The organism is Ruminococcus sp. RTP21484sp1_RTP21281st1_A8_RTP21281_210402, assembly GCF_040914025.1.
Classification (GTDB): domain Bacteria; phylum Bacillota; class Clostridia; order Lachnospirales; family Lachnospiraceae; genus Blautia_A; species Blautia_A faecis.
The window spans coordinates 5,250-48,577 of sequence record NZ_JBCPGE010000038.1; the positions used below are offsets into that span (position 1 = coordinate 5,250).

At 38.9% G+C, this 43,328-nt stretch carries 45 protein-coding genes; 42 read left to right on the forward strand and 3 right to left on the reverse strand.

What is annotated here, in order from left to right:
* On the forward strand, positions 1–728 hold a 728-nt coding region (locus AB5170_RS16275), incomplete at its 5' end, for a class I tRNA ligase family protein (RefSeq protein ID WP_368365105.1).
* A 221-nt stretch (positions 729–949) separates the two neighbouring features.
* Here the strand turns inward: AB5170_RS16275 and AB5170_RS16280 are convergent.
* On the reverse strand, positions 950–1,351 hold the full coding sequence (locus tag AB5170_RS16280) for a helix-turn-helix domain-containing protein (RefSeq protein WP_173717048.1): 402 nt from the start codon (positions 1,349–1,351) through the stop codon (positions 950–952).
* A gap of 445 nt (positions 1,352–1,796) precedes the next feature.
* On the opposite strand from AB5170_RS16280, the gene AB5170_RS16285 reads away from it, so the two are divergent.
* The 38 genes from AB5170_RS16285 (at position 1,797) to AB5170_RS16470 (ending at position 37,976) form a co-directional block, all read left to right on the forward strand.
* Positions 1,797–3,377, forward strand: a complete 1,581-nt coding sequence (locus tag AB5170_RS16285) for an ASKHA domain-containing protein (RefSeq protein WP_173717047.1) — start codon at positions 1,797–1,799, stop codon at positions 3,375–3,377.
* A 108-nt stretch (positions 3,378–3,485) separates the two neighbouring features.
* The gene (locus AB5170_RS16290) at positions 3,486–4,028 is read left to right on the forward strand and encodes a Uma2 family endonuclease (RefSeq protein WP_173717046.1); all 543 of its coding nucleotides are present in this window, start codon (positions 3,486–3,488) and stop codon (positions 4,026–4,028) included.
* Positions 4,029–4,182: 154 nt separating this feature from the next.
* Complete coding sequence (locus AB5170_RS16295; RefSeq protein ID WP_148463237.1) at positions 4,183–4,563, forward strand: diacylglycerol kinase family protein; 381 nt, start codon at positions 4,183–4,185, stop codon at positions 4,561–4,563.
* Positions 4,564–4,640: 77 nt separating this feature from the next.
* On the forward strand, positions 4,641–5,030 hold the full coding sequence (locus tag AB5170_RS16300) for a phasin family protein (protein WP_148463236.1): 390 nt from the start codon (positions 4,641–4,643) through the stop codon (positions 5,028–5,030).
* A 156-nt stretch (positions 5,031–5,186) separates the two neighbouring features.
* Entirely contained in the window at positions 5,187–6,887 is a 1,701-nt protein-coding gene (locus AB5170_RS16305) for an AarF/ABC1/UbiB kinase family protein (protein WP_226841025.1), read from the forward strand.
* 403 nt (positions 6,888–7,290) lie between these two features.
* Positions 7,291–8,742, forward strand: a complete 1,452-nt coding sequence (locus AB5170_RS16310) for a sugar transferase (protein ID WP_368361931.1) — start codon at positions 7,291–7,293, stop codon at positions 8,740–8,742.
* A gap of 131 nt (positions 8,743–8,873) precedes the next feature.
* The gene (gene cps2T / locus AB5170_RS16315; RefSeq protein WP_173717044.1) at positions 8,874–10,115 is read left to right on the forward strand and encodes a beta 1-4 rhamnosyltransferase Cps2T; all 1,242 of its coding nucleotides are present in this window, start codon (positions 8,874–8,876) and stop codon (positions 10,113–10,115) included.
* 22 nt (positions 10,116–10,137) lie between these two features.
* The gene (locus AB5170_RS16320; protein ID WP_173717043.1) at positions 10,138–10,527 is read left to right on the forward strand and encodes a hypothetical protein; all 390 of its coding nucleotides are present in this window, start codon (positions 10,138–10,140) and stop codon (positions 10,525–10,527) included.
* Positions 10,508–10,708, forward strand: a complete 201-nt coding sequence (locus AB5170_RS16325; protein WP_173717042.1) for a hypothetical protein — start codon at positions 10,508–10,510, stop codon at positions 10,706–10,708. The genes AB5170_RS16320 and AB5170_RS16325 overlap by 20 nt, the downstream gene beginning before the upstream one ends.
* 15 nt (positions 10,709–10,723) lie before the next feature.
* On the forward strand, positions 10,724–11,761 hold the full coding sequence (locus tag AB5170_RS16330) for an acyltransferase (protein ID WP_173717041.1): 1,038 nt from the start codon (positions 10,724–10,726) through the stop codon (positions 11,759–11,761).
* Between the two features lie 14 nt (positions 11,762–11,775).
* Positions 11,776–12,738 carry a glycosyltransferase family 2 protein gene (locus AB5170_RS16335; RefSeq protein WP_173717040.1) on the forward strand — a complete coding sequence of 321 codons (963 nt, stop codon included), beginning with the start codon at positions 11,776–11,778 and terminating at the stop codon, positions 12,736–12,738.
* Between the two features lie 19 nt (positions 12,739–12,757).
* Positions 12,758–13,894: a glycoside hydrolase family 99-like domain-containing protein gene (locus AB5170_RS16340; protein ID WP_173717039.1), complete on the forward strand. Its 1,137-nt coding sequence runs from the start codon at positions 12,758–12,760 to the stop codon at positions 13,892–13,894.
* Between the two features lies 1 nt (position 13,895).
* Complete coding sequence (locus AB5170_RS16345) at positions 13,896–15,083, forward strand: glycosyltransferase family 4 protein (protein WP_173717038.1); 1,188 nt, start codon at positions 13,896–13,898, stop codon at positions 15,081–15,083.
* The gene (locus tag AB5170_RS16350; protein ID WP_173717037.1) at positions 15,070–16,272 is read left to right on the forward strand and encodes an O-antigen ligase; all 1,203 of its coding nucleotides are present in this window, start codon (positions 15,070–15,072) and stop codon (positions 16,270–16,272) included. Before AB5170_RS16345 ends, AB5170_RS16350 begins: the two co-directional genes overlap by 14 nt.
* A gap of 23 nt (positions 16,273–16,295) precedes the next feature.
* Complete coding sequence (locus tag AB5170_RS16355) at positions 16,296–17,561, forward strand: glycosyltransferase family 4 protein (RefSeq protein WP_173717036.1); 1,266 nt, start codon at positions 16,296–16,298, stop codon at positions 17,559–17,561.
* Positions 17,545–18,585, forward strand: coding sequence for an acyltransferase (locus tag AB5170_RS16360; RefSeq protein WP_173717035.1), 1,041 nt, complete (start codon positions 17,545–17,547; stop codon positions 18,583–18,585). The genes AB5170_RS16355 and AB5170_RS16360 overlap by 17 nt, the downstream gene beginning before the upstream one ends.
* A 27-nt stretch (positions 18,586–18,612) precedes the next feature.
* Positions 18,613–20,031, forward strand: a complete 1,419-nt coding sequence (locus tag AB5170_RS16365) for an oligosaccharide flippase family protein (RefSeq protein WP_173717034.1) — start codon at positions 18,613–18,615, stop codon at positions 20,029–20,031.
* Positions 20,032–20,078: 47 nt separating this feature from the next.
* Positions 20,079–20,879, forward strand: a complete 801-nt coding sequence (locus tag AB5170_RS16370) for a phosphorylcholine transferase LicD (RefSeq protein WP_173717033.1) — start codon at positions 20,079–20,081, stop codon at positions 20,877–20,879.
* Between the two features lie 210 nt (positions 20,880–21,089).
* Entirely contained in the window at positions 21,090–21,380 is a 291-nt protein-coding gene (locus AB5170_RS16375) for a CDP-glycerol glycerophosphotransferase family protein (RefSeq protein WP_173717032.1), read from the forward strand.
* A 38-nt stretch (positions 21,381–21,418) separates the two neighbouring features.
* Entirely contained in the window at positions 21,419–22,021 is a 603-nt protein-coding gene (locus tag AB5170_RS16380) for an HAD-IB family phosphatase (RefSeq protein ID WP_173717031.1), read from the forward strand.
* 10 nt (positions 22,022–22,031) lie between these two features.
* Positions 22,032–22,697, forward strand: coding sequence for an NTP transferase domain-containing protein (locus AB5170_RS16385; protein WP_173717030.1), 666 nt, complete (start codon positions 22,032–22,034; stop codon positions 22,695–22,697).
* An 82-nt stretch (positions 22,698–22,779) separates the two neighbouring features.
* A complete protein-coding gene (locus AB5170_RS16390) occupies positions 22,780–23,187 on the forward strand; it encodes an adenylyltransferase/cytidyltransferase family protein (RefSeq protein WP_173717029.1) in 408 nt (135 codons plus the stop codon).
* A 69-nt stretch (positions 23,188–23,256) separates the two neighbouring features.
* On the forward strand, positions 23,257–23,556 hold the full coding sequence (locus AB5170_RS16395) for a hypothetical protein (RefSeq protein WP_226841024.1): 300 nt from the start codon (positions 23,257–23,259) through the stop codon (positions 23,554–23,556).
* A 13-nt stretch (positions 23,557–23,569) separates the two neighbouring features.
* Positions 23,570–23,815, forward strand: coding sequence for a hypothetical protein (locus tag AB5170_RS16400; RefSeq protein WP_173717028.1), 246 nt, complete (start codon positions 23,570–23,572; stop codon positions 23,813–23,815).
* Between the two features lie 412 nt (positions 23,816–24,227).
* Positions 24,228–25,271 (forward strand): serine protease, encoded by a 1,044-nt coding sequence (locus AB5170_RS16405; RefSeq protein WP_173717027.1) that lies wholly within the window; start codon positions 24,228–24,230, stop codon positions 25,269–25,271.
* Positions 25,243–25,839 carry a Panacea domain-containing protein gene (locus AB5170_RS16410; protein ID WP_202049737.1) on the forward strand — a complete coding sequence of 199 codons (597 nt, stop codon included), beginning with the start codon at positions 25,243–25,245 and terminating at the stop codon, positions 25,837–25,839. The genes AB5170_RS16405 and AB5170_RS16410 overlap by 29 nt, the downstream gene beginning before the upstream one ends.
* A gap of 2 nt (positions 25,840–25,841) precedes the next feature.
* Positions 25,842–26,165, forward strand: a complete 324-nt coding sequence (locus AB5170_RS16415; protein ID WP_173717026.1) for an MAG6450 family protein — start codon at positions 25,842–25,844, stop codon at positions 26,163–26,165.
* A 31-nt stretch (positions 26,166–26,196) separates the two neighbouring features.
* The gene (locus tag AB5170_RS16420) at positions 26,197–26,493 is read left to right on the forward strand and encodes a DUF2442 domain-containing protein (RefSeq protein ID WP_173717025.1); all 297 of its coding nucleotides are present in this window, start codon (positions 26,197–26,199) and stop codon (positions 26,491–26,493) included.
* 460 nt (positions 26,494–26,953) lie between these two features.
* A complete protein-coding gene (locus AB5170_RS16425; protein ID WP_173717024.1) occupies positions 26,954–29,077 on the forward strand; it encodes a hypothetical protein in 2,124 nt (707 codons plus the stop codon).
* Positions 29,074–29,985, forward strand: coding sequence for a RelA/SpoT domain-containing protein (locus tag AB5170_RS16430; RefSeq protein ID WP_173717023.1), 912 nt, complete (start codon positions 29,074–29,076; stop codon positions 29,983–29,985). The genes AB5170_RS16425 and AB5170_RS16430 overlap by 4 nt, the downstream gene beginning before the upstream one ends.
* A 90-nt stretch (positions 29,986–30,075) precedes the next feature.
* Positions 30,076–30,699: a RelA/SpoT domain-containing protein gene (locus AB5170_RS16435; RefSeq protein ID WP_173717022.1), complete on the forward strand. Its 624-nt coding sequence runs from the start codon at positions 30,076–30,078 to the stop codon at positions 30,697–30,699.
* The gene (locus tag AB5170_RS16440; RefSeq protein ID WP_173717021.1) at positions 30,671–30,928 is read left to right on the forward strand and encodes a DUF6718 family protein; all 258 of its coding nucleotides are present in this window, start codon (positions 30,671–30,673) and stop codon (positions 30,926–30,928) included. The genes AB5170_RS16435 and AB5170_RS16440 overlap by 29 nt, the downstream gene beginning before the upstream one ends.
* Before the next feature lie 40 nt (positions 30,929–30,968).
* Positions 30,969–31,151 (forward strand): transposase domain-containing protein, encoded by a 183-nt coding sequence (locus tag AB5170_RS16445; protein WP_173717020.1) that lies wholly within the window; start codon positions 30,969–30,971, stop codon positions 31,149–31,151.
* 81 nt (positions 31,152–31,232) lie between these two features.
* The gene (locus AB5170_RS16450; RefSeq protein WP_173717019.1) at positions 31,233–32,033 is read left to right on the forward strand and encodes a hypothetical protein; all 801 of its coding nucleotides are present in this window, start codon (positions 31,233–31,235) and stop codon (positions 32,031–32,033) included.
* 273 nt (positions 32,034–32,306) lie between these two features.
* Entirely contained in the window at positions 32,307–33,704 is a 1,398-nt protein-coding gene (locus tag AB5170_RS16455; RefSeq protein ID WP_173717018.1) for an ATP-binding protein, read from the forward strand.
* Between the two features lie 129 nt (positions 33,705–33,833).
* Complete coding sequence (locus AB5170_RS16460; protein WP_173717017.1) at positions 33,834–34,970, forward strand: AAA family ATPase; 1,137 nt, start codon at positions 33,834–33,836, stop codon at positions 34,968–34,970.
* A gap of 94 nt (positions 34,971–35,064) precedes the next feature.
* Complete coding sequence (locus tag AB5170_RS16465; RefSeq protein ID WP_173717016.1) at positions 35,065–36,249, forward strand: ATP-binding protein; 1,185 nt, start codon at positions 35,065–35,067, stop codon at positions 36,247–36,249.
* A gap of 137 nt (positions 36,250–36,386) precedes the next feature.
* Entirely contained in the window at positions 36,387–37,976 is a 1,590-nt protein-coding gene (locus AB5170_RS16470; protein WP_368361689.1) for an AAA family ATPase, read from the forward strand.
* Positions 37,977–38,063: 87 nt separating this feature from the next.
* Here AB5170_RS16470 and AB5170_RS16475 read toward each other — a convergent pair whose 3' ends face one another.
* The gene (locus tag AB5170_RS16475) at positions 38,064–39,494 is read right to left on the reverse strand and encodes a hypothetical protein (RefSeq protein WP_368361688.1); all 1,431 of its coding nucleotides are present in this window, start codon (positions 39,492–39,494) and stop codon (positions 38,064–38,066) included.
* A 195-nt stretch (positions 39,495–39,689) separates the two neighbouring features.
* On the opposite strand from AB5170_RS16475, the gene AB5170_RS16480 reads away from it, so the two are divergent.
* Positions 39,690–40,769 carry a glycosyltransferase family 2 protein gene (locus tag AB5170_RS16480; RefSeq protein WP_187565508.1) on the forward strand — a complete coding sequence of 360 codons (1,080 nt, stop codon included), beginning with the start codon at positions 39,690–39,692 and terminating at the stop codon, positions 40,767–40,769.
* Positions 40,770–41,499: 730 nt separating this feature from the next.
* On the opposite strand, the gene AB5170_RS16485 is transcribed toward AB5170_RS16480, so the two are convergent.
* Positions 41,500–41,643, reverse strand: coding sequence for a DUF6783 domain-containing protein (locus AB5170_RS16485; RefSeq protein ID WP_368361692.1), 144 nt, complete (start codon positions 41,641–41,643; stop codon positions 41,500–41,502).
* On the opposite strand from AB5170_RS16485, the gene AB5170_RS16490 reads away from it, so the two are divergent.
* Positions 41,620–41,682: a hypothetical protein gene (locus tag AB5170_RS16490; protein ID WP_308768451.1), complete on the forward strand. Its 63-nt coding sequence runs from the start codon at positions 41,620–41,622 to the stop codon at positions 41,680–41,682. The two genes, AB5170_RS16485 and AB5170_RS16490, sit on opposite strands and share 24 nt — an antisense overlap.
* Before the next feature lie 256 nt (positions 41,683–41,938).
* Positions 41,939–43,276, forward strand: coding sequence for an ATP-binding protein (locus AB5170_RS16495; protein ID WP_173772200.1), 1,338 nt, complete (start codon positions 41,939–41,941; stop codon positions 43,274–43,276).
* Positions 43,277–43,328 lie beyond the last annotated feature (52 nt).

Genomic DNA, 43,328 nt, shown 5'->3' on the forward strand with positions numbered 1-43,328 from the left:
CTCCGGAGCCATATGCGAAACGTTCTGCACAGGGTATGATCCTTGGTTCAGACGGCGACAAGATGAGTAAATCCAAGGGCAACGTTGTTGACCCGCTTGACATTGTAAATGAGTATGGTGCAGATGCACTTCGTACCTACGTTCTCTTCATGGGTGACTACGGCGCAGCTGCTCCGTGGAACGACAGCTCCGTAAGAGGCTGCAAGCGTTTCCTTGAGAGAGTTGCAGGACTGACCGATATCATGACAGAGGAGCCGGCAGCCAAGGATATGGAGGTTAAGATCCATAAGGCAATCAAGAAGGTATCTTCCGATATCGAGGCTATGAAGTTCAACACTGCAATTGCCTGCCTGATGACTCTCATCAACGAGATTTATGCTGTTGGTAAGATCAGCAAGGATGACCTTGTAATCTTCATCAAGCTCCTTTGCCCGTTTGCACCTCATCTTTGCGAGGAAATCTGGGAGACCATCGGCGGAGAAGGCTTACTTTCCCTTTCCCAGTGGCCGGAATATGAAGAGAGTAAGACTGTAGAGGACTCCATAGAAATCGGTGTCCAGGTCAACGGTAAGGTTCGTGGAACCATCGTAATCCCGAACGGCTGTGCGAAAGAGGAAGCTCTTGAGCTGGCGAAGAAGGATGAGAGAGTGGCTTCCTTCCTGGAAGGAAAGACTCTTGTGAAAGAGATTTATGTACCGAATAAGATTGTAAACTTTGTTGCGAAATAAAGATTACTGGAATTGAGAAACTTCCCACTGAATGATCGGTGGGGAGTTTTTTGAATTACAGCAGTTATCTTCAAATAAAAGAATAAAAGACTATCTTATAAAAGAAGATCAGTGGTCAGATAATATGAAGACTGACGGCACACTTGGAAAATTATAGCCAGAGAAAATGCAGAGATAGTCCACTGCTGGCTATAGAAGTATATAGAAAATGCATAAAACGATTATGACTGTTTTAAGAAATTAAACGCCTGCTCATAATGGAGAATGCGGTTTTTTTGATTTTCCAATAAGGTGGTTCGCTTTAATTCAATGGCAATTGTGTAATCTACAAGTTCTTTTCCAGTGCAGTCGAGAAGACGATATTTCTCGATAAGCTGCTGTTCGGAGATGGATTGAACATTGACAGCTGTAGTCGCTCTTTCTTCTGTTAACCCTAACAGGTAATCTGTAGAGACATGAAAAAGCTGCGACATCTTTATAAGGAATGGAAAGCCTGGTTCCCGAATGTCCATTTCGTAATTACGCAAAGTGTTGGCAGGAATGCCAAGCTCGGCAGCGAAAGTGTCGCGATTGCGATAACCATGTTCTTTACGCAGCTGCATAAGTCTTTTTCCAAAAGTCATGATAAAAATCCCTCCATTTTCTATTATTGATTGACAAAATCATATAGAATAGATATAATATACTCACCAGAACAGCTGGAAGGTAGATGCTCTCTACCTGATCCTGTTATATTGGGTGTTGACTATTGAGATAGCCGTTCCGCAACTTTCCGAGGGTTAGGACGGCTATTTCTTATGTATGGCGAATTCCAGAATAGAAACAAGTAAAATACCTGCGGTTAAAATAACCATAAATTCTTCATAGGTTGACATAAGTATCACCTCCTCCATAAAACTCGGATGGGTGAGAGCACGTCCCCCAACTGCTCGGGAAAATATATTAAATTTGAAATACATATATTTATTATATAGAATAATTCGAATTACGTCAATAAAAAATATCCAAATAAGAAATAGAATATATAAATACACTCAAAACGAGTAAAAAATAAGGAGCTGAAAAACGATGAATGGACTCAGCCAAAAACAATATCTCGAACTCCCCCTCCCAACCGAAGACGATCCCCGCTCAGATCAGCAACGAATCCTGGATAGCCTGATGGCAGCAGGTGTGGAAGAGCGTGTTCATATACCTGTCCACATTTTGCGGGAGTTATACCCCTTGCTGGACAACGCAAAGTGGAAAATAACGGTTTCCCTTGCCTGGAATGGGGAAAACTGGGAAATGGTGGAGATAGAGGAAGGAGATACCACCGCGCAGCATTATGGGCTGGCGGTGGATCTGGGAAGTACCACTGTGGTGGCGAGACTTCTGGACTGCAACAGTGGAGAGATTTTGAAGGAAGTCAGCTGCTTCAATAAGCAGATCCAGTGGGGGACAGATATTCTGTCCAGGATTTTTTACTGTAAAGATAATAAGGAAAAGCTGGAAGAAGTGCGGCGGGCTACGGTGGAATCCATTTGTGAATGCATGGATAAGTTGGATGCAAGCCACTCCGCGCTCTCCATGGTAATCGCGGGCAACACCACCATGATTCACTTCCTTCTTGGAATGGATGCCTTCTGCGTCTTCTACACCCCACACGCAGTTCATGCCGACTGCCCCGGCTTTCAATTGGCGCGCGATCTGGATATTCCGCTGAAAGGCTACGTTTATTGTTACCCTGCCAAGTCAAACTACCTTGGCGGCGATATTATCAGCGGCATGATTGACACTGAATTATACAAGAAAAACGAGATCAGTGTTTTCTTCGATATCGGAACCAACGGCGAGCTGGTGATTGGAAATAAAGAATTTCTTCTATGCGGTGCAGGCGCAGCAGGACCAGCGCTGGAGGGAGGAGTAGTGCGTACCGGAATGCGGGCGGACATAGGAGCAGTAGATGAAGTGAAGATAAGGGATGGAAATATTTATGTGCATGTGATTGGAAGCCATAAGGAAGACTCAGGAAGCCATGAGAAAAATTCAGGTAATCATGAGGAGAATTCATCGGGGGAAGAACCTCGGGGAATCTGCGGTTCCGGCATCATAGACCTGATCGCAGAGCTTTTCCTAGAAGGCTGGATCGACATCCGCGGCAAGCTTTCCCCGGAAAAAAGCCCTCTTATCCAGGAGAGAGACAACCAGCTCTGTGTGGAATATGCCCCAGGTCTGTACTTCTACCAGAAAGACATTGACGAATTCATCCGCACCAAATCCGCCGCTCACACCATGGTGGAGATCATGCTCCGTGAATCCGGTCTTGACTTAGACCAGGCTGACCGCTTCTACGTGGCAGGAGCCTTTGGCAAACACGTATCCAAAGAGTCTGCCATCACCATCGGCATGTATCCCGACATGGATCGCGACCATATTATCAACGCTGGAAACTCCTCACTGGAAGGAGCCCAGAAGCTGCTTCTGAACCGGAGCCTTCTCATTGACATCGACCAGATTCTGGAAGAAATGGTCTACATCCAGTTCGCTGAAGTAGAAGACTTCCTGGAACTAATGGTAGCAGCCCAAGCATTGCCACATACAGATTATAAGCGGTATCCTACGGTTATGAAGAAGCTAAAAGAACGGCAGAAAGATATAAAGTTATAAACTGCTTTTTGATTTATTTCAATGGAAATTCATTTTCAAATGGTTGATTTGAAGGAGTTCTTTCGATATACTTAGAAGTAATAGAAATCATCGAAAAGGACTGATTACATGCCATTACTCGAAGAAAAAGTTTATACAATAGATGATATATATGCTCTTCCAGAAGGGGAGAGAGCGGAGCTTATTGATGGACATATATACTATACGGCACCACCTAACAGAACACACCAGAAAATATCCATGGAACTGTCAGCCAGAATTCTTGAGTACATCCGTTCTCATAAGGGGAAATGCGAAGTCTATGCTGCTCCATTTGCAGTATATCTGGATGACACGACTAGTACTTATGTAGAGCCAGACATTTCAGTGATTTGCGACCCGGATAAACTGGATGATCAAGGCTGCAATGGTGCACCAGACTGGATTATTGAGATTGTTTCTCCTGCAAGTAAACGAATGGACTATTATACGAAGCTTTTTAAATACAGAACAGCAGGTGTAAGAGAATACTGGATCATAGATGCGGCTAAGAATCAGATATTTGTATATAATTTTGAAAAAGGAGATACGGAACAATATACACTGCAGGATTCAGTAAAAGCAGGAATCTATGAGAACCTGGTGATTGATTTTAGTAAACTGGATATTTAGAAAATGTATGTAAGGGCAGGCCTGTTTTGCAGCTTGCCCTTTTTGCAATTCGTACAGCAATAATGAGAAAATTGTAAAAATTATCTAAATTTATAGTAATTTCTCACAAAATATGCTATACTACTCCCAAACCAACAGACAGGAAGGGTACGAAATGACAGCACCAAAGAAACCACCAATTACGAAAAGTTTCGGATACGCATTTGAAGGAATTTTCACCTGCATCCGCAAGGAACGGAACATGAAGATCCACTGTATCATGGCAGTCCTGGTAGTGATCGCAGGCATCATCCTGAAGCTTTCCCCAGTGGAATGGTGCATCTGTCTTGGCCTTTTCGGACTGGTGATGGCACTGGAGTTGGTGAACACCGCCGTAGAATCCGTGGTGGATCTGGTGACCAGCGAGTACAAGCCCCTGGCGAAGATCGCCAAGGACACCGCAGCAGGCGCCGTCCTGATCGCCGCCATCATGGCCGCCATCGCCGGACTGATCATTTTCGTACCTAAAGGGCTGGTATTTCTTGGACTTTTATGAGAAGTCCGATCTGCTGAAAACGAAAATCCCACAGGGAGTTGGCAGATATAGCTGTAAATAAGAAAGGAGCACACACTATGGAACTTGGAGAAGGCATCAAAAAAATATTACTTGCAGGAATCGGCACTGCAGCAGTGACCGCAGAGAAATCCAAAGAAGTTCTGGATGAACTGGTAAAGAAAGGTGAGCTCACTGTAGAACAGGGCAAGGTCCTCAATCAGGAACTGAAGCACAATATCAAAGAGAGCGTGAAGAAGAACGTAAACGTAACTCTGAAGCCATCCAACCCGGACGAGCTGAAGGAAGTCCTTGGCAAAATGACTCCGGATCAGCTGGCCGCCCTGAAAGAGCAGATCAGCAAGATGCAGGCAAAAGACGTGGACGCAGAGGAGACTGCCGAAGAAGAGGAAGAGGCAGAAGAAGTGGAGGAAGCCAAAGAAGAATACGAGGACGACCCTCAGGAATAAGCAATAACATTTTCCGAAAAAGAAATAGTATTGCCTTGTTTAAGAAGTGCAGCAGGAAATCCTGAACGGCATTGCAGAACAAAATAAAGAAATTTATGAAGGCAGGATGAGGAGAAAGAGTACCCGAATCCTGCCTTTTCAGTAAGGGGAACAGACATGGGCGTGACAAAGAATGACAGTACGATGAAGTCAGAAGCAGACCAGGCACAAAGAAAGAATCTGGAAGTGGAAAACCAACAGGATAAAAATGAGAAAAGCAACACAGCTGGTAAGAAGTCAAATGGCAAAGACACCGGCACGTATAAAGAAAGGCTAAAAGAAATTACAGCCGTTCTCCACAAGCATGCCATCACCCGAGGCGTCTCCCCGGAGAAGCTCCGCCTCATTCTCACAGATCTCGGCCCCACCTTCATCAAGCTGGGACAGATCATGTCCATGCGCTCCGACATTTTGCCCAAGCGCTACTGCGACGAGCTGATGAAGCTTTGCTCTGATGTAGACCCCATGCCATTTGCAGAAGTTGAAGAAGTCCTCCGGGAAGCATTTGGCTGTCCCTGGCAGGAAGAATTTCAGGAAATCCAGGAGAAGCCCCTTGGCTCAGCCTCTATCGCCCAGGTACACCGCGCCGTCCTGAAAACCGGCGAAGAAGTTGTGATAAAGGTTCAGCGAAAGGGCATCTACGAAATCATGGCCCGGGATATCGGCCTGATGAAAAAGGCGGTAAAGCTCCTTCCCCCTGTAAGCATCAAGGAAGCGGTAGATCTGAATCTTGTGCTGGAAGAGCTGTGGCGTGTCACCCAGGAAGAGATGAATTTCCTGACGGAAGCGGCCAACATGGAAGAATTTTCCAGGAAAAATAAAAATATGGCATTTGTAAAAACGCCCATTCTTTACAGGGAATATACCACGGCCAGCGTCCTTGTTATGGAATACATTGATGGTATTCCAATCGACCATAAGGAAGAGCTTCTTGCAGGCGGCTACGACCTTGATGAGATCGGCAGCAAATTTGTAGATAATTTTATCAAGCAGGTTATGGACGACGGCTTTTTCCACGCAGATCCCCATCCTGGAAATGTGATGATCCAGGGCGGCAAGATCGTGTGGATCGACATGGGAATGATGGGACGGCTGAATGAACGTGACCGCGAGCTGATCGGTCAGGCTATCGAAGGAGTGGCACTGAATGACATTGGAAAAATCCAGGATGCAGTGCTGGCACTTGGAGAATTCAAGGGGAAACCTAACCAGAGCCGTCTTTACACAGACATCCGAGACCTTATGGCGAAATACGGCACCGCAGATTTTGGCGAAATCGATATCGTAGAAATCCTTACAGATCTGATGGACGTAATGAAGGAGAACAAGATCGTCATGCCCCATGGCCTTACCATGCTTGCAAGAGGACTGACGCATATGGAAGGGGTACTGGCAGATATCAGCCCGGAGATTAATATGGTGCAGATTGCAGCAGCCCGTTTGAAGGGAAACCTTCTGGAGAAGGAAAAATGGAAGAAGCAGATGAAGGGCACCGGGAAAAAGCTGTATCGCTCCATGCTCCGCGCTGTGGATATCCCTGCGCTGGCAGCAGATTTCCTGCAGGGCTGTATGAAAGGCCAGACCAAGATCAACCTGGATCTTCACGCCTCCGATGACCTGGCGTGGCTGATGCGCCGCCTGATCCGGAACATCGTGCTTGGTCTTTGGGTAATGGCACTTCTGATCAGCTCCAGTATTATCTGTACCACAGATATGACACCGAAGATAATGGGAATTCCGGCTTTTGGAGTGCTGGGGTACTTTGGGGCGCTGGTGATTCTCATGTATTTGTTTATCAAACACTTTATGAAAAAGTAGTGGAAAAAACCAGTGGGAAAATCGGGTTAAGTGGATAAAATTACCAAACTTTGCCGGAAAAGCCAGAAAGAAACCTGGGGGGGGGTTGACACTAATATGGCAGGGTGGTATTTTATTAAGAAGACTGGAATGGTGAAATTTGTCGAAATTGGAAAAAAATAAATAATACCGCTGACGCATAAACGGTGGTTACAGATCAGAAGTGATGTGACTTGAATATGCCTGAGAAAAAATATAACCGGGAAGCGTTGGCGGGAAAATATAAATTTAGATAAGTTATAGATATAAAATGGATTTTGCCATTGCATTTTAGAGACTGGAAGGATTCTGTCAACTGTATTTACCAAAACAGGTTCTAGATAAGCTGAACGGAAGAAAAGTACTTGGGAGGGAAAAGGAAAATATGTATCGGAAGGACTCAGAGGGCTGGTTAAAACATGCGGATTTTATTGCTCTGGATATGATCTGTCTGCAGCTGGCATTTATTTTGGCATATGCATTTCGCGGGTACGGATTCAATGTGTATGGAGATATATTGTATCGAAATATGGCAATATTCCTTGGATTTGCAGACCTGGTGGTGATCTTCACCTCCGGCACCATGAAAAGCGTTCTGAAAAGAGGTCACTATAAGGAATTTGTCTCCACCTTGAAAAATGCTGTGATAGTAGGCGCTCTTGCAATCGCTTACCTGTTCATAATCCAGGAAGGCCAGAGCTTTTCCAGAATGATCCTGATTACCACAATTGTGATCTACATGATCCTTACCTATGCCATAAGAGAAATCTGGAAAAATTCCTTACATAAAAAAATGGAAAACGGCGGCGACAAGAAGCTGCTGATCATCACCTCCAAAGCGGTAGCAGAGAACGTAGTGCACAGCATGCAGGAAAACAATTATGCCAGATATTCCCTTGCCGGAGTGGTTGTGATCGATGAGGAATGTACCGGTGAGAAAATCTGTGGCGTTCCTGTTGTGGCAGGCGAAAGTGACGTGCCTATGTACGTCTGCCAGGAGTGGATTGACGAGGTGCTGATTGTCATCTCCGAAGATCTGCCATACCCGGATGGGCTTGTCGACAAGCTCACCGAAACCGGCGTAACCGTTCATCTGAACCTTGCAAAAATCACCAACCAGACTGGTAAAAGACAGTTTGTGGAAAAAGTTGGAAGCTATACAGTTCTGACCACAAGTCTGAACTATGCATCCTTCGGACAGCTTTTCCTGAAGCGCCTGATGGATATCTGCGGCGGACTGGTTGGCTGTATTTTCACAGGAATCATTACCATCTTTGTTGGCCCTGCCATCTACCTGGCATCCCCAGGCCCGATTTTCTTCTCCCAGGAACGTGTAGGAAAGAACGGAAAGAAATTCAAAATGTACAAATTCCGCAGCATGTATATGGATGCGGAAGCGCGGAAAGCCGAGCTTATGAAAGAGAACAAACTGGGCGATGGCAAAATGTTCAAGATGGACTTCGACCCCAGAGTGATCGGAAATAAGGTGCTGCCGGATGGGTCGCATAAGACCGGGGTGGGAGATTTTATTAGAAGGACGAGTCTGGATGAGTTTCCGCAGTTTTTTAATGTGCTCAAGGGGGATATGTCCATTGTAGGGACGAGACCGCCGTTGATTTCGGAGACGAATTTGTATGAACCGCGACATAAAGCGAGACTTGCAATCAAGCCGGGAATCACCGGTATGTGGCAAGTCAGTGGGCGAAGCGATATCACGGACTTCGAAGAGGTTGTGAGACTGGATAAGGAATATATTGAAAATTGGGATATTGGGTTGGATATTAAGATTCTTTTGAAGACGGTGATGGTGGTGGCGAAGAAAGACGGGTCGATGTGATTGCTTTTAATTAAAAAATAGATAAGTTATATTATAATGTAGCAATACCAGACAAAAAGGTAACAGGAAAAAGTGTTTGGGGAAAAGAAATTGTTGCGATAAAAACAAAAAAATGAGGATGGAATAGAGGAATGGATTCAAAAAAAGAAGTACAGCATGTGTATCTGGTTGGCGCCAAAAGCCTCGGAGCGTATGGAGGATATGAGACGTTTGTCTATAAGCTCACAGAGTACCACCAGAGCAAAGAGAATATTAAATATCATGTTGCCTGTAAAGCCAATGGTGATGGCTGCATGGACGAGAACAAATTTGAGGGTGTGACAAAGATTAATGACCACGAATTTGAATTGCACAATGCTCATTGCTTCAAAATTGATATTCCTCAGATTGGACCTGCACAGGCAATTTATTATGATGTGGAAGCACTAAAGGCTTGTTGTGAGCATATTAAAAAGAATCATATTCCGCATCCAATTGTCTACATAATGGCTTGTCGTATCGGACCTTTTGCAGGTCATTTCTACAGAGAAATCCATAAGCTGGGAGGCACTGTGTACCTGAATCCGGATGGACACGAGTGGATGAGAGCAAAGTGGTCTGCGCCGATTCGAAAATACTGGAAGATTTCGGAGCAGATGATGGTCAAATACTGTGACCTAGCTATCTGTGACTCTGTGAATATCGAAAAGTATATCCATGAGTGCTATGACGGGAAAGGGATTAAAGGAAGAAATCCGAAAACTACGTTTATCGCTTATGGTGCAGATTTAGCACTCAGTAAGCTGCCAGATGACGATGAAAAACTGATGAACTGGTATAAGGAAAAAGGACTGACGAAGAAGGGATATTATCTTGTTGTTGGTCGCTTCGTACCGGAAAACTCTTTTGAAGTTATGATTCGAGAGTTTATGAAGAGTAAGAGCCAAAAGGACTTTGCTATCATCACAAATGTAAATGCTAAGTTTCTGAACGAATTGGAAGAAAAATTGCATTTTAAAAGCGATAAAAGAATCAAATTTGTTGGTACTGTTTATGATCAGGAATTGCTCAAGAAGATTCGAGAAAATGCTTATGCATATTTTCATGGTCATACCGTTGGAGGCACAAATCCATCGCTGATTGAAGCACTTGGTAGTACGGATTTGAATTTGCTGGTTGATGTTGGGTTTAATAGAGAAGTAGCAGAAGATTGCGCTTTATACTGGAGTCGTATGAATGGAAATCTGGCTAAGCTGATTGATAAGGCTGACCTGATGACTGCAGATGAAATTGCAGAGATGGGGAAAAAGGCCAAAAAGCGTGTGGCAGAAGAGTATACGTGGGACAAAATCTGCGGACAGTATGAAGATGTGTTTTTAATAAATGCAAAGTAAATGGATAGAAAGGAATTTGCTTATGATAATAAATGACGGAAAAAACACGTTGACTGAAGAAAGAAAAGCTAATGCGATACATAAAATTTTATTCAAAACGATTTACAGAAAAAAAGACGGACATTGGCGAGCTGAGTATTTGAAGAAACATCGAGTATTTCATGCGATGGGAGACAATTGTTATTTTGAACCGACTTATTTGCCTGCGGATGCATGTTTGATTTCGATTGGAAATAATGTTCGAATTGCGGCAAATGTTTCGTTTGTTACCCATGACATTTTTGGACAGATGTTTTCAGCATCTCCACAATACAAAGATAAGGGAACATTTCGTACACATTTTCAAACGATAACGATCGGAAACAATGTGTGCGTGGGGGGGAACAACAATAATGCCAGGAGTAGTAATTGAGGATAATACAATTATTGCCGGCGCAGCTGTTGTTACGAAACGCGTTCCTTCCGGAACAATTGTTGGGGGAAATCCTGCGAGAGTGATTGGATATGTGGATGATCTTGTTGAAAAAAGGGTGAATTTCAAGGAACCGTTCTGGAATTCAACTAGAGCAGAATTGGAAAATTTCTATTTTTAAAGGTTGGAGCAAACGATGCAAAAAGGAATGGAGATAAAAAAGAATAAGCACTTTGAGCATATTAGAGCATTTTCGGTTCTGGCAGTCATTACGATTCATACAATGTATTCGGCTCTTTTGCAATTTGGTGAAGGAGCATTGGTTGCGGAAAAGATTTTGTACCGATGTGTGATGAATATGATGTGGTGGGCTGTGCCTTGTTTTTTGATGATGACAGGATCTTTATTGCTTGATTCGAATCGAAAAGTACCTTTAAAAAAGCTATACAGGAAGTATATCCTCCGTATGCTGCTTGTATTGCTTATTTTTGGGGGTGCTTTTTCTTGGATGGAATTGTTTTTTGACTCTAGAATACTGGAACTCAGACAGATATTACAAGTTGCATATAATGTGTTAACAGGAAATACTTGGGCACATATGTGGTATATATATTGTCTTCTTGGACTCTATGTGTTGTTGCCAATGTATAAGATTTTTGCGGATTATGCGTCTGATGAGCAACTGAAATATATTCTTGCGATTTTATTTTTATTTGAATCGATTTTTAGGTTGTTGAAACTTTTGGAAATCAATCTAGGGTTTTATTGTCATATCAATACAATCTATCCGTTCTGGCTTCTTATGGGTGCAGCATGGAATCGTGGAATGTTTAAGTATGACAAAAAAATTAATATTGCGCTTGTAATGGTTTCATCTGGGATACTAATCTTTACTACTGTGCTTTGGGAGGGATTTGGTGTGCCACTCAGCTCATTGTTTGGATATGATTCAGTGCTAGTTGTGATACAATCAATCGGATTGTTTGTGCTGTTTAATTCTATGAATATAGAGAATAAGTTGGACCAAGTGTTGTCAGAAATTGGGGAGAAGTCGTTTGGAATCTACCTGATCCACATGGTCATAATTAATTTAGCATATAAGCTGTTCAAGTTTAATCCATTTACTGTGAGTTTCGCAATGGGAGGAATGATTCTCGTTATCGTGAATCTGGCACTTTCTTACATGATGGTTACAATTATGAAGTATTTGCCAGGAATTAAAAAGATTATATAAGGAAGCATACAAAGATGAACGAACTAATTAGTATAGTTGTCCCAGTATACAATGTGGAAAAATATCTTGGTACTTGTGTGGAGAGTATCTTAAAACAAACATATAGCAATATAGAAGTTATTTTGGTGGATGATGGGTCGACTGATTGCAGTGGAAAAATGTGTGATCATTACATGGGACAGGATGAACGTATAAAGGTTATCCATAAAAAGAACGGAGGTCTATCTGACGCAAGAAACAAAGGAATTATACAGGCAGAAGGAGAATATATCACGTTTATTGATAGCGACGATGTGGTGAGTTCGGATTATGTAGAGTATTTATACAACATTCTAGAAGAGAATGATGGGGACATTGCAATTTGTAATCCAGTACATTGTTATCCGAATGAGAAAATTGTTTTTGAGCAGGAAACTTTTAAGCGCGTTTATAAGGCAGAAGATGCAATCGTAGAAATGTTGTATCAGAAATCTTTTTTGGTTGCGGCTTGGGGGAAATTGTACAAAAAAGACTATTTCGAGGAAATCGAATTCCCAAAAGGAATGCTGTTTGAAGATAGTGCTGTAATGTATAAGATTTTTGATAAAGCAAAAATAATCGTTTACGGTAATGCAAAGCTTTATGGATATATGCACCGCGAAGGAAGTATTACTACAAAAAAGTTTTCAAAGAGAGACTGTGATATTTTGATAATTTGTCAGCAGTTAACGGAATATCTGTCAAACCGAAGTGAAAAACTGCAGAAGGCAGCACGTTCTTATCAAACTGCAGCAGCCTTTCGAATCTATATGAATGCGCCACGCAATGGAATGTTTGATTCTGAAATTCAGAATAGTGAGCAGCTTCTAAAAATTAATTGTAAACTGGTTATGCAGGATCCGTGCATTCGGAAAAAAATGAAAATAGCTTTACTCATGTATATGTTTGCTAGGCCAATAATGCCAATAGTTTATAAAAAAATTAATCGATGGAAATAAAAACGGAGGATATAAAATTATGAAAGTTATCGCATTTTATCTGCCACAGTTCCATAATATTCCTGAAAATGATGAATGGTGGGGCGATGGATTCACTGAATGGGTCAATGTAAAAAAATCGAAGCCATTATACGAAGGACACTACCAGCCCCGTGTACCACTAAATGAAAATTATTATAATCTCCTGGATGATAATGTAAAAAAATGGCAGGTGGATCTTGCAAAAAAATATGGCATATATGGTTTTTGTTACTACCATTACTGGTTTAGCGGTCATATGCTGCTGGAAAAGCCAATGGAACAGATGCTAGCTAATAAGGAAATTGATTTACCTTTTTGTGTTTGTTGGGCAAATGAACCTTGGACAAAGGCCTGGGTTGGAGACGCAAAAAAAGTATTAATTCCACAAAATTATGGCAGAGAAAAAGAATGGAGGGAGCATTTTGATTACTTGCTACCGTTCTTTAAGGATGAACGTTATATCACCGTGGATGGAAGACCCTTGTTTGTTTTATACAGACCGGAAATTGTTGGTTGCTTGAACGAAATGCTGGATTACTGGAATAAGCTTGCAAAAGAAAATGGTTTCGAAAATGGCTTTTGCTTTGCATATCAGAATATAGATTTTGATTTGGCAAAAGATAAAGATGATAGTCGATTTGATTTGAATATTGAATTTGAGCCACTATACGCATATAGAGATATGTTTGCAAATCAGCATAAATATCTGAAAGCGATTCGCAGAAATGTTTCGAATTGGGTGGGTAAACATTTTGGTATTGACTTACTGCACTATGGTGAGAATTTCTTTAATAAAAATAAGCCGCTCAGTTATGATAAGGCGTGGGAAGCAATTTTGAAAAGAAAGCCTGAAAGCGAGAAAAATGTTCCAGGTGCCTTTGTTGGTTTTGATAACTCGCCTCGAAGAGGCAATGAGGCCAAGATATATGATGGAGCAACACCAGAAAAGTTTGAAAAGTATATGACGAAGCAGGTAAAGCGAGCCAGAGAGGTTTATCATTCAGATATGCTCTTTATAACTGCATGGAATGAATGGGCAGAATGCGGATATTTGGAACCAGATGAGAAGTATCAGTATGGGTATCTTGAGGCGATTAAAAACGCTTTGATTACAAACAGAGAATGGGAAGAATAAAATGCACGCGGTAAAAGAAAGCATAAAGTTCGCAAGAGACATTATTGTGGCAATCTACTCCTTAGTCTTGATCGTAGGATTCAAATGCAAAAAAAAAGTGAAAGCTTGTATACTAGTAACAAATGGAATGGGATATGGAGGAGCACCGCTGGTGCTTCTGGAAGCGGCAAAAGTTTACCAAAAGAATGGGTATAAGGTGATACTATATACGGAATTTTATGGAGACTTGATTAAAGTTTGCAGAGATCAAAAAATTGAAGTTTGGATTGTGCCAAGAGGATGGAAGATGCTTTCAAAATTGGTGTTGAGTTGCAAGTTTCAATTTGCATTTGTTAATACGGCCGTAATGTACAAATGGGTCGAGTTATTTGAAAAAAATAATTTTCCGACAATTTGGTGGCTTCATGAAGGTGATTCCTACATTGATCCAATCGCAGCCGAAATGCCCACTCATGTTGCAGCGAGTACAATGGTTTTGGCAGTGAGTGACAGAACAACCATGGCATTGGCAAAAAACGGTATCCAGTATAAAACGCGGATGCTTTACTATGGACTGGATGATTTGGCAGAAAATGAAGAACCCATTGCACAGATGAATGGTAAAAATATCTATACATTTTTGGTAATGGGAGCTATATGTAGCCGGAAAAATCAGCTGTTTGCCATTCAAGCTTATAATCTGTTGCCGAAGAAAATTAGAGCTGCTAGCAAACTGATGTTGGTAGGTACTCCTTTGGATGAGAAGGATCCATATTATATAGAATTTTTGCGCGTTGTGAAACAGTATCCGGAAATCGATTACATTCCTCGAGTGGAACGAAGCGAAATCCCTGCATTGTATCGGCAAATCAATGCACTGATCTGTTGCTCAATCGACGATCCGTTGCCGGTAGTTGTTACAGAATGTTTTATGTTCGGGAAAAATGTGATTATCAGTTCTGGTTCAGGGCAGTACTACATGGTAAAAGATGAATATGATGGTTATTCTTATCTTGAATCGGATGTGAATGCGTTGTGCAAAAAAATGATATCGGCATGGAGTGCTAGAGATGACAAAGCAATGGGAGAACATGCGCGAAATCTGTATACCAGCAAGTTTACTACACGCGTATTCGAGGAACGCTTGATGGCGTATACAAACGAATTGATTGTAAATTGGAAAGGTGTATATGTAGATGAAGCAAATTAAATTGAAGGTTACATATATTCAGATATTTTTCTCATTATCTATTTTTGTGACCTTTTTGCCAAATGGATTGATTTATGCGAGCGGTAAGGCGGCGCAGATTGTACGCGCGATGTATTTGGTACAGTTTTTTATTTATAGCGTGACTATTTTTTTATGTGCGAAAAAGAGCTTGAAATTGATTAAGGCACCTGTCATTGGATTTATGGTGTGGGGAATAATCTTACTACTGGTTACAATCAATTATACAAAGGATTTAATGAAAGTATTTCGTGCTGCTGTTTATCTGCTTGGGATTCTTACAATTTTTTTAATTGTATTATATATGTTCTCATATCAGAGTGAAAAAGTATTTCTTATGATATATAGAATATTTACTATTTTTTCCTTTTTCAATTTGGCAACGGTTATTCTGGCACCAAATGGATTGTTCTCCTATGGGTGGCAAGGCGCAACGTATTGGTTTGGCGGAAAATTTATCACCTTCTATATGTATTATATATGGCTGTGTTTGTATTCAATAAAGAGACGTAAACGAAATATCATAGCATTTGCTTTGCCTTTTGCTGTCGGGATATTTATGTGCACAAGGATAAGGTGTTCAACTGGTATTGCATGCATATGTGTAACAGTACTCCTGATTCTTGGAAGAAGAATTGTTGTAAGAATTAAGCCGTGGATGCTAATTACAATTGTATTAGGGATTACCGCAGTAATGATATTTTCAAATGTTCTTTTTAACAATCCGATGATTCAATATTTTGTTGTAAATGTATTGCATCGTTCCGGTATGATGACTGGTCGTGTTGAAATCTATAATACTTTTCTAAAAATTATGAGAACAGATATTTGGCTTGGGGCAGGATATGATAATACAATCGTAATGCAGAATACAACCTTAGGATATCTGAATGCTCAAAATGGTATTTTGGATGTAATTACTCAAACAGGTCTGATTGGATTGATTCCTTTTGTTTACACAATTTATGCTTTTTGGAACAATGGATATGGCTACTTTAATAACATTGAGAATCAGTTGGCAGCAATCTTTTTAATAGGTTTCTTTTTTTGTTCATTCGGTGAGATTAGCTTTAACTCATACTTCTTCTTTTTATTGGCGCTGGTTAGCGGTGACCTATCGAAAGTGGCAGGAAAAAGGATGGGGGTACATGTGTCGCTAAAGACAAAGTAAAAGAAGGTGATAAGGAGGTTTTCATGAGAGTACTATTGTCGGCATTTGAATGTAATCCGATGTTTGGTTCAGACCCTTATGTTGGTTGGTCCTGGGTGAGTAATATGGCCAAGACCAATGATGTTTATGTGTTGCTTCGAATCGATCATAAGCCTTATATTGAGAAGTATTGCGCCGAAAATAAGATAGAAGGCTATAAAAATATTCATTTTATTTACTTACCAAGTTCAGAGTTATTTGGAAAAATTGTATATAAATTTAATAAGCAACTGGCAGTGGTAGGACAATATTATATGTGGCAAAAGGCTGCATATAAAGAGGCAAAAAAACTCCATGCAACGAAACAGTTCGATGTAGCCCATGTTATTTCAATCGCAGATTTTCGTTTTCCAGGATATCTTTGGAAATTGAATATCCCCTTTATTTTTGGTCCGGTAGGTGGAGCGCAAGAGACACCAAAGTGTTTAATTGACTATATCAAGGGCCATGAGAAGAACGAAAAATTTCGAGCCTGGATGAATAAACTCTTAATTATGCTACCGAATTATAAAAAGGCATTATCACACGCAGATTTGATTTATTGCTCAAATGCAGAAACTGAAGAAGTAATTAGGAAGAAGGTTAAGTATGCTGATCAGGATAAGGTATATCGACTGACAGAGTTGGGTATAAATGATGATTACTTGAGAGAAAGAGAAAAACTTCTTCATGACAATTTAAAAGAGATACATATACTGGTATCGGGCAGATTAATCTATCGAAAGGGAATTGAGCTTTTACTAGATTCAGTGAATCACATAGAGACAAGTAGACCATATATTGTAGATATCTATGGCGAAGGAGATCAGAAACAATTTTTAAAAAATAAGGTTCGAGCGTATAAGTTGGAGAATCGGGTCTTTTTTCATGGCAATATTCCATTTGCGGAGATGCAGGAACAATATAAGAAGGCGGATGTATATTGCTTGCCGTCGTTAAGAGAGACAACCGGAACAGCCGTGTTTGAGGCTATGGCAAATAAACTGCCTATTATTGCATTGAATCAAAATGGCGTAAAAGACATTGTTCAGAATGACTGCGGAATTCTGGTAAATGTTTGTTCGAAAGAACAAGTGATAGTAGATTTAGCAACAGCATTAAGGAAATTGATTGAAAATGATTCAATGAGACAAGCTATGGGAGAAAAAGCTTTTTGGAAAATCAAAAAACATTATACTTGGTCGAAGAGAGTCTGTGCGATGAATGAAATCTACAGAGAATTGGTGAATAACTATGGGAAAAAAATATGACTCACTTAATGGGATGAGGGCATATGCAGCAATTGCAATTTTAGCAATGCATGTATTGGAAAATTCGGAATATACCGGCATAGCAAGTATAGTTTCTACTAAAGTAGATCTACTGAAATGGTTAATCTATTTATTTATGATTATTAGCGGTTTTTCTTTGTGTTGTGGATATTATGAAAGAATTCTTCATCAGTCTATTTCAATTGTAGAATTTTATAAAAAAAGATATAAAAAGATATTACCGTTTTTTGCATTGTTAGTTTTTATGGATTGCATGATGAATCTTAGTTTAAATTCAGTCATTGAAGGAATTGCAGATATTACTCTTGTATATGCCTTATTACCGAATGCAAGCATTTCTGTACTTGGAGTGGGCTGGTTTTTGGGAATAGTATTTTTATTTTATATGATTTTTCCATTTTATTGTTTTTGGATGAGAAGCAAAAAAAATGCTTGGCTGACATTTGCAGTGTGTGTTTTTTACAATTTGAGTGAACAACTTTATTTTCTTGATAGTAGTCATGTTGTGGAAGGGTATCAGAGCCATACTAACTTCCTGTTTTGTTCGGTGTTTTTTTGTGCGGGTGGTCTGATTTATCTTTACAGAAACGAATTTATGGTGTACGTCAAAAAGTACAGATACGGCTATTTGTTGGTTATATTGTTGATGACTATTGCAAGTTTTTACGCTTGGCCACAGATATCCGGTTTGGTGGAGCCATTTGTTTGCCTGATTGTTTTTAGTTTATGGATCATTTATGCGATAAGCGTTGAAAGTATTGTATTAAATAATAAATGGGTAACATTTATTTCTGGAATCTCGTTGGAAATTTATCTGTGTCATATGTTTGTATATCGGATTTTGGAAAAAATGCATATCCTATATATTTTGGGGAGAGGCTATTTAGCCTATGTGTCAATGGTATTTGTGACATTATTTGGATCAATCTGTGTAAGCCTATTGTCCCAAAAAGGAATTGCGAAAATAGAATCAGTGGTAAAGAGGATATGTGAACCGAAGTAATCGAGTGGTAAAAAAGAAAGGATAAAAATGGGTAATTACAAGTATTTGGCGAAAAACATCGGTGTTTTGGCACTTAGTAACTTTGCAACAAAATTGCTAAGTTTCTTTTTGGTTCCACTTTATACAAGTATATTAACAACGGAGGAATACGGAACCTATGATTTGTTTGCCACAACGGTTTACTTGTTAGTTCCGATTTTGACTATGAATATTCAAGATGCTACGATTCGTTTTTCGTTAGACAAAAATTATGAGAAAAAGGATATTATATCCATTAGCTTGGATATATTTGGAAAAGGGTTGGTTATATTACTAGTATTTTCAGCGGTAAATTATGTAGCCAATTTGTTCCAAATTTTCAATGATTATTTGTTGGTGTTTGTTCTGATGTATATTTTTCAGGCACTTGTAGGTATCATGACAGCGTTTGCGAGAGGATGCGAAAAAATCACAGAAATATCTATTGCAAGTGTACTTGGTTCGATTGTTTTTATTGGATTGAACATTTTATTTTTGGTTTTCTTTAGGTTGGGATTGATGGGCTATTTTCTCTCCAGCATTCTGGGTAATCTGTCGCAGGTGCTCTATCTGACAAGAGTTACCCAAACATGGAGATATCTCAGATTTCGGGGGATTAATAAAGATACGGAAGGTAGCATGCTTAAATATAGCTGTCCTTTGATTGCAAATACGGTGGCTTGGTGGATTACAAATGCATCGGATCGCTATGTGGTAATGTGGTTATGTGGAACTGCTGCAAACGGAATTTATTCAGTTGCATATAAGATTCCCTCAATATTGAATATTTTGCAATCAATTTTTACGCAAGCGTGGACGCTGTCGGCTGTCAAAGAGTTTGATCCAGAAGATAAAGATGGATTTTTTTCGAATATGTATAATGGCTTTAATTGTCTGATGGTACTTGCTTGCAGTTTTTTGATCTTGAGTGATAAGTTCTTTGCGAGAATTCTGTATGCAAAGGATTTTTATAATGCGTGGGAATATGTACCATTCTTATTGATTTCTATCGTGTTTGGTGCTACTGCGGGGTATATAGGAGGAATCTTTTCAGCGTTAAAAGAAGCAAAGATGTTAGCGCAATCGACTACAATTGGTGCAGTAGTCAATATTATTTTGAATATTGTTTTAGTATCTATGGTCGGAGCAATTGGTGCTGCTGTCTCAACTGCAATCTCCTATATTGTTGTTTGGGGAATTAGATTGTGCTATATGAGAAAGTATTTGCAGGCAAAACTATATTTGAAGAGAGACATAGCATCATACATATTGTTAGTTATTCAGGCTGTTTTATTGTTGCTGATTCCGAGTGGTTGCATAATGTATATGATTCAAATAGTATTGTTTATAATGCTGATTGGATTCTATCGTAAGGAAGTTTTAATGCCACTGAGGGTATTAAAGTCTAAGGTTAAGTCATGTAGATGAGCAACTTTTCATATTCTAAGAAGTATAATCTTGAATGGAGAAAATATATGAGAGAAATTTTATTGGATGAGTTAAAAGATAGACAGATTGCAATTTTAGATGTCGTAGATGCTTTTTGCAGAGAAAATAATATCAATTATTGGCTTGATTCAGGAACGTTACTTGGGGCTATAAGACATGGGGGATATATTCCGTGGGATGACGACATTGATATTGGAATGTTGCGCCCAGACTATGACCGGTTTTTGGCGATGTTTAATAAGTTCAACAAACAGTATCAGGTGTTTTCTGTGGAAAACGATATAAATTTTCCATATCCATTTGGAAAGGTGTTGGATACCCATACGGTTCTATATGAGCCAAATGAGCAAGGAGTGAAGTTGTCTATCAATATTGATATTTTTGTGTACGATAATGCACCAGAAGACGATAAATTGGTGGAGCAGATGTACCGAAAACGAGATTTTTATAATAAAATCTATCATTTTTTGCTGTATAAAACAAAATTAAGGAATGCTGGCAAAGTGGGATTTGTAAAAAATTCAATAAAAGCAATATGTGGCAAAGTGTCTCCTTGTTTTATTTGCAGAGAAATTGTCAGAAATTCAAAAAAATATAGCACGCAAGATACTAGCTGGGTAGGGAATTTTCTAGCTGCTACTAAAATAAAAGCGCCGAAAGAAATATTTGATTCCTTTGTTGAGGTAGAGTTTGAGGGGAAAAAATATAAAGCACCTGCAGGATGGGATCAGTGGCTGACCTGCTTTTACAAAAATTATATGGAACTGCCACCGATAGAAAAGCGTGTTTCTCACCATTTATTTAAAGCTTATATTGATGTGGAATGAAAGAAGGACGATTCGATTGTAGGGAGAGAAAATGTACATGTCAGCTTATATTTTTGTTTGATTTTGATTCGATACCCTAAAGACTTCTGAGTATACGTGATAAAATGCAAGAATTAACATGACTGTCGATGTGTAAAAATATTCTTTTTAAAATAAACTTCTTAAATTGTGAGTTAAGTAAATGCCTCAGAAGTAAAGGATAATTATGCTTTGATAAGTGATTATTCTGGGGCAGCATATGAATATTTGCAATTAAATCGTCCTATAGGTTATGTGTTGGATGACGTAAATGAATATATTTCCGGATTTGTAGTTGAAGATATTCATCAGCTTATTGCAGGACATGAAATATATGATTTTGAACAATTCAAAAATTTTATTATGGATGTAGTGAATCACAATGATAAATATAAAGAAAAAAGAATAAAAGTAAGAGATTATATTTATAAATATCATGATGGACATTCTTCAGAGCGATTGGCTAAATTGCTAAATTTATAAAATGATTTCGTGCATGTGTTACAAGGGAGAAGAGATTGATGTCAGAGTATATATTTTTGTTTGATATGGATTCAACAATTACCAAGGAAGAAGTGTTACCAACGATTGCACAAAAAATTAATAGAAATGCAGAAATGAGAAATTTAACAGAAGCAACAATGCGTGGTGAAATTCCTTTTCGCACTTCTTTTTTAAGAAGAGTAGAGATATTAAGTGATATTCCGGTTAGCGAAGTTAATGATATAGTTTCTGATATTCCACTGAATTCCAATATTGTAGAGTTTATAAAAGAAAATAGAGAAAGATGTTATGTTGTTACAGGAAATTTAGATATTTGGATTAGCGGATTAATGAAAAAAATTGGAATGGAAAATCATTGTTATTGTTCCAAAGCAGAAGTGGTAAACAATCGTATTTCAAAGGTTATAAGTGTTGCTGATAAAGAACTGATTGTCAAACAATTTGTACAGCCAATGGTTGCGATTGGAGATGGAGATAATGATTCTGGCATGGCGAGATTATCGGAGGTTGCAATAGGATTTGGTGGAGTTAGAGAAATTGCACCGTCATTGTTTAGAAATATTAATTTTGCGTTTTATGATGATCGAAGATGCGCAGAATTTTTATGGGATTTATTATGAGGGAGGAAAAATGGATAATAGATTCAGTCCTAAAAATACAACGGTGATTATATGTTGTGCCGGAATGGGAACAAGGTTGGGAATAGGAACGACAAAAGCATTAATTGATATAGAGGGAAAACCACTCATCATACGATTATTGGAGCAGTTAAATCAATATGATGATATTAGAATAGTAGTTGGTTTTGATTATGAACGAGTGATAAAAACAGTGCAATCATATCGTAAAGATATTATGTTTGTATTTAATTATGATTATAAAACTACTGGAACAATAGAAAGTTTAAGAAGAGCATTAAAATGTGCGAGGGATATAGTTATTACATTAGATGGTGATGTTATTCTCAATGAAAAAGATTTTCAATATTTTTTACAATATGAAAATGAATGTATTGCTGTTGCTCAAAATGCTTCGAATGAACCAATATTTGCAGATGTGATTAATGGACAAGTAGTACATTTGGAAAAATATGAATCAGAAGGTGATTTTCAATGGTCTGGAATTACCAAAATAAGCAGAGATAAGTTACTTGAATTTGAGACTGAACGTCATGAATATGATTTGTTGAATCGATTTATGCCTTTAGAAGCATGTATAGTATCTTTGAAGGAAGTAAATACACAAGAAGATTATGAAAGTGCGTTATCATGGTTTAAAAATAAGTTAGATCAATAGAACCTTGTTAATCGTTATGAAGCTAAAAAAATATATGATCCAGTAATGATTACTTTAGAAAAATTAAAAAAGGAGTATGACAATGAGTAAAATTCTTACTTTTGGAGTCTATGATTATTTCCATTTAGGACATCTTAGATTGTTTAAGCAATGTAAACAATATGGAGATTATTTAATTGTAGCAATTCAAAATAGTGATTATATTTTAAAATATAAACCTGATGCAAAAATAATGTATTCAAATGAAGAAAGAGTAGAGATGATAAGTGCTCTTGAAATAGTGAATGAAGTATTAATTTATAATACAGTATGTGTAGAGGAATTAGAAAAGATTGACTTTGATATATTGGCTCTTGGTGAAGACCATAGAGGAGGAAGATTCAACGAAGTTGAACAATGGTGCAATGAACATGGAAAAAAAGTAGTTAGATTAAAGAGAACCCCAGGAATCTGTTCATCAGCCATAAAAGATAATTTAAAAAGAGAATAAGTTTTTGCAATTGATAATTTAGGGTTTGTTAAGTGTCAGACAGCACATTGTGGGAGGCACAAACCGCACTTGTCAGCACGGGCTAAGATATTTGTTGAATTTGTGGCAATGATACTGCGCTGTAAGATGTATACGAAGCTGAATGAGGAGATGAAAAATCTGGAAAAGAAGCCGAATTATATGACAGTTCCGGAAGCGTTTAAGGAACTTGGAAAGATAGAAATGGTGCGTCAACTGGACAATGTATACAGGCTGGACCATGCAGTAACCGCTAATCAGCAAACAATATTAAATGCGTTTGGATTGGATGCAAACTACATAAAATACTATGCATCTGAGCTGAGTAAAGAATTGAAAAAGGCGGAATAAGGAGGAGAAAAAAATGGCCCGAACAAGAAAAACGAGCAGAGAAGTCCTGGATGAAAAGATCGAAAAAGCAGAGGCTGATGTGATCGCAGCGAAGAAAAGATATGACCATGCAACCGCAGTTTTGAAAGAGCTTTTGGACAAACGGGATGCGATAAGAAAGGATGAAATCCTGTCAGCAATCGTAAAGAGTGGACGGTCTTATGAGGAGATAATGAAATTCCTAAATGTTGGAGAAATAGAGGGAAAAACAGAGGAATAGACAAGAATGCACCACAGCTGCGGCTGTGGTGCGAGTTTTAGGCGGAAAATTTCTGGAAGTTCACAGGCATGTGAACGTCTCGGAATCACAGAACCCAACATTGGGGTCAGACACCTGGTGCTAGATTGTAAACGAGAGATGACCAAATTATGAATAAAAATTCGAATAATGTTGAATGGTGTCGCATTTGGTAGGGAGACACATTAGAACAACTTGTTTTGATGCGCTTAGAAGAACCAACGAATATATTTGACAGAGTATCAAGAATATTTGGATAAAGATAACCGATGGCTTTGACGTTCAGTCTGCACTATCGGTTAGTTTAAGTCCAGTTGCCTCGTGATTTAAAAAAAGGAATAGCATTTTGCATGTATACCGTGTATAATAAATATCAAAAATGGAGGTGTGCCATATGTATAGCGATCGTGTAGCGCTTTACAAACAATTGGAAGAGGTTTTTGATAGTAAAATTTTGGCGTATATCACAAGCGATCGCCCAAACATGAGTGCACAAATCGCTCCTGATGTCATAGATTATTTTATCGATCATCTTGATAAAATCGGGCCATGTAATAAGATTTCGTTGGTTCTTTATACACGAGGTGGTGACACTTCCGCAGCGCGTAATATTGTTAATTTGCTGCGTATGTATTGTGATATATTACAGGTGATTGTTCCACATAAGGCCCACAGTTCTGGAACAATTATTAGTCTTGGTGCTAATGAAGTGGTTATGACAAAACAAGCCACTCTCGGTCCAATTGATCCAAGCTTGCATACGGCGTTGAATCCACAAGTACCTGATGGAAGCTTGTTCCCTGTAAGCGTTGAAGCTGTTAAGGGATATTTGGAATTTGCGAAGAACGAACTGTCTATCACAGACAATGCATCCCTTGCCAGTATTTTTGAAAAATTATCAGATTTTGTTCATCCATTGGTTCTTGGAGAAGTTTATCGTTCAAAGGCGCAGATTCAAATGATGGCTGAACAGCTGATACAGAATCAGGTCACTGATCCGGATAAAATAAAAAAGATTATAGCGTTCTTATGTAGTGAATCTGGCAGCCATGATTATACAATCAATCGTCGAGAGGCTCAAAACGAATTGGGTCTTAATGTCAAAAAACCATCGCCCGAGCAATATGAACTCATAAAAAAGCTCTATGACGATATCAATGATGAATTACTTTTTAGTAAACCGTTTATGCTAACAGAAGTTAACGGTGCATATACCGTTAGACGCTGCTTGCTTGAAAGTGTAGTTGGTGGTTCAGATTATTTTTCTACAGAAGGTGTTGTAGTAAGAGCGTCTATGCCGGATGGTCAAATTGCAATTCAAAATAGAGTGAATTTTGAGGGATGGCGACACGACCGTTCTTCGGATGATGATAACTTAGCAATAACAGATGGAGAGGAGACGATCATTTATGAAAGAGGTGCAGATTACCAAACTTAATTCAGCAGTAACAACCTCCGATAGTGCTTATCGCTCTTATGTAACTTCTGCAATTTCCACGGATACGCAGCGATACGTCATTGTCGATCCCGATGAAATGCCCAATATTAATATGGAGGAAACAGGTAAGTATTCGGTTTTTGATATTGCCAATTGGTTCCTTTTGAAGGGCGAAATGACTCAGAAAAAACTACAAAAGCTGTGTTACTATGCCCAGGCATGGTGTTATGCTCTTAAGGGTTATCGCTTAGAAGATACAGATTATCAGGCGTGGGTTCACGGTCCGGTTTCACCAGCATTGTGGGAACGCTTTAAGTCTTTTGGATATGATCCTATAAGAATCGGGGGATCTGTAAAAGTGAAATTAGATGCTGCTGACGAAGATCTTCTTGAAGATGTTTGGGATACCTATGGAGATAATACCGGAAACGCCCTTGAAGCATTGACTCACCGCGAGCTGCCATGGATGGAAGCGCGACGAGGATATGAGCCAGATGAGAGGTGTACAGTTGTTATTTCTCCAATTACAATGGCCTCTTATTATAAGTCGATTTATGTAGGCGATTAAGAATGGCAAAATTAACTCAGAAGCAAAATAGAGAGGTTCCTTTTGAATTATGCTTTAAATATCCACTGGAGAATGGATATTCGTTCAAGGAATTAACGCCAGAAAACGTCAAACAGTTTCAGGCATTTTTAAATAAAGTTTCTCAAATGACAGTAACGCAAGTGGATCGTGCTTTTTCGAGAAAACCAGATACCGATGACACCTACAGAGGCATGCAGGTGTATCACTATGAGGTGACAGAGGTTTTTAGAATACACGTTGTGATTGAAGCTGGTTACTATAAGCTTATTCGATTGGATCCTCGACATAAAGTACACCGAAGTTAATACAAGCCATTATAGTAGGAGATGTGCGTGTATGTTTTCGTTAAATGGAATTGTATATGCCAGTGAAAAGACAGAAAATATTCAAGTAGTATCAGCGAAACCATTAGATGATATGATGATTCTTACATTTTCTACAGGTGAGCAGCGACTTTTTGATGCTACTATTTTAACAGGAGAAGCATTTGCTCCGTTGTCTGATGAAAACATTTTTAAAAACTATAAAGTGGTAGCTGGAGTTGTTACATGGCTGGATGAAGAGATTGATTGTGCACCAGAGTATATGTACACAAATAGTTATGAGTATCCTTCTTTAAAGTCTGTCGTTTGAAAAACTGTGCGTCTACTTGATCCGTGAAGTGCATTGAGGTCAGAACGTAAGTGCCTCAAAACACTATATAAGGCAGATTTATTTTCAGATCTGTGATGGGAGACCAGCTATGGGAAAATGTGGCTTTGTTGCCTCATGTAGTAAATATAAGAGTGTTTGTAAAAGTTCTATAAACGCAGCAAGTGGGATAGACAGGAACATGAAAATTATGGTATCATGATTAAACAAAAGTTGAAAATAGACTCCAAAATTTTATTATATTTTTCATGGCGATATATGGGGGGGGAAGAACTTAAGATATGATTACAATTACAGAAAATTTTAATGATTGTATAGGATGAATGGATACTATCATTGCGTGTTTGAAAATTGGAAGATTTGGAAATGCGTGTGATAGTATTTTTTTATAAGCACTAGGAAAACTTCACAAGGCAGGCGGTAGAGAACGGAGAACTGGAAAATGAAAATCGGGGAAAAAATTATAGAAGAAATAGAAGCGTTGTATGAGTTGTATGGCTTTTCAAAAGTTAAGCAGTCGGATGACTATGTAGTTTTTACTTATAGCAATGGCTATTTTTATAATGCAGAAATTATTAAATTTAATAACCAGATTGAAGAGACAAAACTAAAAAGAGAATTTGAAGAAGCTGGCTACTCAGTGAGAATCATTGAATATGTGTCATTGGAAAAAACACATGAATTATTATTCAATGGATTTTTTGCTGTGAAAAATATTAATGACCGCTTATTAAAAGATTATGAACTTTTTGGCGAGTTGCAGTCCAAAAAGTTGCTAGGGGCTACCTATGAATATGTTGAACCAAAGTGTAATTGGAATTGTGAGGGAGAACAAAAGGATTTAATTTTCGGAATTTATGAGCAGATTCAAAAACCAGGAGCACAATTGATTATTTTGGAGGCGGCTGCTGGATATGGAAAAACCTGTACGTCATACGAACTTATTAAAATGATTGCAGATAACTGTACGGATAATTTTGCCCCTATTTTTACAGAATTATCGAAGAATAGAAAAGCAGCGCTTTTTCGGTATGTATTACTGGATGAAATTGATAGAAAATTTACATCGCTGTCATCAGAACTTGTTATTTCGGAGATTAGAAACGGAAAAGTGCCACTTATAATTGATGGCTTTGATGAATTGATCTCAAGATCAAATAAAAACATGTCTGATCCTAATAGTGTGGAGGATGATTCACAAACAATGCTGGATACAATTGCAGAGTTGTTTGAGCCGGGGTGCCAGACTAAGGTTGTTTTAACTTCCAGGAAAAGTGCAATATTTACAGGTGATATTTTCGAAGAATGGAAAGATAAGCATTTACCGAAATGTAATGTAACCAGAGTTTCTATTGATGAACCTACAGTTTCTGATTGGATTGGATTTGAAAAAACAGAATATTTGGAAAAGCATGGAATTCCCTTTGCCAGTATTATTAATCCTATATTATTGGCTTTTATGAGAAGCATGGAAATGGATAAGTTTGAAGAGACATGTAGTAATGTTGAAAATGTGATTTCTTATTATTTTAATTCTTTGCTGGAAAGAGAAAGAGAGAGGCAATCGTTACAACTGACTGTTAAAGAGCAATATAGAATTATGGAGCAAATTGCTAAGGATTTTGTTGAGTTTGAGATTATTGCAGAGGAAATTTCTTTTATAAGAGATTTGTTTATTGAGATTATTCATGACAATTATAAATCATACAGGGACCGATATGTAGCAATTGAAGAACGTCCTACAGAAGAGGAGTTTGCAACAAAACTTGCTGGACATGCATTATTAAACAGAATTTCACCACAGAAGAATCAAATTGGTTTTATTAATGATTTTATATTTGGAATATTGATAGGTGATTGTATTCTAGAAGATGATTCTATTTTGGAAGAAATGGATGGCAAATATATTGATATTGCCTGTACGGCGTATGCCAGCCGCTCTGATGAGAAAAAAAATGAATTGTTAGAGAAAGTTTTACCGCAGATAGATAGGCTAAATTATGAACAACAGTTAGATACGGAAATTAAATTAGCAAATACAATTCAGCGTAATTATGAGAGCCATTATTTTTCAAATCGAAGCTTTCAAGATGTTTTCTTTGATGGATCATATGGTTTCAAAAAATGTACTTTTCGTAACTGTCTGTTTAAGGAGAGCATATTTGTAACGAGAGCTTTTGAAGAATGCTCGTTTTACGATTGTAAATTCTACGATATTGAAGTAATACGTGATACGACAACAAATCGGAAACTGATTTTTTCTGCTAATTGTGTTGGACATGAGAAATTAATGAAAGAATCAGCATATGAAGAGGCAAATATTGTTACTGATAATTATGAACAAATTGTATTGAAAATGTATTGGAGAAAAGGAAATCGATTTTCAAGAGGACGTCTTCCAGAAATGTTTTTATTAAGAACTCCGAATGAAGAGACAAGGATGGGGATTGCGAATGCCCTTGAAAGCTTGAAACATAAAAATCTGCTGTATAAAGAGGGTCATTATTGGTTTGTAAACACGGAAAAGATAAAGGAAATTAAGGAAATACTGGAGATAGCAGGATGAATGATAAATTTGATGATATGAGTAGAAATATAGATAGTATATCTATTTCTGTAATAAAGCCACTTGAAATTCAAATAAGAAATTATTTGGATAAATGTGGACTGTTTTATAAAGTATTTTCAAGAATTAAAGGTTCAAAATCGGTCTGCGATAAATTGGAAAATAGGGCAAAAAAGAACATTCAGAATTACAAAATGCAAGATCTGGTTGGAATACGAATTGTTTTGTATTTCAAAAGTGATATCAAGCTGTGTGAGAAATTGATAAAGCAGCATTTTAATGTTTTAAACATTTCAAGGGATGAAGAATTAACAGATAAGTTTTGCCCGCAGCGAATAAACTATGTATGTAAATTGCCACCAGATGTAGAAGAAAATTTTGATTCAGTCATTTGGACTTATCCAATTGATAAATCATTTGAAATTCAGATCCGGACCATTTTCTCAGAAGGATGGCATGAAATAGAACATGATTTTCGATACAAGTGTTTGCCAGATTGGGAAAATAATGAGGATCTTAGCCGAACACTGAATGGTATTTTTGCTACTTTGGATAATTGTGACTGGGCTATTTCAAGTCTGCTAACAGAGGTAGCATATAGACATTATAAGTCCGGAGAATGGATTCCAATGTTAAAAAACACATTTCGAATCCGTATTTTAGATGATGTGGGAATGGATGAAATATTAAAATACTTTGGAGAAAACAAAGAAGTTGCGAAAGCATTTTTTAGGATTGAAAGAGAAGATTTTCTAGTATGGTTGTCGGATATAAATACAAAAATGAAAATACCGTTGCAACTTAAAAATGTAGTGTTATTGGCAAATTTGTATTCTATTAATGACTCGTATTTAAAAGAAATTACGCCAAAATTTATAAAGGATATTGTTTTGGAGTCAGAGAGTTAGGAGAAGAATATGGATCTCTTACATACCTTGATAATTCAGCATATCTATGGTAGCATAAGTGAAGAATCCTGATAATCAGGAGAGATGCTTATGAATGAGCAGTTGTTGAAAATGAATGGATTATCGGTGGAAATTTTGGATGTGTTGTCATTTGAGTCACATCTGGGAATTCCATTGAAGAAGAATTTACACTATTTTGATAAAGAGAAATTAATTGCTGAATTGATTGCGATGACTGAGTGGCTTGATGAACAGGAAATCCTTTCAGGTATTGCGTTAGATTATAGAATCAAGAGTTTGGATTCTATACTTTTAAAGTATAACCGTTACTATCCGGATCATCAAACGCGGAAAGTATTTAATGACATTTTAGGTTTCAGGGCTTTTTGTGATAGCTATGATCAGATATTGGAAGAAAAGTTTTCGCAGTTCCGAATTGCTGATATAACGAATGGAAAAGCGTTTGATGATGGCTATAGAGGTGTTCATGTGTACTATCAGAAAAGCGGAAGACATTATCCTATAGAAATCCAGTTTAATACGTTGTTTGATAGACAGTTGAATAACTGGCTTCACGATTATCTGTATAAGAAAAATTATCCGACAGAGATGGGAAAAGTAATGCGCGGTAAGTATGAAAGTGGATTGATTCGCAATGAGCATGAATTTAAGGAGGTGTTGAAGAATGTGTTATCTGGTAGCGAAAGATCGTAATGAGCATGGTTGTTATGCGCTGAAAACAACTCATGGAAAGCATCTGGTAGAATTAAAAAGGGAACTGAATCGAGCTGTTGGCTATAAGGGAGTACAGCTTGTAACAATTAGCAGACCAACAGCATATGGCGAGTATGCACCCTATCATTTTGTGGATACAGAACAGGAGTTTCAGACACTTGTAAAAGGGCTTCGTCCATTAGTGACTTCTAGAGAAAGTTCCACCTAAGATATTAGGGGCAGACACAAACGGAGTCTTATACACACTGGTGGAAAGTGCCAGAGCCAATGATCTGGATGTCTATGAGTATCTGAAACACCTGCTCATAGAGACGCTCAACAATCATCATCTGGAAAATCCATCGGTCATTGACCGGCTTCTGCCCTGGTCAAAGGAGCTGCCAGAACAGTGCAGGATGAAGCGAAATAGAAAAAAGTGCCTCAAACAATAATGTAGGCATTATAGCAGAGATACTGCTATTTTGCACTACGCTATATTTTGAGGCACTTACTGTTAAGATAAGGAGAACAGTATGCCATCAATTTATCAAATAGGTTTACCTATTCCAAAAGATTATTCAGAATTTGAAAATATGGTAAAGGAGTTTTTTTGTAATAAATATGGATGTGTGTTTCAAAAGTATGGACGCCCAGGTCAGAAACAATCGGGAATTGATTTGATATGTGGGACAATTGGTGTTCAATGTAAAAATTATTATAATACACAGTTAACAATTCCATTGTTACGAAAAGAATTGGAAAATGCAAAAAAGATTACGCCATGCCTAACAGAATATTATATTGTAACTACGGCAAAAAGAGATGTAGTTATTCAGGATTATGTTAGAAATTATGAGGGAAGTTTTAAAACAGATATATACTATTGGGATGTTATAGAAAATTTTTTGCTACAAAACTCAAATATAAAAGATTTATTCTATACTAAAGAAGAGGATGCAACGCAATTATTTGTTAAATGCTTTTTAAAAATTTGTTTTGAATATAATTTTTATCAAGTTATGCAAACTTCAAATTTTGTTGGGGCAATTCATCAAAATAGTTATTGGACGCTTGTGAAGATTGCTGAAGCCATACTGAATTTGATTCATTCTTCAGTTGCCTATGGAGTGAAGAATAGCGTTATGGAAGATATGTATTATTTCATAAATTGTCTTGATACAATTACTTCTATATTAGGATTGACCTCAACGCCAAACGAAAATGGTATATCTGATCCCAAATTTAGGCACGATGATGAAACAGATTGTGAAAAAATACGAGAAATACAGAGATGTAGTTTTGATTGTATTAATGTTTATCTGAAATATAAGTAAGCTGTTTATTGAGAGGTATATTTATCCTGAATTATTTACGGCTTTGCTGTGAAAGTGGCTGAAAGCCACATAGTTACTGTATTTTAATTGCACAAACAGCATTGATACAGGACAACTGTATCCGTACAAAGAGCTGGCAAGTCAGTCAGACTTCGACCGATTCTAATGGTTCGACTTATTTTACTTGACTATGAAGAACATCTGATTTATTATATTCGTAAAAAGTAACTTACGAGTTACTAACTTATGAGTATAATTATTGGAGGTGGGTGAATGAGTCAATTCTATTGCCGTGAGGATGAACTTCGGAAACTGAATAAACGGTACGCTGGTGATAAGTTTGAGTGTATTGTCATCTATGGCAGACGGCGTGTTGGTAAAACTGCATTGATCAATGAGTTCTGTAAAGATAAACCTACCATTTTCTTTTCTGCATTGAACACGACAGGAAAGGAAAATCTGGAGGCTCTCTCAAAGTCAATCATGAGTTTTGAGCGACCAGATATGGAGTCTGCACCGGAGTTCAGGTCTTATGATGCTGCCCTGGATGAATTGACAGTACTTTCAAAGGAAAAAAGAATCGTCTTTGTTATTGATGAGTATCCGTATCTTGCAAAAGCGAAGCAGTCTATTTCTGCGATGTTGCAGCATATCATCGACCACAAATGGACGGAGTCCAAGATGTACCTGATTCTTTGCGGTTCCTCTATGAGCTTCATGGAGAGTCAGGTACTTGGCAAGGAAAGTCCGCTGTATGGCAGGCGAACCGGTCAGTTTAAGATTGAGCCGCTGAATTATAAGGAAACAGCCGTGTTTCACCCGAATCTGTCCGCAGAGGACAATTCCCTGATTTATGGAATCACGGGAGGAGTTCCACACTATATCAACAAGTTGGATGTGAAGGATAGTGTGGATGAAGCTCTGCTGGATAATTTCTTTGACCGCTCCAGCTATCTGTATGAGGAACCGGGAAATCTGCTGAAGCAGGAACTCCGGGAGCCGGCCATTTATAATGCAATCATCAAAGCGATTGCAGAGGGAGCTTCCCGAATGAATGACATCAAGATGAAAGTCGGCGAGGAGAACTCAATCGTATCGAAGTATCTGAAAACACTGATTGACCTTGGTATTGCCAAAAAGGAAACCCCGATTACAGAAAAAATGGGTAAGAAAACCATTTATTTGCTGGCGGATAACTTCTTCCGGTTCTGGTATCGGTTTGTGCCAATCAATATGAGTGTTATTGACTCTGGCAGGATTGCAAAGACCTATCCACACGCTGTAAAGCAGTATCTTCCGGATTATATGGGGCTGATTTTTGAGAAGATGTGTCGGGATTATCTGCTTTATTATTCGGATAGCCTCCCTATTGAGCTGAGTGAAATCGGTCAATGGTGGGGTACAGACTCGAAGAAGAAAAAGCAAATACAGATTGATATTGTCGGAACTCCTGTTGAGGGTAAGGACTATATCATTGGTTCGTGTAAGTATAGAAATGAGAAAATTGGCGTGGATGAGCTCGACTTGATTCGGGATTATGCCTCAGTTTTCGGAAAAGGTAACAACTATCACTACTATATTTTCTCGAAAGGTGGATTCACAGAGGGACTTCTTCAGGCACAAGAGCGAGGTGAAGTTCGGCTGATAACGCTGGAAGACCTTTACAAGTAAGAAATGGACAATTGATTTGCAAACGTTGTTTTTCACAAAATTATTGAGACCAAAAAGTTTTCATGATATCATTATTGGTAGAAAATAGTGATACTGTGGAAGCTTTTTTGTATAGGGAGTGTGTGATAGATGGGAAGATTTGTGAATCCGGACAACAGTGCTTTTCAGGCTGCTTTGAATTCCAGAATTTATGTAGATAAAACTGGTATGATCGAATATATGAATCGCGTTCTGGAGACTACAGATGCGTATATTTGCAACAGCCGCCCCAGGAGATTTGGGAAATCCTATGCGGCGAATATGCTTGCAGCATATTACAGCAAAGGTGCAGATTCTGAGATGATGTTTTCCGATCTTTCAATAGGAAAAACACAGGATTTCAAAAAGTATCTTAACAAATATGATGTAATTCACATTGATATCCAGTGGTTTCTGGCAAATTGTGAAGATAAGAACAAAGTGGTACAGTTTATTACAAAAAGCGTACTGGATGAGTTGTGCGAAATTTATCCAGAGTGTTTGGTTCTCCAAGACGGTTCTTTATCTGATGCTCTTTCAAGAGTTAAAAATCAAACAGGACAGAAATTTGTCATTATTATTGATGAATGGGATGTTTTGATTCGAGATGAAGCGCAGAATCAGGCTGTACAGGAAAATTATATTAATTTCCTGAGGGGACTGTTTAAAGGTACTGAGCCAACTAAATATATTGCTCTCGCATATCTGACAGGTATCCTTCCAATCAAAAAAATGAAAACCCAGTCAGCACTAAATAATTTTGATGAGTTTACTATGCTTAGTGCAGGCAATATGGCGCCTTATGTCGGTTTCACAGAAAGTGAAGTGAAGATGCTTGCAAAAAAATATCATCAGAATTACGAAAAGGTCAAAAGGTGGTATGATGGTTATCTCCTAAATGAACATCAAATATATAATCCATGGGCGGTTGTGGGAGTTATGCTAAATGGCGAATTTAAGAGCTACTGGTCAGAGACTGCTTCTTACGAGACAATCGTGCCGTTGATCAATATGGATTTCGATGGCTTAAAGTCCGCTGTTATTGAAATGTTGTCAGGCGCTGAAGTGAAAGTGAATACGGAAACTTTTAAAAATGATACGGTAAATATACAGAACCGAGATGAGGTTCTTACGTATATGATCCATCTTGGCTATCTGGGATACGATCAGAATCGAAGGTCTGCATTTGTTCCTAATGAAGAAATTCGGCAGGAACTTACGCTTGCTGTAAGGGAAATTGTGGTATAAAAAGTTATAGGTACTTATAGGAAAAATATCACGGAACTGTATTGTTTATTGCTACGTATTGCGGTAATATAAGTTTATAAGCGGAGGTGATTGTATGTTTAAAGTAAATCCATATAGACCAGGTGCTGGTTTAATGCCAGTATATATTGCTGGACGAGATGAAGACATTCAGAACGTAAGTCAAATGTTTGATGCGTTAACTATGGATATACCTACTCAATCAATTATTTTTAGTGGTTTGCGCGGCGTTGGAAAAACTGTTTTAATAAATAAGCTGCAAAGTATTGCAGAAGAAAAAGGTATTTTTTGTAAGCATATTGAAATTGAGGAGAGAAATGACTTTATTTCACAGATTGCTGAATGTTCTCAGGCATTTTTAAGAACAATAAGTGCAAAAGAAAAATTTAAACATTTAATACAGAAGCCATTAGAGGCAATAAAGTCCTTAGTTGTTTCTTTTAACCCAGAAGATAATTCATTTTCTTTATCAATGCAGGATAGGGAATTGTATGTGTCAAATAATTTAACGCAAACACTTACTGAAGTATTTTCAACAATCGGAGAAACCGCACAAAAAACGGAAACGCCAATTTGTTTCTTTATAGATGAAATTCAGTATATGAAGCAAAACCAGCTAGGATCTTTGATCGCTGCATTGCATAGAGTAAATCAGTTAGGTTATCCAATTATGATTATAGGTGCAGGATTGCCTAAAATATATAAAATGCTTTCTGATGAAAAATCTTATTCCGAAAGATTGTTTATGTATAAAAAAATCGATTCATTGACGGATGAGCAATCAGAAAAAGCAATTGAAGAGCCAGCAAAAAAATTCAATATAATATATGCACATGAAGCCATAAACAAAATAGTAGAAATTACAAAAGGGTCTCCTTTTTTTATTCAACAGTTATGCAAAATTGTGTACGATAAAACAAATAAAGATGTCATAGAATTGTCTGATGTAGAAAATTGTATAGATGAATTTTTATCATCTCTGGACGAAAGATTCTTTAAATCAAGATATGAAAGATGTGCAGAAAGTGATAAAAAATTTATTTTTGCAATGGTAGAATGTGGTGAATTACCATGTACGATATCAAATGTTGCACACAATCTTAATAAAACAGTTGGATCTATTTCAACAACAAGAGCACAGTTAATTAGCAAGGGAATTATATATCCTGTAAGATATAAAGAACTTGATTTTACGGTTCCAGAATTTTCAGGATATATACAAAGACTGGAAGAATATAAACAGTGGTGTATATCAAAGTAGAATCAAACAGTAACTCTCTGTGAGCTTTCAGAAAACATCCCAATAAAATTATTGAGCACCAAAAGTTTTCATGATATCATTATTGGTAGAAAATAGTGATACTGTGGAAGCTTTTTTATATAGGGAGTGTGTGAGTGATGGGAATATTAGTGAATCCAGATAATTTGGCTTTTCAGGTAGCATTGAATTCCGAGATATATGTTGATAAAAGCGGACTTATTAAGTATACGAATAAAGTTTTGAATACATTGCAGGCCTATATTTGCAATAGCCGTCCGAGAAGGTTTGGAAAATCTATTACAGCGAATATGCTTACAGCTTATTACAGCAGAGGCTGTAATTCAGAAGAAATGTTCGCCGGATTGGAAATTAGTGAAAGTGCAGATTTTAAGAAGCACTTGAACCAATATGATGTAATACATCTTGATATCCAATGGTGTATAGAGCCAGCTGGTGGACCTGAAAGGGTGGTTTCTTATATTTCGGAAAAGACGATTGCGGAGCTTGCGGAATACTATCCAGGTGTATTGAAAGAGAAGACGGAATCTTTGCCAGAAGTGTTGTCTCGTATTAATGGTGCAACTGGAAAAAAATTTATTGTCATCATTGATGAATGGGATGTCCTTATTCGTGACAAGGACGTTAATAAAAGGGTACAGGAAGAGTATATTAATTTTCTCAGGGCAATGTTCAAAGGAACAGAACCAACAAAATATATTCAACTTGCATATCTTACTGGTATTCTTCCAATTAAAAAGGAAAAAACTCAGTCGGCATTAAATAATTTTGATGAGTTTACAATGCTGAGCGCAAGTAATCTGGCTCCGTATATTGGTTTTACAGAAGCTGAAGTGAAAAAGCTGTCAGAAAAATATCAGCAGGACTTTGATGAAGTGAAGCGATGGTACGATGGCTATCTTCTGAAGGATTACCAGGTTTATAATCCCAGAGCCGTTGTCAGCGTAATGCTAAGGGGGGAATTCAGAAGTTACTGGTCAGAAACAGCATCCTATGATGTGATTGTGCCTTTGATTAACATGAACTATGATGGGCTGAAAACAGCTGTTATTGAGATGCTTTCCGGAGCCGAAGTCAAGGTGAATGTGGCAGCTTTTCAAAATGATACGGAAGATATTAAAAGTAAAGATGATGTATTGACTTATATGATCCATTTAGGATACCTTGGTTATAATGAGATCAGGAAGACTGCTTTTGTACCAAATGAGGAGATACGACAGGAGCTGACGACTGCTGTTGAGAGTAAAAAGTGGAATGAAATGCTGATATTGCAGCTGAATTCGGAAAATCTGCTGGATGCTACATTGGATATGGATGGTGAGGCGGTTGCAGAAGAGATTGAAAAAATCCATAACGAGCATGTGTCAGTAATTCAGTATAATAATGAGAATTCCTTGAGCAGTGTGCTTACAATTGCCTACTTAAGCGCAATGCAATACTATTTTAAGCCAATCCGTGAATTTCCTACAGGACGAGGATTTGCTGACTTTGTATTTATCCCAAAGCCAGAGTACAAAAATGATTATCCGGCATTGCTTGTGGAATTGAAGTGGAACCAGAATGCGCAGACTGCATTAACACAAATTAAGACTAAAAAGTATCCTTCTTCGATACTGAATTACACAGGCGATATTCTTCTTGTTGGAATCAATTATGATAAAAAAAGTAAGGAACACCAGTGCCTGATTGAGAAGTACGAAAAAGATTGATTTTGCCAGAACAGTGCCGAATGAAAATAACTTAAAAGGGCAGGTGTGGATGTTCTCCACAACCTGCCCTTTCGTGAGGGGAATGTATCAGAAACCTGTAAGTCGGAATACCATTAATTCGCTTGCAGAGTCGTCGTCACGGTCCTGTGTCATAAGAACCATCACAGAACCATCCTCTGCAACTTTCATATCTTCAATCCAGGGGTATCTGGTTCCAAACATATCGTAGCAGTCTACTTCGGCGAGGAGAGTTCCGTCCTTTGACCAGAAGTAGAATTCTCGCATATTTCCATCTGCTGCAATATAGCCATTCGCTGTCTCAGCTATTCCCGTGAGACTTCCGAAATAAGCAGGATCCTCGTGCTGGTCACCGCCAAGAAGCAGCTGCTGGTTGCCATCCAGATCATAAACTGCTATTTTCGATGGGGTGTCATCTCCTGCAAGACGTCCGTATACCATAATATGATCATTGCTGATCTCAACCAGGCTGACAAATTTAAAAATACCGGTTCGTGCCTCGTCATCATTCATGGAGGTTAAGATCCAGGGCTCTGTAAGCACGCTGCCGTCCTGGAAGGTTACTTTTTCCGTATCATAGCCAAGGTAGCTGGTAATGCCCCAGGCACCGGATGGGTGTACAGACAGGTAACCACTTGTGCCGGTCTCCAATATGGTCTGCCCGTCTTTCATAACAATTCCTTTTCCACCGTTACGGGAAATATAAAGTTTTCCGTCCGTGTCTGTAAAAAGATCCATTCCCTGCTCGTCCATTGTATCAGAAGAAAGAAGATTCAGGGTGCTTCCAGTATATTCGTAAGTTTCCAGAGTATTATTCAGCTGATGATACATCCGGTCTCCAGATATTGCAAACTGGTGACGCATGATCTCAAATCCGTTCTGGGAAACACTAAATGGAATATACTCCGGAGTGACGGTATAATCTCCAACAGCTATACTCTGCGGAGCCGGTGTGAATGGAGTTCCATCCCAGGGGTAAGGTGCTTCTACATTGCCGGTGTCCTCTAAGTTCAGTTCCAGATTGTTAAAAACGTTTCTGACAGAATCATTTTCTTCTCCGGAAATGATAACTTTGTAGGTCACACCGGATGGCTCGTGACGATAAATGTAGTAAATTCTGTCAAACATGTCTGTGGTTCGTATATAATCCACATCGCCAATGGTTGTTTTTTCAATAGTGCCGTCTGCATAGTCATGAAGATCGATATCGGAGGTTTGCAGATATTTGCGGAAAGAGTAGCTTGATTCTTCATTTGCTTTAATGGTGAAATCATTTTGTGAGCTGTCCTTGTCTGCACCTTCGAATACGCTGACAGAGCAGGTGTATTCATAATCGCTGATATCATTCGGATCATAGCTCCAGTCATCCGGAAGGTTAAGCTTGAACAGGGTTACGTCAATGGTGTTGTTACTTTCTCCATGAACGGTGAGAGCGCTACTGGCAGTCAGAAGCACAAGTCCGGTCACAAGAGGTAGTATTTTCCATATTTTTTTTCTCATATTCAGCACCTCTTTTCTATGTGGAATGTTTTGTATTTTTATTTTCCCAGATTTTGGAGACTTTGTCACTGACACAAATGACAGGTAATCCGTAAGGAAAGCGTTATTGCTGGAAAAAATGCGGATATCCGGAAGCGGCAAATGGGAATAAAAGTAATTTGTCCTGCATAGGCTATTGAAAAAAGGATATTTGGAATGATATCAATTGGCCTGTGTATGATTGTAAAAAATGAGGAGGCGGTACTTCGCAGAATCCTCACGCCGATGAGCAAGCTTGTGGACAAAATCTATATTTGCGATACCGGATCGGTGGATAAAACGAAGGAGATTGCCAGGGAGTTTACCGATGAGGTTTATGATTTTTTATGGAAAGATGATTTCTCTGCTGCCCGCAATTTTATTACGGAAAAAGCAGATACGGATTATTGGATGTGGCTGGATGCAGATGACGTCATTACGCCGGAAAATCAGGAGAAGCTGCTCAGGTTGAAAGAGAGCATGGATTCAGATACGGATGTGGTTATGATGGATTATGCAGTGGGATTTGATGAATGGGATCATGTTACGTTTTCTTATTATAGAGAGCGTATTATGAAGACTTCCCGAAATTTCAGATGGCAGGGGCGCGTCCACGAAACGGTTGTTCCGGCGGGGAATATTTTATATTCGGATGTGGTGATTGAGCATCGGAAAATAAAGGCAGGAGAGTCTTTTCGCAATCTGCATATATATGAGCAGATGATTGATTCCGGTGAAAAAATGGAACCGAGACATTTCTTTTATTATGGGCGGGAGCTTTTTTATCATAAGCAATATGAGTATGCAATTTTAATTTTAAAAAAATTTCTGGAAGAACCAGATGGCTGGATAGAGAATAAACTGAACAGCTGTCTGGTTCTTTCCTGCTGTTATCAGGCAATGGGAGAGAATGCAGCTGCTTTTGATATACTTTTTTACAGCTTTACAATGGATGTTCCGAGAGCGGAGATCTGTTGTGAGATAGGAAGATTGTTTATGGAAAAAAAGGAGTACGTGACGGCAGCATACTGGTACCAGCAGGCTTTTCTTGCGCCACGGAAAAAGAAAAACGGCGGTTTTTATATTGCAGACAGTCATGATTTTATACCTGCGATACAGATGTGCGTATGTCTGGATAAAGCGGGAAGGCACAGGGAGGCGTTTGAATTTCATAAAAAGGCAAGAGTATTGAAGCCTCTGCATCAGGCAGTTATTGGAAATGAGAAGTATTTCAGGGATGTTTGGGGTATGGAGTGAGAGGGAAAATTCACCTGTATTGTTAGTATTTCATATATTGATAGTGAATATCTAAGCTGTTATGGGAGAATGTGTATGTTTTTTGATCGTCATAATCAGAAAAATTCTTCTGAAAAGGAAGCTTCTGGTGATATCACCTGTACATCCTGTTTTGGAAACAATAATCGCTGCGGCTGCGATTGCAGTTGTTCGGGACAGGGAGCCACAGGGCCTCGTGGTGCAACCGGTCCTATGGGACCTGTTGGTCCAAGAGGGTGTCCCGGTGTGACTGGTCCTATGGGACCAAGAGGATGCCAGGGAGCAGTAGGCCCTGCAGGTCCTATGGGCCCGCAGGGAGAGCCGGGCATGCCAGGAGTTATGGGCCCAGCCGGAGAAGCCGGCCCCGCCGGAGCGACAGGCTCAACCGGCCCAACCGGCCCAGCCGGAGCGACAGGCCCAACCGGTCTAGCCGGAGCAACAGGCCCAACCGGTCCAGCCGGAGCGACAGGCCCAACCGGTCCAGCCGGAGCAACAGGCCCAACCGGTCCAGCCGGAGCAACAGGCCTCGCCGGTCCCGCTGGAGAAGCAGGTCCAACCGGTCCAGCCGGAGCAACAGGCCCAACCGGTCCAGCCGGAGCAACAGGCCCAACCGGTCCAGCCGGAGCGACAGGCCCAACCGGTCCTGTCGGAGCAGACGGCCCGATTGGTCCAACCGGCCCAGCGCCAACTCCGGCAGCGGCAGTGGCAGATGCTACTGGTACAGAGGATGCTGTGACACAGCTAAATACACTTCTGGCAAATCTTCGCGCTGCCGGAATTCTGCAATCTTAGCACATGTTTGAAAAAGGCTTTCTGCAAGATGTGCGTCATAATTTGTGGGAGATTTCGCCCAGATGAGGGCGCCGTAGCGGCTACAGCAACCGAATTCGGGTGAAATATACCGCAATGAGGGAAAGGGCTGGAAATGGAGCAATCCATTTCCAGTCCTTTCTCATATAAAAGTGTGATTGCTAAGCATTAAAATTAAATAATTTTGTGTTTTCGGTTGTAATTTCATGAATTTCGCATATAATAAAAGTGTGATTATTAAACACAAAACTCTAATAAAAATGTGATTATTAATCACAAAACTCTAATAAAAATGTGATTATCAAGCATAAAACTCCAATAAAAATGTGACAGGTGATTCTATGGAACGATTTATCTTAAAAAAGTTGCTGGCTTGGAAGAATTCTCCCTACCGCAAGCCTTTAATATTGAAGGGCGTACGTCAGGTAGGAAAGACTTGGATTCTGAAAGAGTTCGGCAGACGTTATTATGAAAATACAGCTTACTTTAACTTCGACGAAAATGAAGAATATAAGCAATTTTTTGAAACAACCAAGGATGTGGACCGGATTCTACAAAACCTTATGCTGGCAAGCGGTCAAAAAATTGTGCCTGAAAAAACCCTTATCATCTTTGATGAGGTGCAGGACTGCCCTAAGGTCATTAACTCTATGAAGTATTTTTGCGAGAACGCACCGCAGTATCACGTTGCCTGCGCCGGTTCTCTGTTAGGTATTGCTCTGGCGAAACCCTCTTCTTTTCCGGTCGGTAAGGTCAACTTTATGCAGATTGACCCGATGACCTTTAATGAATTCCTGCTTGCCAACGGTGATGAAAACCTGGCACAGTATCTGGAACAGGTGGACACCCTTGAACCCATCCCTGACGCCTTCTTTAATCCGCTGTATGAGAAGCTGAAAATGTACTATGTCACCGGTGGTATGCCGGAGTCGGTATTGATGTGGACGGAGGCACGGGATGTTTCTGCTATGCAGGAAGCATTATCCGGAATCCTCGGAGCCTATGAGCGTGATTTTGCCAAACATCCTAATCTCAGCGAGTTCCCGAAAATCTCAATGATCTGGAAATCCATTCCGTCTCAACTGGCAAGAGAGAACAAGAAGTTTATCTATAAAGTGGTCAAGGAAGGTGCACGAGCCCGTGAGTACGAGAATGCCTTACAATGGCTGGTGGATGCCCGTTTAGTGCATAAAATTTATCGCAGCTCAGCTCCTGGCCTGCCGATTGCAGCTTACGATGACTTGTCGGCTTTCAAAATTTATCTGGTGGATGTGGGATTGCTTCGCCGTCTGGCACAGTTGGCCCCCACTGCTTTTGGCGAAGGCAACCGTCTTTTTACTGAATTCAAAGGCGCATTAACCGAAAACTTTGTGTTGCAGACTTTAATTACTCAGTTTGAAGTCATGCCTCGTTATTGGAGCCAGAACAACCCACCTTACGAAGTGGATTTCCTCATTCAGTGGGAGAACGACATCTTTCCCGTGGAGGTCAAATCCGAAGCAAACACAACCAGCAAGAGTATGAAGAAGTTCAAGGAACTGTTCCCTGATAAGGTCAAGCTACGCATCCGTTTCTCACTGGATAATCTGAAACTGGACAATGATGTGTTGAATATTCCGTTATTCATGGCAGATCAGGCGGATAGACTGATCGGATTGGCATTGGGGAGTGAACCATAACCCTTGAGACGCTGGCAATATTGCTGCCCACAAAATTATTGAGACTCTAAAG

Coding starts and splice junctions, on each gene's coding strand:
- AB5170_RS16280 (WP_173717048.1), bottom strand. CDS start 1,351: ATGACTTTTGGAAAAAGACTTATGCAGCTGCGTAAAGAACATGGTTAT.
- AB5170_RS16285 (WP_173717047.1), top strand. CDS start 1,797: ATGAATGGACTCAGCCAAAAACAATATCTCGAACTCCCCCTCCCAACC.
- AB5170_RS16290 (WP_173717046.1), top strand. CDS start 3,486: ATGCCATTACTCGAAGAAAAAGTTTATACAATAGATGATATATATGCT.
- AB5170_RS16295 (WP_148463237.1), top strand. CDS start 4,183: ATGACAGCACCAAAGAAACCACCAATTACGAAAAGTTTCGGATACGCA.
- AB5170_RS16300 (WP_148463236.1), top strand. CDS start 4,641: ATGGAACTTGGAGAAGGCATCAAAAAAATATTACTTGCAGGAATCGGC.
- AB5170_RS16305 (WP_226841025.1), top strand. CDS start 5,187: ATGGGCGTGACAAAGAATGACAGTACGATGAAGTCAGAAGCAGACCAG.
- AB5170_RS16310 (WP_368361931.1), top strand. CDS start 7,291: ATGTATCGGAAGGACTCAGAGGGCTGGTTAAAACATGCGGATTTTATT.
- cps2T (WP_173717044.1), top strand. CDS start 8,874: ATGGATTCAAAAAAAGAAGTACAGCATGTGTATCTGGTTGGCGCCAAA.
- AB5170_RS16320 (WP_173717043.1), top strand. CDS start 10,138: ATGATAATAAATGACGGAAAAAACACGTTGACTGAAGAAAGAAAAGCT.
- AB5170_RS16325 (WP_173717042.1), top strand. CDS start 10,508: ATGCCAGGAGTAGTAATTGAGGATAATACAATTATTGCCGGCGCAGCT.
- AB5170_RS16330 (WP_173717041.1), top strand. CDS start 10,724: ATGCAAAAAGGAATGGAGATAAAAAAGAATAAGCACTTTGAGCATATT.
- AB5170_RS16335 (WP_173717040.1), top strand. CDS start 11,776: ATGAACGAACTAATTAGTATAGTTGTCCCAGTATACAATGTGGAAAAA.
- AB5170_RS16340 (WP_173717039.1), top strand. CDS start 12,758: ATGAAAGTTATCGCATTTTATCTGCCACAGTTCCATAATATTCCTGAA.
- AB5170_RS16345 (WP_173717038.1), top strand. CDS start 13,896: ATGCACGCGGTAAAAGAAAGCATAAAGTTCGCAAGAGACATTATTGTG.
- AB5170_RS16350 (WP_173717037.1), top strand. CDS start 15,070: ATGAAGCAAATTAAATTGAAGGTTACATATATTCAGATATTTTTCTCA.
- AB5170_RS16355 (WP_173717036.1), top strand. CDS start 16,296: ATGAGAGTACTATTGTCGGCATTTGAATGTAATCCGATGTTTGGTTCA.
- AB5170_RS16360 (WP_173717035.1), top strand. CDS start 17,545: ATGGGAAAAAAATATGACTCACTTAATGGGATGAGGGCATATGCAGCA.
- AB5170_RS16365 (WP_173717034.1), top strand. CDS start 18,613: ATGGGTAATTACAAGTATTTGGCGAAAAACATCGGTGTTTTGGCACTT.
- AB5170_RS16370 (WP_173717033.1), top strand. CDS start 20,079: ATGAGAGAAATTTTATTGGATGAGTTAAAAGATAGACAGATTGCAATT.
- AB5170_RS16380 (WP_173717031.1), top strand. CDS start 21,419: ATGTCAGAGTATATATTTTTGTTTGATATGGATTCAACAATTACCAAG.
- AB5170_RS16385 (WP_173717030.1), top strand. CDS start 22,032: ATGGATAATAGATTCAGTCCTAAAAATACAACGGTGATTATATGTTGT.
- AB5170_RS16390 (WP_173717029.1), top strand. CDS start 22,780: ATGAGTAAAATTCTTACTTTTGGAGTCTATGATTATTTCCATTTAGGA.
- AB5170_RS16400 (WP_173717028.1), top strand. CDS start 23,570: ATGGCCCGAACAAGAAAAACGAGCAGAGAAGTCCTGGATGAAAAGATC.
- AB5170_RS16405 (WP_173717027.1), top strand. CDS start 24,228: ATGTATAGCGATCGTGTAGCGCTTTACAAACAATTGGAAGAGGTTTTT.
- AB5170_RS16410 (WP_202049737.1), top strand. CDS start 25,243: ATGAAAGAGGTGCAGATTACCAAACTTAATTCAGCAGTAACAACCTCC.
- AB5170_RS16415 (WP_173717026.1), top strand. CDS start 25,842: ATGGCAAAATTAACTCAGAAGCAAAATAGAGAGGTTCCTTTTGAATTA.
- AB5170_RS16420 (WP_173717025.1), top strand. CDS start 26,197: ATGTTTTCGTTAAATGGAATTGTATATGCCAGTGAAAAGACAGAAAAT.
- AB5170_RS16425 (WP_173717024.1), top strand. CDS start 26,954: ATGAAAATCGGGGAAAAAATTATAGAAGAAATAGAAGCGTTGTATGAG.
- AB5170_RS16430 (WP_173717023.1), top strand. CDS start 29,074: ATGAATGATAAATTTGATGATATGAGTAGAAATATAGATAGTATATCT.
- AB5170_RS16435 (WP_173717022.1), top strand. CDS start 30,076: ATGAATGAGCAGTTGTTGAAAATGAATGGATTATCGGTGGAAATTTTG.
- AB5170_RS16440 (WP_173717021.1), top strand. CDS start 30,671: ATGTGTTATCTGGTAGCGAAAGATCGTAATGAGCATGGTTGTTATGCG.
- AB5170_RS16450 (WP_173717019.1), top strand. CDS start 31,233: ATGCCATCAATTTATCAAATAGGTTTACCTATTCCAAAAGATTATTCA.
- AB5170_RS16455 (WP_173717018.1), top strand. CDS start 32,307: ATGAGTCAATTCTATTGCCGTGAGGATGAACTTCGGAAACTGAATAAA.
- AB5170_RS16460 (WP_173717017.1), top strand. CDS start 33,834: ATGGGAAGATTTGTGAATCCGGACAACAGTGCTTTTCAGGCTGCTTTG.
- AB5170_RS16465 (WP_173717016.1), top strand. CDS start 35,065: ATGTTTAAAGTAAATCCATATAGACCAGGTGCTGGTTTAATGCCAGTA.
- AB5170_RS16470 (WP_368361689.1), top strand. CDS start 36,387: ATGGGAATATTAGTGAATCCAGATAATTTGGCTTTTCAGGTAGCATTG.
- AB5170_RS16475 (WP_368361688.1), bottom strand. CDS start 39,494: ATGAGAAAAAAAATATGGAAAATACTACCTCTTGTGACCGGACTTGTG.
- AB5170_RS16480 (WP_187565508.1), top strand. CDS start 39,690: ATGATATCAATTGGCCTGTGTATGATTGTAAAAAATGAGGAGGCGGTA.
- AB5170_RS16495 (WP_173772200.1), top strand. CDS start 41,939: ATGGAACGATTTATCTTAAAAAAGTTGCTGGCTTGGAAGAATTCTCCC.